The sequence below is a fragment of the Rhizobium sp. 62_C5_N11_2 genome, assembly GCF_051811185.1.
Taxonomy (GTDB): Bacteria; Pseudomonadota; Alphaproteobacteria; order Rhizobiales; family Rhizobiaceae; genus Rhizobium; species Rhizobium leguminosarum.
In genome coordinates, this window is sequence record NZ_JBPWPW010000001.1 from 333,936 (window position 1) to 390,638 (window position 56,703).

The 56,703-nt window shown below is 61.1% G+C and carries 56 protein-coding genes (2 of these 56 running past the window's edge); 40 read left to right on the forward strand and 16 right to left on the reverse strand.

Translation table 11 applies throughout. The features are described 5' to 3' along the window. Together AB8B31_RS01710 and AB8B31_RS01715 are read left to right on the forward strand one after the other, a co-directional pair. Positions 1-618: the 3' end of an FAD/NAD(P)-binding protein gene (locus tag AB8B31_RS01710; RefSeq protein WP_197728757.1), read on the forward strand. It extends 867 nt beyond the left edge of the window; only the last 618 of its 1,485 coding nucleotides appear in the window; its start codon lies off the left edge, out of view; it ends in the stop codon at positions 616-618. Between the two features lie 107 nt (positions 619-725). Further along, a complete protein-coding gene (locus tag AB8B31_RS01715; RefSeq protein WP_131703070.1) occupies positions 726-1,619 on the forward strand; it encodes a DMT family transporter in 894 nt (297 codons plus the stop codon). Between the two features lie 3 nt (positions 1,620-1,622). Here the strand turns inward: AB8B31_RS01715 and AB8B31_RS01720 are convergent, their stop codons facing one another. The 4 genes from AB8B31_RS01720 to AB8B31_RS01735 are packed head-to-tail and all read right to left on the reverse strand — an operon-like array spanning position 1,623 to position 7,579. Beyond that, positions 1,623-3,242: a VOC family protein gene (locus AB8B31_RS01720; protein WP_197728758.1), complete on the reverse strand. Its 1,620-nt coding sequence runs from the start codon at positions 3,240-3,242 to the stop codon at positions 1,623-1,625. A 21-nt stretch (positions 3,243-3,263) separates the two neighbouring features. Beyond that, positions 3,264-4,859, reverse strand: coding sequence for a response regulator (locus AB8B31_RS01725; RefSeq protein ID WP_130759256.1), 1,596 nt, complete (start codon positions 4,857-4,859; stop codon positions 3,264-3,266). Between the two features lie 4 nt (positions 4,860-4,863). Beyond that, positions 4,864-5,289, reverse strand: a complete 426-nt coding sequence (locus tag AB8B31_RS01730; RefSeq protein WP_018244782.1) for a response regulator — start codon at positions 5,287-5,289, stop codon at positions 4,864-4,866. Next, a complete protein-coding gene (locus AB8B31_RS01735) occupies positions 5,276-7,579 on the reverse strand; it encodes a sensor histidine kinase (RefSeq protein WP_028734035.1) in 2,304 nt (767 codons plus the stop codon). Before AB8B31_RS01735 ends, AB8B31_RS01730 begins: the two co-directional genes overlap by 14 nt. 28 nt (positions 7,580-7,607) lie before the next feature. Here AB8B31_RS01735 and AB8B31_RS01740 point away from each other — a divergent pair, with 28 nt between their 5' ends. The 3 genes from AB8B31_RS01740 (at position 7,608) to AB8B31_RS01750 (ending at position 9,638) form a co-directional block, all read left to right on the forward strand. Beyond that, positions 7,608-7,985, forward strand: a complete 378-nt coding sequence (locus AB8B31_RS01740) for a response regulator (RefSeq protein ID WP_130728873.1) — start codon at positions 7,608-7,610, stop codon at positions 7,983-7,985. A gap of 480 nt (positions 7,986-8,465) precedes the next feature. Further along, complete coding sequence (locus AB8B31_RS01745; protein ID WP_018244785.1) at positions 8,466-9,170, forward strand: response regulator transcription factor; 705 nt, start codon at positions 8,466-8,468, stop codon at positions 9,168-9,170. Between the two features lie 30 nt (positions 9,171-9,200). After that, entirely contained in the window at positions 9,201-9,638 is a 438-nt protein-coding gene (locus tag AB8B31_RS01750; RefSeq protein ID WP_018445830.1) for a response regulator, read from the forward strand. 3 nt (positions 9,639-9,641) lie between these two features. Here the strand turns inward: AB8B31_RS01750 and AB8B31_RS01755 are convergent, their stop codons facing one another. The 4 genes from AB8B31_RS01755 to ybaL form a co-directional block, all read right to left on the reverse strand. After that, a complete protein-coding gene (locus AB8B31_RS01755; RefSeq protein ID WP_130759257.1) occupies positions 9,642-10,358 on the reverse strand; it encodes a sensor histidine kinase in 717 nt (238 codons plus the stop codon). 163 nt (positions 10,359-10,521) lie between these two features. Beyond that, positions 10,522-13,068, reverse strand: a complete 2,547-nt coding sequence (secD, locus tag AB8B31_RS01760; protein WP_130715621.1) for a protein translocase subunit SecD — start codon at positions 13,066-13,068, stop codon at positions 10,522-10,524. Positions 13,069-13,150: 82 nt separating this feature from the next. Further along, positions 13,151-13,531, reverse strand: a complete 381-nt coding sequence (locus AB8B31_RS01765) for a hypothetical protein (protein WP_130759258.1) — start codon at positions 13,529-13,531, stop codon at positions 13,151-13,153. A 54-nt stretch (positions 13,532-13,585) separates the two neighbouring features. After that, the gene (ybaL, locus tag AB8B31_RS01770) at positions 13,586-15,406 is read right to left on the reverse strand and encodes a YbaL family putative K(+) efflux transporter (protein ID WP_130759259.1); all 1,821 of its coding nucleotides are present in this window, start codon (positions 15,404-15,406) and stop codon (positions 13,586-13,588) included. 34 nt (positions 15,407-15,440) lie between these two features. On the opposite strand from ybaL, the gene AB8B31_RS01775 reads away from it, so the two are divergent. Next, on the forward strand, positions 15,441-15,746 hold the full coding sequence (locus tag AB8B31_RS01775; protein WP_018244791.1) for a helix-turn-helix transcriptional regulator: 306 nt from the start codon (positions 15,441-15,443) through the stop codon (positions 15,744-15,746). Positions 15,747-15,752: 6 nt separating this feature from the next. Here AB8B31_RS01775 and AB8B31_RS01780 read toward each other — a convergent pair whose 3' ends face one another. Then, on the reverse strand, positions 15,753-17,174 hold the full coding sequence (locus tag AB8B31_RS01780; protein ID WP_131647251.1) for an ArnT family glycosyltransferase: 1,422 nt from the start codon (positions 17,172-17,174) through the stop codon (positions 15,753-15,755). A gap of 830 nt (positions 17,175-18,004) precedes the next feature. Between AB8B31_RS01780 and AB8B31_RS01785 the strand changes: the two genes are divergently transcribed. From AB8B31_RS01785 to visR, 13 genes are all read left to right on the forward strand, one after another. Continuing rightward, positions 18,005-19,633: a globin-coupled sensor protein gene (locus AB8B31_RS01785; RefSeq protein WP_131647252.1), complete on the forward strand. Its 1,629-nt coding sequence runs from the start codon at positions 18,005-18,007 to the stop codon at positions 19,631-19,633. 63 nt (positions 19,634-19,696) lie between these two features. Continuing rightward, a complete protein-coding gene (locus AB8B31_RS01790; protein WP_003545491.1) occupies positions 19,697-19,993 on the forward strand; it encodes an STAS domain-containing protein in 297 nt (98 codons plus the stop codon). Beyond that, a complete protein-coding gene (gene cheY1, locus AB8B31_RS01795; protein WP_003545492.1) occupies positions 19,990-20,355 on the forward strand; it encodes a chemotaxis response regulator CheY1 in 366 nt (121 codons plus the stop codon). The genes AB8B31_RS01790 and cheY1 overlap by 4 nt, the downstream gene beginning before the upstream one ends. Before the next feature lie 17 nt (positions 20,356-20,372). Further along, positions 20,373-22,664 carry a chemotaxis protein CheA gene (locus AB8B31_RS01800; RefSeq protein ID WP_018244794.1) on the forward strand — a complete coding sequence of 764 codons (2,292 nt, stop codon included), beginning with the start codon at positions 20,373-20,375 and terminating at the stop codon, positions 22,662-22,664. Between the two features lie 4 nt (positions 22,665-22,668). After that, the gene (locus tag AB8B31_RS01805; protein WP_131609408.1) at positions 22,669-23,136 is read left to right on the forward strand and encodes a chemotaxis protein CheW; all 468 of its coding nucleotides are present in this window, start codon (positions 22,669-22,671) and stop codon (positions 23,134-23,136) included. Continuing rightward, positions 23,133-24,041, forward strand: a complete 909-nt coding sequence (cheR, locus tag AB8B31_RS01810) for a protein-glutamate O-methyltransferase CheR (protein WP_017992932.1) — start codon at positions 23,133-23,135, stop codon at positions 24,039-24,041. The genes AB8B31_RS01805 and cheR overlap by 4 nt, the downstream gene beginning before the upstream one ends. Next, a complete protein-coding gene (gene cheB / locus AB8B31_RS01815; protein ID WP_018445823.1) occupies positions 24,038-25,081 on the forward strand; it encodes a protein-glutamate O-methylesterase CheB in 1,044 nt (347 codons plus the stop codon). The genes cheR and cheB overlap by 4 nt, the downstream gene beginning before the upstream one ends. Then, positions 25,082-25,471, forward strand: a complete 390-nt coding sequence (locus AB8B31_RS01820; RefSeq protein WP_003556488.1) for a response regulator — start codon at positions 25,082-25,084, stop codon at positions 25,469-25,471. Beyond that, positions 25,468-26,022: a chemoreceptor glutamine deamidase CheD gene (cheD, locus tag AB8B31_RS01825; protein ID WP_018244796.1), complete on the forward strand. Its 555-nt coding sequence runs from the start codon at positions 25,468-25,470 to the stop codon at positions 26,020-26,022. Before AB8B31_RS01820 ends, cheD begins: the two co-directional genes overlap by 4 nt. Before the next feature lie 16 nt (positions 26,023-26,038). Then, positions 26,039-26,428 (forward strand): chemotaxis protein CheT, encoded by a 390-nt coding sequence (gene cheT, locus AB8B31_RS01830; RefSeq protein ID WP_018072555.1) that lies wholly within the window; start codon positions 26,039-26,041, stop codon positions 26,426-26,428. A gap of 212 nt (positions 26,429-26,640) precedes the next feature. After that, positions 26,641-28,332 (forward strand): flagellar basal-body MS-ring/collar protein FliF, encoded by a 1,692-nt coding sequence (fliF, locus tag AB8B31_RS01835; RefSeq protein WP_018244797.1) that lies wholly within the window; start codon positions 26,641-26,643, stop codon positions 28,330-28,332. Positions 28,333-28,780: 448 nt separating this feature from the next. After that, a complete protein-coding gene (gene visN, locus AB8B31_RS01840; RefSeq protein ID WP_028734030.1) occupies positions 28,781-29,527 on the forward strand; it encodes a transcriptional regulator VisN in 747 nt (248 codons plus the stop codon). 8 nt (positions 29,528-29,535) lie between these two features. Further along, on the forward strand, positions 29,536-30,282 hold the full coding sequence (gene visR, locus AB8B31_RS01845) for a transcriptional regulator VisR (protein WP_131609406.1): 747 nt from the start codon (positions 29,536-29,538) through the stop codon (positions 30,280-30,282). Positions 30,283-30,388: 106 nt separating this feature from the next. Here visR and AB8B31_RS01850 read toward each other — a convergent pair whose 3' ends face one another. The 6 genes from AB8B31_RS01850 to motA form a co-directional block, all read right to left on the reverse strand. Next, positions 30,389-30,832: a hypothetical protein gene (locus AB8B31_RS01850; RefSeq protein WP_130715626.1), complete on the reverse strand. Its 444-nt coding sequence runs from the start codon at positions 30,830-30,832 to the stop codon at positions 30,389-30,391. Between the two features lie 5 nt (positions 30,833-30,837). Next, a complete protein-coding gene (gene flhB, locus AB8B31_RS01855; protein WP_018445817.1) occupies positions 30,838-31,917 on the reverse strand; it encodes a flagellar biosynthesis protein FlhB in 1,080 nt (359 codons plus the stop codon). A gap of 335 nt (positions 31,918-32,252) precedes the next feature. After that, positions 32,253-33,293: a flagellar motor switch protein FliG gene (gene fliG / locus AB8B31_RS01860; protein ID WP_003545520.1), complete on the reverse strand. Its 1,041-nt coding sequence runs from the start codon at positions 33,291-33,293 to the stop codon at positions 32,253-32,255. A gap of 28 nt (positions 33,294-33,321) precedes the next feature. Further along, entirely contained in the window at positions 33,322-33,906 is a 585-nt protein-coding gene (fliN, locus tag AB8B31_RS01865) for a flagellar motor switch protein FliN (RefSeq protein WP_047622533.1), read from the reverse strand. A 65-nt stretch (positions 33,907-33,971) separates the two neighbouring features. Continuing rightward, a complete protein-coding gene (locus AB8B31_RS01870; protein WP_130728880.1) occupies positions 33,972-34,922 on the reverse strand; it encodes a FliM/FliN family flagellar motor switch protein in 951 nt (316 codons plus the stop codon). Continuing rightward, complete coding sequence (gene motA / locus AB8B31_RS01875) at positions 34,923-35,795, reverse strand: flagellar motor stator protein MotA (protein WP_018244805.1); 873 nt, start codon at positions 35,793-35,795, stop codon at positions 34,923-34,925. Between the two features lie 254 nt (positions 35,796-36,049). Between motA and flgF the strand changes: the two genes are divergently transcribed. The 13 genes from flgF to fliP all read left to right on the forward strand — a co-directional run bounded on the left by flgF (position 36,050) and on the right by fliP (position 45,009). After that, a complete protein-coding gene (gene flgF / locus AB8B31_RS01880) occupies positions 36,050-36,784 on the forward strand; it encodes a flagellar basal-body rod protein FlgF (RefSeq protein WP_028734025.1) in 735 nt (244 codons plus the stop codon). Positions 36,785-36,805: 21 nt separating this feature from the next. After that, positions 36,806-38,203 (forward strand): flagellar protein export ATPase FliI, encoded by a 1,398-nt coding sequence (gene fliI, locus AB8B31_RS01885; RefSeq protein ID WP_018244807.1) that lies wholly within the window; start codon positions 36,806-36,808, stop codon positions 38,201-38,203. A gap of 2 nt (positions 38,204-38,205) precedes the next feature. Beyond that, positions 38,206-38,748, forward strand: coding sequence for a flagellar protein (locus AB8B31_RS01890; RefSeq protein WP_131703069.1), 543 nt, complete (start codon positions 38,206-38,208; stop codon positions 38,746-38,748). A gap of 177 nt (positions 38,749-38,925) precedes the next feature. Beyond that, positions 38,926-39,318, forward strand: coding sequence for a flagellar basal body rod protein FlgB (gene flgB / locus AB8B31_RS01895; RefSeq protein ID WP_027685990.1), 393 nt, complete (start codon positions 38,926-38,928; stop codon positions 39,316-39,318). Positions 39,319-39,322: 4 nt separating this feature from the next. After that, complete coding sequence (gene flgC, locus AB8B31_RS01900; protein ID WP_027685989.1) at positions 39,323-39,739, forward strand: flagellar basal body rod protein FlgC; 417 nt, start codon at positions 39,323-39,325, stop codon at positions 39,737-39,739. A gap of 2 nt (positions 39,740-39,741) precedes the next feature. After that, entirely contained in the window at positions 39,742-40,083 is a 342-nt protein-coding gene (locus AB8B31_RS01905) for a flagellar hook-basal body complex protein FliE (RefSeq protein ID WP_028734021.1), read from the forward strand. 19 nt (positions 40,084-40,102) lie between these two features. Next, positions 40,103-40,891, forward strand: a complete 789-nt coding sequence (flgG, locus tag AB8B31_RS01910) for a flagellar basal-body rod protein FlgG (RefSeq protein ID WP_028734020.1) — start codon at positions 40,103-40,105, stop codon at positions 40,889-40,891. 15 nt (positions 40,892-40,906) lie between these two features. Continuing rightward, complete coding sequence (flgA, locus tag AB8B31_RS01915) at positions 40,907-41,389, forward strand: flagellar basal body P-ring formation chaperone FlgA (RefSeq protein WP_018244812.1); 483 nt, start codon at positions 40,907-40,909, stop codon at positions 41,387-41,389. After that, on the forward strand, positions 41,386-42,507 hold the full coding sequence (locus AB8B31_RS01920; RefSeq protein WP_027685986.1) for a flagellar basal body P-ring protein FlgI: 1,122 nt from the start codon (positions 41,386-41,388) through the stop codon (positions 42,505-42,507). Before flgA ends, AB8B31_RS01920 begins: the two co-directional genes overlap by 4 nt. Beyond that, positions 42,504-43,046 (forward strand): MotE family protein, encoded by a 543-nt coding sequence (locus AB8B31_RS01925; RefSeq protein WP_018445813.1) that lies wholly within the window; start codon positions 42,504-42,506, stop codon positions 43,044-43,046. Before AB8B31_RS01920 ends, AB8B31_RS01925 begins: the two co-directional genes overlap by 4 nt. Further along, the gene (flgH, locus tag AB8B31_RS01930) at positions 43,043-43,759 is read left to right on the forward strand and encodes a flagellar basal body L-ring protein FlgH (RefSeq protein WP_003556536.1); all 717 of its coding nucleotides are present in this window, start codon (positions 43,043-43,045) and stop codon (positions 43,757-43,759) included. The genes AB8B31_RS01925 and flgH overlap by 4 nt, the downstream gene beginning before the upstream one ends. A 12-nt stretch (positions 43,760-43,771) precedes the next feature. Further along, positions 43,772-44,275: a flagellar basal body-associated FliL family protein gene (locus AB8B31_RS01935; RefSeq protein WP_130813311.1), complete on the forward strand. Its 504-nt coding sequence runs from the start codon at positions 43,772-43,774 to the stop codon at positions 44,273-44,275. Then, positions 44,272-45,009, forward strand: a complete 738-nt coding sequence (fliP, locus tag AB8B31_RS01940; RefSeq protein ID WP_018244816.1) for a flagellar type III secretion system pore protein FliP — start codon at positions 44,272-44,274, stop codon at positions 45,007-45,009. The genes AB8B31_RS01935 and fliP overlap by 4 nt, the downstream gene beginning before the upstream one ends. A 242-nt stretch (positions 45,010-45,251) precedes the next feature. Here the strand turns inward: fliP and AB8B31_RS01945 are convergent, their stop codons facing one another. Next, entirely contained in the window at positions 45,252-47,168 is a 1,917-nt protein-coding gene (locus AB8B31_RS01945; protein ID WP_028734016.1) for an O-linked N-acetylglucosamine transferase, SPINDLY family protein, read from the reverse strand. 445 nt (positions 47,169-47,613) lie between these two features. Between AB8B31_RS01945 and AB8B31_RS01950 the strand changes: the two genes are divergently transcribed. The 8 genes from AB8B31_RS01950 to fliK all read left to right on the forward strand — a co-directional run. Continuing rightward, the gene (locus AB8B31_RS01950; protein WP_018244818.1) at positions 47,614-48,519 is read left to right on the forward strand and encodes a flagellin N-terminal helical domain-containing protein; all 906 of its coding nucleotides are present in this window, start codon (positions 47,614-47,616) and stop codon (positions 48,517-48,519) included. Positions 48,520-48,801: 282 nt separating this feature from the next. Next, positions 48,802-49,710: a flagellin N-terminal helical domain-containing protein gene (locus AB8B31_RS01955; protein ID WP_018445809.1), complete on the forward strand. Its 909-nt coding sequence runs from the start codon at positions 48,802-48,804 to the stop codon at positions 49,708-49,710. Positions 49,711-49,957: 247 nt separating this feature from the next. Next, positions 49,958-50,869, forward strand: a complete 912-nt coding sequence (locus tag AB8B31_RS01960; protein WP_018445808.1) for a flagellin N-terminal helical domain-containing protein — start codon at positions 49,958-49,960, stop codon at positions 50,867-50,869. Between the two features lie 300 nt (positions 50,870-51,169). Further along, complete coding sequence (locus AB8B31_RS01965) at positions 51,170-52,132, forward strand: flagellin N-terminal helical domain-containing protein (protein WP_131703068.1); 963 nt, start codon at positions 51,170-51,172, stop codon at positions 52,130-52,132. Positions 52,133-52,335: 203 nt separating this feature from the next. Next, the gene (locus AB8B31_RS01970; RefSeq protein ID WP_131703067.1) at positions 52,336-52,965 is read left to right on the forward strand and encodes a hypothetical protein; all 630 of its coding nucleotides are present in this window, start codon (positions 52,336-52,338) and stop codon (positions 52,963-52,965) included. Beyond that, positions 52,962-54,290 carry a MotB family protein gene (locus AB8B31_RS01975; RefSeq protein ID WP_131703066.1) on the forward strand — a complete coding sequence of 443 codons (1,329 nt, stop codon included), beginning with the start codon at positions 52,962-52,964 and terminating at the stop codon, positions 54,288-54,290. The genes AB8B31_RS01970 and AB8B31_RS01975 overlap by 4 nt, the downstream gene beginning before the upstream one ends. A gap of 4 nt (positions 54,291-54,294) precedes the next feature. Next, positions 54,295-55,590 (forward strand): chemotaxis protein MotC, encoded by a 1,296-nt coding sequence (gene motC / locus AB8B31_RS01980; RefSeq protein ID WP_130728887.1) that lies wholly within the window; start codon positions 54,295-54,297, stop codon positions 55,588-55,590. Beyond that, a protein-coding gene (gene fliK, locus AB8B31_RS01985) for a flagellar hook-length control protein FliK (protein ID WP_131703065.1) crosses the window boundary here: on the forward strand, positions 55,587-56,703 show its 5' portion. Its footprint extends 314 nt past the window's final position; the window shows 1,117 of its 1,431 coding nt (coding positions 1-1,117); it begins with the start codon at positions 55,587-55,589; its stop codon lies beyond the right edge, outside the window. The genes motC and fliK overlap by 4 nt, the downstream gene beginning before the upstream one ends.

Genomic DNA, 56,703 nt, shown 5'->3' on the forward strand with positions numbered 1-56,703 from the left:
AAAGCGGCGAAGGCAGAGGGCATAAGCTGGCATGGCGTGATCGATCAGGTGCGGGCGCAGGGATACGATCTCTGGCAGGCGCTGCCGGTTGCCGAACGACGCCGTCTCGTCCGCCATCTGCGTCCCTATTGGGATGTGCATCGCTTTCGCATCGCCCCGCAGGTCGAGGCCGTGCTCGACGCAGCGATTGCCTCGGGCCGCCTGGATATCCTGGCCGGCTCGGTTGCCGATGCGCGCATCGAGGGCGAACTGATCCTTTGCACCCTGCAGCCGCGTCATCAGCGCCAGCCGCTGGAGCGGCGCTATGACGCCGTCGTCGTCACCACCGGCCCGGCGCATGGTGGCATTCTCGAAACCCAGCCCTGGCTCGCGGCACTTGCGGCAAGCGGCCACCTATCGCTCGATCCGACCGGCCTTGGCCTTGCCTGTAACCAGCATTCGCAAGCGATCGGCCCGTCCGGACATGCAGATCCTTCGCTGCTGATCTCCGGCCCGTTGGCACGCGGCACGTTCGGCGAGCTGATGGGCCTACCGCAGGTGACCGAGCATGCGTTCTTCATCGCCGGCGAGATCGCCGAAAAGCTGCGGACCAGCGCGACGAATAAGCATCCTGCCTGATTTTCCACCAATATGTCGCTCTTCGACTGTCCCCGGTGAGCGACTTCTGATAGTCACTCGGCCACCAATTCCCGCCCGGCATTCGGGCGACCAGAAATATCGAGACCATGTCGCAGGCTGCCTCCACCCTTTCCGAAGCCTCGCCTTCCAATCGTTTCGCCCTCGCGGCGCTGCTTCTCGGCGGGGCGGCGATCGGCGGCTCGCCGATCTTCGTCAGACTGTCCGAGGTCGGACCGATGGCGACGGCCTTCTGGCGCGTGGCGCTGGCGCTGATCCCGATCCTCATCGTCTCGCTGCTGAAGAAGGATGCGGGGCCAAAGCCGCAGAGCCTTTCCGGCTATGGCATGCTGATTCTGCCAGGCCTCATGCTGGCGCTCGACCTCGGCGCCTGGCACCTTTCGCTCACCATGACGTCGGTCGCCAATGCGACGCTGCTGGCCAACCTCGCACCGGTTTTCGTCACGCTGATCGCCTTCCTCTTCTTCAGCGCGAGGATCAGCCGCATCTTCATGCTCGGACTTGCCGTGGCTCTCTCCGGCCTCGTCATTTTGAAGGGCGGGCCCGCAGCCATTGGCAACGGCGATTTCAGCGGCGATGGCATCGCGATGATCGCCGCCTTCTTCTATGCCTGCTACATCCTGGCGATCGGCAGGCTGCGCAGCCGGTTCGATACGATCCGCATCATGTTGTGGAGCACAGCCTGCGCTGCGGTCTGCATCTTTCCGATCGGCCTGATCTACGAGGGCCATATGCTGCCCGCAACCGTCTACGGCTGGTCGATCGTTTTCGGCCTGGCCTTTATCAGCCATGCCGGCGGGCAGGTGGCGATCACCTATGCGCTGGCCTATCTGCCGGCGGCCTTTTCCTCGCTGACGCTGCTGTTGCAGCCGGTTGTTGCGGCCATTCTCGCCTGGGCGTTGCTCAACGAGGCGATCGGGACGATGCAGGCGCTCGGCGGCGGCGTCGTGCTTGCCGGCATCATGGTTGCCCGCCGCGGCTGATCGTCAGCGATTTTCCTGCAGCAGCCATTTCTGGATGATCGGAATGTCGGCATCGCCGAGATCGTGGCCGCCGGGGATGACGTCGGAATCGACGGTGGCGCCTGAACTCTTCAGCCTCTCTTCCAACTCGCTCGCATATTTGCCGTAGGCATCCGTCTTGCCGCTGATGACGAGCAGGTCCGTGCCTTTCAGATCGGCATGCGGATAGTCGCTGAGCACAGGCATGGAGCGCAGCAGCACCGCCTTGTGAACCAGGTTCGGGTGCAGGTAGAGCAGCGAGTTCAAAAGGTTGGCGCCATTGGAGTAGCCGACATAGACGACCTTCTGAGGATCGAGCCCGTAGGATTTGACGGCGCCCTCGATGAAGGCCGCGAAGGCCTCCGCCTCGGTCTTGATGTCGTTCTGGTCGAAGGAGAAGGGAGTAATGCGCTTGTACCAGCGCGGAAACCCTTCCTCCGTCGCCCGGCCGCGCACGCCGAGCAGCGTCGCCCGCGGCGCCGCCTTGTTCAGCAGCGGCATCAGCGTCGTCTCGTTGCCGCCGGAGCCGTGCAGCAGCACGAAGACGCTGCCATCGGGGTCCGGGGGCGTATAGAAGCGATGGACGAATGGCAGCTCGCGATAATTGATGCGCGGCTGACCGGGCATTGAAAATTGCGGCAGCATCACCTTCAGGTCATGGAGATTGGTGATGGCTTCGGGTGGCGCGAAGAGCTTGCCCCCGAGGGCGGCGTGCTCTTCGTCCACGGTCATGCCCGGCTTGTCGGTCGCAAGCTCCACCAGCGTGCCGCCGGGCTCGCGCGCATAGAGCGAGCGGAAATATTTGCGGTCGTGCATGTTGGTCGGCGATGCGTCGGTCGCTTCGAGCGCCTTGCGCACCGAAAGCAGCGTCTCCTCGTCGGCAGCGCGGAAGGCAACGTGATCGACCGTGCCGGTGCCCGGCGCACCGGACCAGAAGCCACGCGCATCGCGCACGTCGATAATGTCGCCGGACTGCGACACCAACCTATCGATCGTGCCGCGGCTGGCCTGCAAACGGTAACCGAAATGGCTCTCGAGGAAGCTGCGGCTTTCGGCGGGCTTCTCCGTCAGCATGGTGGCTCCGCGCACTCGCTGGATGGCATGCTCGGCCGGGATCGAGGCGCCGTCCCAGGCGGCCGGCGATACCAAGTTCTTTGCGCCTGCGAGCTTGAGGATGATGTTATCTGGGTCCTTCAGCCGCAGGACGGGCTCACCGAATTCGTCGGCCGGGCCCTCCGAGCGCAGGCCGAAACTCATGGCGCGCGTCAGCCAGTAGCCGATGCTGGCAGGGTCGATCGACAGCGATATTTCGCTGATCTGGCCATAGCCGGCCCGGCCGGGCGCGCCATCTTCCCAGGCGAGGAAGGTCAGCAGCGACCCCGGCGTCCCTGCCGCATCGCCATAGAAGAGATGAAGTTGCGTCGCGTCCTCGTAACCGGCTGTCTGCTTGACGAGCCGCATGCCGAGAAATCCCGCGTAGAAGTCCACGTTCGCCTGCACCTTTCGGGTGACGGCCGTGACGTGATGTATGCCTGATACCATCGAGAGCAGTCCTGATTGAAGCGGCGTCGTCAGGAGCGCGAGTATGAGAGCTGCGAAGGTCATACCGTTGCCAATGACGATCGCTTAGTTTTGTTCCGCACAAAGCGCAAGCGAATCGCCGCGCTGCAACAACTCCAAATGTTCAACATCTTCGAGCGCCTCTTCCAGTTGCTGCAGGGTCGGCGGCTTGACCATATAGGCGCGCGCGCCGAGATTTCTGGCCCGTCGCATGTCGCTCTCGTCGCTTGACGTGCTGAGGATGCAGACGGGAATTTGCTTGAGGCGGACGTCGGCTGAAAGCGCATGCAGCACCTCGAAGCCGTCCATGATCGGCATGTTGATGTCGAGCAGCATCAGGTCGATCTGCGGCACATCGGCGATGCCTGCGCGTTCTTCGAGCAGCCGCATTGCCTCGCGTCCGTTGGTGGCGACATGCAGGTTGAAATTCACCTTCTCCCGCCGCATCAGCTTGATCTTCAGAATCTGGATGTCGGCCGGGCTGTCTTCCACCAGCAGCACCTCGGCCAGCCTGCCCGAACCTTCGCCTGGCTGCTCCGCCGGCTTGGCGCTGTGCGGGATGACCGATGCGGCAGGCGGCGTGGACCTCACCTCGGCGAGCGGCACTTCGAGAATGAAGGTGGCGCCCGGCCCATTTTCTGCCTCGCACCAGATCGAGCCGCCATGCATCTGCGCGATGCGGCGGCATATGGCAAGGCCGAGCCCGGTGCCTTCGATGCCACGACCGACGAGGCGCTTGAACGGCTGGAAAATCAGTTCGCGATGCTCAGGATCGATGCCAGGCCCGTTGTCACCCACGGTGAGGCGGCAGATATCGCCCTGCGCTTCGCCTGTGATGCTGATCTCCGGAACCTTCTGCTCGCAATAGCGGATGGCATTCGACACCAGGTTCTGCAGGAGCTGGGTCAGCAGCGTCGCATCGCCCATGACCTCCGGCAGCGCCCCGCGGATGATGACGGCGCCGCGGCTTTCGGTCTGCTGACGCAGATTGTCCTCCACCTGGTCGAGCACCGCCGATAGCGAGACCGGCCTGAGCTCCAGCCCGCCGTAGGCCTCGAGCTTGGTGAAACCCGAGACTTTGACGATCAGGTCTTCCATATGGTCGGCGGCGCTGAGTACGTAATCGAGCAATTCCCGGTCTTCGGCCGGAAGCGCGGCAGAACCGTGCAGGATGCGGCTGAAGGATTTGATCGTCCGCAGCGGCTCCTTCAGATCATGGGCCATGGCGCGGGTGAAGATCTCCAGCGATTGTCGCTTCTGCTCCAGCTTTGCTTCCAGCATGCCGTGCATGATGGCGTTCTGGATGCAGCGATGCAGTGTTTCAGGCGAAAGCGAATCCTTTGTCAGATAGTCGCGTGCCCCGCTCTTCATCACCTCGACGGCGACCGTTTCGTTGCCTTGGCCGGTCAGCATGATGACGTTGGCGGCGGGGTCATCCTCCAGGATATCGGCAAGAACGCCGAGCCCGTCGCGCCCCGGCAGCGAATAGTCGAGCAGGATGCAATCCGGCCGTTTCCGGCCGTTCAGTGCAAGGCCCTCTTCGCCCGTCTCCGCCTCCACGACGGTGTAGGCGGTGCTGGAAACGCGGCCCAATATGCGGCGATAGACCTCGCGATCGTCGATGTTGTCGTCGATGATGAGAATGGAGCAGTGTTCCGCCAATCTGTCAGTCCTCTAGCGGCAGGATGGCGATTTCGAACCAGTATTCCTTCAGCCGCTGGATCGCGGCGAAGAGCCCGTCGAGATCGACCGGCTTCTGCACATAGGTATTGGCGCCGAGCGCATAGCAGCCTTCGATGTCACGTTCGTCGTCGGAGGTCGTGAGGATCACCACCGGGATCTTGCGCCAGCCGGCATTCGACTTGATCGCCTCCAGCGTCTTGCGGCCGTCAAGGCCCGGCATGTTGAGATCGAGCAAGATCAGTCCCGGTTTCGGCACCATCGAGGCGAGCATGTCGAGCGCTTCCTGACCGGAAGCCGCCCAGCGGATCGAGTTGCGCAGGTTGGTGCGTTTGAAGGCGCGCATCGTCGCTTCGAAATCGTCTTCGCTGTCTTCGACGATCAGGATCGGTTGCGTGTCACGCTGCTGCATTTTGCCCCTCGCGCTTTTTTCCCAAGGTGAAATAGAATGTTGTGCCGGTGCCGACCTCGGATTCCAGCCAGATATCGCCATTGTGCCGCGCGATGATCTTGCGCACGAAGGTAAGGCCTGCTCCGGTGCCGTCGTCGGAATCCTGCGACTTTTCCAGCCGCTTGAAAATGCGGAAAATATCCTCGTGGAATTCCTGCGGGATGCCCTTGCCGTTATCCTTAACGAAAAACACGTTGCGGGCAACCGTGCCGTCCTTGCCGACGAACCGATCGAGGTAACCGATCGAGACGAGCGGCGCCGGCTTGTCGTTGTATTTGATCGCATTGGTAATGAGATTGCGGAACACTTCGGTCAGCCGCGGCGCGTCGCAGACCACCTCCGGCAGCCGGCCGTCAATGATGACCTTGGCATGCCGCTCCTCCAGCAACAACTCCATCGTCGCGACGACATCCTTGACGATCAAGCCGATATCGGTGCGTTTGACCGCCAGCTGCTGACGCCCGAGCCGGGAGAAATAAAGTAGGTCGTTGACGAGTTTCTCCATGCGTTGGCTGAGACGCACGAGGCGGTTCAGCCGGCGCACGCCGTCCTCGTCGAGCTTGTCTTCATAGTCCTCCAGAAGGAAGCGGGAGTGGTTGTGCAGGCCGCGCAGCGGCTCTTTGAGATCATGCGAAGCGATATAAGCGAATTCATCGAGGTCGTGGTTGCTGCGCTCGAGCTCGGCCGTATAGGCCTCGAGCTGGGAAAGCGTCGTTTTCATCCGTTCTTCCTGCCGGACGCGCTCGCTGATGTCGCGCACGATACCGACGAAGGTCTTTGTCTGGCCGGTGACGACGGCGCTGATGGAAACATCGATCGGAAAGACGATGCCGTTCTTGCGTCGTCCGGAGACCATGCGCGTCGTGCCGATGATGCGCTCCTCGCCGGTCTGCCGGTAATGGGCGAGATAGCCGTCGTGCTCGGAATGGTAGGGTTCGGGCATCAGCATCTTGATGTTCCGGCCGATGGTCTCCTGCGGGGAGTAGCCGAACATGCTTTCAGCCGCCGGATTGAAATTCTTGATCGTTCCACGCTCGTCGATGACGACGACCGCATCAGGGGTGCCGCGCACCAGCGCGCCGAAGCGGACGCGCTCGCCTTCCAGGTGATGGGTGTTGCGCATGAAATAGTAGACGAGGAGCGCGATCAGCCAGAGCGTGGCAGCTGTAATAGTGCGGTTGGCGATCTCCTGCCAGAACGCCGCCTCATTGTGCCTGACGGCGAAGAAGCCGAGCATCAACAGCACGGTGCAGGCAAAGGCGAAGAAAAGCGGCGCATTTCTGTTGCCGAACCAGAGCGCCGTCAGCACCAGCGGCACATAGAGGATGCCGTTGGCGACACCCAGCGGCGTATAGAGATCGACGAGAAGGCCGGTGAAGCAGACCGCAGCCGGGATCCAGAGCGGGATCTGCGCCCGGTTTGCCGGCTGCATCCACCAGGAGCGGGCGAGAAGCCCCGAGCCGAAGATCACAATGCCGATCGCCGTATGCAGCGCCATTGCCGCATAGGGACCCCAGCGGTAACCCTGTTCGGCATCGGTGACATAGCCGGCCAGCGCGATCATGCCGAGCGTGACAACGACGTAGCTCGTCAGTTCCTGCACCACCTGGCTTTTTTTCTCCATGTGGAGCGAGAGCAGCAGCGAAAGATTGGCGAGCAAGAAGACCAACGCCGTGTTCGGTCCCATGCCGCCGCCGATCTTGGCGATGAAATCGGGCGGAACCAGGAAGCGCGTGATCAACACGTCGACATTGTGAAAAGTCCGCCCGATCGTGACGATTTCCACGAGCCGGGCCGCAGCGATCGCCGCCGCAAGCCCCGCCGTGATCGTTGCCGTCACCCGAAAGCGGCGGGCCGCCAGTGTCGAGGCGGCAAGCCCCACGCCGGAAAGCACGAAGCACAGCGCGGTGTTGAAGGCCATCGACGGAAAGCCAGGAACCAGCGAAATGACAATCTCGACCTGCAGCAGCCAGCCGGCAAGGGCAGTCACGCCGAGAAGGAACATCAGGCAGCCGACCGCAATCGCAAAGGCACGGTAGTGCCGCCTTGGCTGGTCCTGCAGGTCCACGTTGCCCTGATCCTGCACCCGTGTGTCCTCCTTCGGTTCGCGCGGCCATCTTTTCCGAAATCGAGGAATACTCAATAGGCAAGGCGGGGCGGTGCCACGCTTTTTGCGAAATGATCTGCGATGAGGTATATCGAATTTCAGTGGAACCGCGATATGGTGATGTCGAAGGACAGCGAGGTTCATTCGAACAATATCCAAATTACGGTGCTAGATGACCACCCTATTTTATGTCGACGACAGCAAGGATGACCTCTTCTATCTCGACTATATCTGCAGAAAGCAGCAGATAGACGTCGATCTATTCTGTTTCTCCGCAGCCGAAATGGCGCTGGAGGCGCTGGAGACGCGCGCGGCGGAAGGCAAGACACCGCCTGACGTGCTGGTCGCCGATCTCTACATGCCACTCGATAGCGGCATCGGCCTGATCACTCGGTTGCGCCTGGATGATCGTTTCAAGGCGATGCGGCTTGCTATCTGCAGCGGATCGGATGCTGCCGAGGACCGCGCGCGCTCACTCGATGCCGGCGCCGATGTCTATCTGGAAAAGCCACTTGACCTTGCCTCGATCGTTCTCAATCTTGAGATGTAGAATACGGCGAAAGCCGGATGACCTATTCCCCCTCATTCGTCCAAGCCATATGACGAACCGCAATTGACAAGGTCGAGGACGCATCACAAGATGCAACCGGAGCGAAGAATATGGAACGCAAAATAAGCGCTGAGAGAACCGATCAACCCGCGTTCGCCGCCACGAACATCAGCCAACCCCTTAGCTGAATGGGTCTATCGGCTCTCTCGCGCTTACGTCTGGCACTGCCTTCTCGCATTCATGGATGTTGAATGCAGGAAGAATACGATACCCAGGTAAGAACTACTGCCCCTCAGTAAAATCTGCCCGTGCATCACCTGTCGTTGAGATAATTGATGATTTCCGCCTTACATATCGAAAGTCCCCGTTTTCGATATCCCTCATCAACCGTCTCGCAATTTTTGTAGCTCTTCGCGTTTAAGACGTATATCCCAAGATTTCGGGATTAGAGGTATTGGCGGGAGGAGAGGAAGAGTTGGAATGAGCAATGCCCCGGCAATTCCCTTTCATGCCGGACCGGAGCTTAGCCGGGCGATCAACCGCACCGATTTTTTCCGTCTGCTGAAGTCGGCGGCGCAGCATTACAACTTCAACAACTTCGCGCTTGCCCGCATTTCCGAGGCTTCGGCCCCTTTCGGTGAACGTGATATCGTCATCACCAATGTCGCCGAGCGACGTGTCGGCCTTTTCATCACGACGTTGAAGGAAGCGCTCGGGACCGTCCGGGCAAAGAGCGCCCAGTTCCTGGCAACGCCCGTCCATGGCAGGAGCGCACAGCCGGAAGCTTACCCGTCCAATCTTGTTTTCAACGAATTCCTGAGCGGCGTCTTTCTCTTCATCCCGCTATTTACGCCGGAAGGGCGGCGATATTGCCTCGTGCTCAGCGGCGAGCGTCAGGAGCCGGATCAGAGTGAGATCGCCGACATGCTTCTCGACGCCATGCGCATTTTCGACAAGCTCTACGAGGAAATCCTGACGCCGGAAATGTCCGGACGGCTGACCCAGCGCGAATCGGAAATCGTCAAATGGACGAGCGAAGGCAAGACGTCGGCGGAAATCGCCATCATTCTCGGTCTGTCCGAACATACGGTCAATTCGCACATCACCGCGGCCGCGCGCAAACTTGACGCTGTCAACCGCGTTCATATGGTGGCGATCGCCTTGAGGAATGGTTTGGTTTCGTGAAGTTGGTTTCGGGATTGGGGAAATGAGACGATGATCACCGAAACGAGCCGAAGGAACACTGTCAAGGTTCTCTTTGTCGATGACGAATTCATCGAATTCCGTGCGCTCAAGAAGAAGATCGCCGATCTCTCCGAGCCGGCCGTCGAGGTTGAATATTCGCCATCGATCGGTGACGCGCTGGAAAAGATCCGCTTGGCGCGCTTCGATCTCATCCTGCTCGACAACCGCCTGCTGCCCAATGCCGATTTCCGCGAAACGGTGCCGGAGCTGCGGGGCATCGGTTACACCGGCCCGATCGGCGTTGTCTCGACCGATATATCGGGCGGCTATTTCCAGGAATTCCCGGATTACGGCGTCGATTTCCGCATCGGCAAGGACGAAATCGATGCCCAGGCGCTGCAGCACATCATCCGCGAATATGTGACCTATGACGTCCCTGATTTCTGGAAGGACGATTACAGCATCTAACCATCAAGCGATGGGAAGGCGGATGATGAAACAGCTGCCGCTTGCATCCGAATGTTCGAGGCTGATATCGCCGCCAAGCGCCGTCAGAAACTCCCGCGCCGTCGTCAGTCCGAGACCGGCGCCCTGGACTGCTCCCGGCTTCGGCAATTTCCAGAACGGCTCGAATATCCGCTCCCGATAAGGCGGATCGATGCCCATCCCATTGTCGGCAATCCGGATGAACCAGTCCGTCCCCTCGCGCTCCGCGGCAATGGCCACACGCGGCGACGCTTCGCTGCGATAGGTGAGGGCATTGGTCAAAAGATGCCGCAGCACCAGACCGAAGAGGGCAGGGTCGGTACGGATGGAAGGCAGGCCGTCGCTTTCAAGCGTTGCCTCACGGACCGCCGTCTCATCGGTCAGTTCGCCCCAGACATTTTCGGCCAACGCCTGCAGATCGATCTCTTCAGGCGTCACCTGAGGTGTGCCACCGGCAAGGCTCATCAACGCCTTGGTGAGACGCTGCGCCGTCTGCGCCTTTTCCATGATCATCCGGAGGCTCTGAAGCTGTTCGCCGTCGAGCGTCTCCTCGAGATCGTCGAGCAGCAGCTCGGCATACATGGCGATATGGCGGAGCGGCGATTGCAGGTCGTGCGAGGCGGTTGCGAGAAAACGCTTGATGCGCTCCTCGCTGTCTCCGGCAACGGTGGTTTCCGGCGGTCTCGTCGGGTCGGATGACATCTGGCGGTTTCCCCGATCTCAATTGCAGCGCCGCGCGTCTTTTCAGACGCGCTAAGGACGCTCTAACACTTTGAATTGGCACATAATGCAGCAGCCGACAATAGAAAGAGGGCGCCGGCTCTGCAACAGGCGCCCTCTTCAAAGATGCGTTAAAAACGGGGACTTAGCTCGCGGACTTGCGCGGGCGACCCTGTTCCGGCGGGATGATCTCGACTGCCGCATCGGTTGCCGGTGCCTTGGCATGGCGGCGGCGCCAGTCGCCCAGGAAGAGCAGGATGGGTGCTGCGATGAAGATCGACGAGGCGCCGGCCACGAGAATGCCGAAGACCATCGGGATCGCGAAGCTCGAGACGGCACTACCGCCCCAGATCGCCATCGGCACCAGGGCGAGGAAGGCCGTCGCATTGGTGTAGAGGCTTCGCGCCAAGGTCTCGTTGATCGACTTGTCGATGATCTCGCGCAGCGGCATCGATTTATAGAGTCGCATGTTTTCGCGCATGCGGTCATAGACGACGACCTTGTCGTTCACCGAGTAACCGACGAGCGTCAGAATGGCGGCGATCGCCGTCAGATTGAAGTCGAGGCCGGTGATCGCGAAGAAGCCGATCGCCTTGGTGACGTCGAGCACCAGCGTGACGATGGCGCCGACGGCAAACGGCCATTCGAACCGTACCCAGATATAGATGAGCATCGCGAAGCTTGCGATCACGACCGACAGGATACCGGCCCAGGCAAGCTCGCCGCTGACCTTCGGCCCGATGACGTCGGTGCCCTCGATGGTGGCGGTCGGATCGATTTTGGCGACTTCGGCCTTCAGCTTGGTCACCGCTGCCGTCTGTGCCTCTTCGCCGCCTTCCTGCCGTTGGGCACGAACGAGAATGCTGTTCTTGTCACCGAAGGACTGCAGCGAGATTTCGCCGAGACCAAGCGTGTTCAGGCCTTCACGGAACGTCGCAAGATCGGCCGGGGCGGTGGTCCTGACGGCCATCTGGATGCCGCCGCGGAAATCGACGCCGTAGTTGAGGCCGGGATGGATGAAGAGCACGACGGAGGCGATCGAAAGCAGCGCTGAGACGGTGATGCCGAAGAAGCGCGCCTTCATGAACTGGATGTGCTTGTCATAGGGGCTGAACGGGATCAACGGCCGGATGTTCAGCACCTTGAGCTTTCTGCGGCGGGTGATCTCGATCATCGCCACACGCACGAAGGCGACCGATGTGAACATCGAGATGATCAGGCCGAGCGCCATGGTCACGGCAAAGCCGCGAACCGGTCCGGAGCCGAAAAAGAACAGGATGGCCGCAGCGATCAGGGCCGTCATGTTGCCGTCGATGATGGTCGAATAGGCACGGCGGAAACCGGTGTCGATGGCGGCGAAGGCGCTCCTGCCCTTGCGCGTTTCTTCGCGGATGCGCTCGTTGATGAGAACGTTGGCGTCGACCGCAAGGCCGATGCCGAGCACGACACCGGCAATGCCCGGTAGCGTCAGCGTCGCACCAACCAGCGTAAGCGCCGAGAAGGTCAGGATCGTGTGAATCAACAGTGCGATATTCGCCAGGAAGCCCCAGGTGCCATACAGAACGAAGATGAAGACTGCGACGAGGACAAAGCCGACGATGCCGGAATAAATGCCCATCTTGATCGCATCGGCGCCGAGGTCGGCGCCGACGGTGCGCTCTTCGATGACCGTCAGCTTGGCGGGCAGGGCGCCGGCGCGCAGCATGGCCGCCAGCGTCGTGGCGCTATCGGCCGAGAAGCTGCCGGAGATCTGGCCGGAACCGCCGGTGATCGGCTCGCGGATAACAGGCGCGCTCAGCACCTTGTCGTCGAGGACGATGGCGAAGGGATTGCCGACATTCTGGCGGGTGATCTCGGCAAAGCGGCTGGCGCCGGCGCTGTCGAAGCGGAAGCTGACGATCGGCTCATGCGTGTTCGGGTCGAAGCCGACGCGGGCATCCGAAAGGCGGTCGCCGGAGATTTCGACGCGGTCGAGGACCGGATAGGATCGGCCCTCATCGTCCTTCAGCATGGTCACGCCGGGTCCGGGCGCATTGTTCGGCGCCAGCATGTGGAACGACATCTTGGCGGTGGAACCGAGAAGTTCGCGCAGGCGTGACGGATCCTGCGCGCCCGGAAGCTGGACGAGCACGCGGTTGGCGCCGATACGCTGGATGGTCGGCTCGGAGACGCCGACCTGGTCGACGCGCTGGCGGATGACTTCGAGGCTCTGCTGGACGGCATTGTCGACGTTGGCGGAAATGCCGGCCGGCGAGAAGCCGACGGTGATGGTGGCGCCGTTTGCAGTGACATCAAGATCGGACTGGCCGGCGCTGAGGCCGGTGCTGATTGGGTTGGCGAGTGTCTTGAGTTCGGTGACGGCGGCATCGCTCTGCGAGGCATCGGCGAGCGTCACGACGATCTGGTTCTGGCTGCGGACCACGGCTTTCGGCTGGATGCCCTTTTCGCGCAGCACGCGGCGCGCGTCCTGAAGCAGCGATTGCAGCCGCTCCTTGGTCAGGTCGGCTTCGTCGACTTCCAGAACGAGGTGCGAGCCGCCGCGAAGGTCGAGGCCGAGCGACACCTGCTCATGCGGCAGCCAGGCCGGCACGCGCTGGAGGACGGATTGCGGCAGGACGTTCGGCAGGGCGATCAATAGGCCGAGTAGGATGATCACCGTATAGGTGAACACCAGCCATGGTGAAGTACGCATGTTGTATTCCTTGATATCGAGGGCCGGCGCTCGGGCGCTGGCGGCATGTCGTCAATGTCGGAAGCGCCGATCGGCGCGAGCGTCAGGCAGCGACCGGCGGTGCGCGCGGCTGATGGGTCCTGGAGACTGCGGCGTGAAGCGAAGCTTCGAATGCCGGAAAAGCGGCTGATATGTTCCAGCCGGCGAAATCAAGGGCCGGAGCGGCGGCAAGGGCAGGCGATCCGGCGTCATGTGCCGTCTGCTTCGGCGCAAGCTTGCGCTCCGTGGCAAGCAGCCCACGCACGGTATCGCGCGCAGTCAGCTGCGGCGGCTGCGGATCTCGACCGGAAGAGGTAAGCGTATTGACGGCAGCGGCCGGCGAGATCACCAGATTGCCGCCGAAAAGCAGGCCGAGATAGGCAAGGATGGCGACGAGGAGAGAAGCGGCGATATGGCTCGTCAGACGGTGCTGGTCCAGCTCCATCTTCTCCGTCCCGGCGATGTCACTCCCGTATCGGCTCAAAAGCGCGCCAATCTCTCATTCTCTTTCCGGCGGAGGGTCATCCGTCGGCATAATTGTATCAGGCCCATGCCCGTCTTCATAGGGCACACTCTCATGATGCACTTGGGCGAGCCGGTCAACCATGCCAAGCGCGATTTCACGCTCGCCCATGATGACTGTGTCGGCGCCATAGTGCTTCAGCTCATCGACCTCGGCGTCGGAATGGGCGCGGGCGACGATGAGGATCGACGGATTGACGCTGCGCGCCTGCTCGGCGATGCGGCAGGCCTCGAAGGCGTTTGGGATGGCGATGGCAATGCTGCGGGCGCCGGAAAGATTGGCAAGGTCGAGCGTTTCCCGCATCACTGCATTGCCCGCCAGGGTTTCGATACCCTGCACCTTCAGCTCGCCGATGCGCTTGTCGGAGTCCTCAATGACGAGAAAAGGTGTGGCTGACGACTTGAGATTCTGTCCGACGATGCTGCCAACCCGCCCGTAGCCGACGAGAATGGCGTGGCCGCTGAGAGCCGTCGGGTGCACCTCGTCATCTTCAGACGCCATCTCCTCCTGCGCTGCTATCACATCTGCAGCGGGAGCAGGGTCCGCCACGACGTCTTCGCGCTTTGCACCATCCAGCAGCGGCCGCATGCGGTCGCAGAGGAAAAACAGCAGCGGATTGAGGATGATCGAGATGATGGCGCCGGCAAGGATCAGATCGCGGCCTTCCTCCGGCAGCAGCCCCAGTTCGACGCCGAGGGCGGCGAGGATGAAGGAGAATTCGCCAATCTGGCCGAGGCTGGCCGAAATCGTCAGCGCGGTGCCGAGCGGTTTCTTGAAGGCGAGCACGATCAGGAGCGCGGCGACTGACTTGCCGATGACGATGATGAAGATGGTGGCAAGGATCGGCAGCGGTTTGTCGATCAGGATGTTCGGATCGAACAGCATCCCGACAGAGACGAAGAACAGCACGGCAAAGGCGTCGCGCAGCGGCAGGCTTTCCTGTGCTGCGCGATGGCTGAGCTCGCTTTCGGCAAGCACCATGCCGGCAAAGAAGGCGCCGAGCGCCAGCGATACGCCGAAGAGCTTTGCCGCTCCGAAGGCGACGCCGAGCGCGATCGCCAGCACGCCGAGCCGGAAGAGTTCGCGCGAACCGGTATGAGCGATGCGGTGCATCGTCCATGGAATGAGCTTACGGCCGAAGACCAGCATCAGCGCCACGAACAGCGCCACCTTGACCAGCGTCATGGCGATCATGCCGCCGATGCCGAGATCGAGGTCGAACAGCCGGCTCAGCGCGGCCGAGAGCGGCTCGACGGGAGCGTGACCCTCACCGCCGATGCTGGCTGCGGCCGGGATCAGCACCAGCGCCAGCACCATGGCGAGATCCTCGACGATCAGCCAGCCGACGGCGATCCTGCCGCGTTCCGTCTCGACGAGGCGCCGCTCCTGCAGCGCTTTCAAGAGCACAACGGTGGAGGCGACCGAAAGCGCCAGGCCGAAGACCAGACTGCCGCCGGTCGGCCAGCCCATGAAGGCGCCAAGCCCCCAGCCGAGCAGTGTCGCAAAGGCGATCTGCACGATCGCGCCGGGCACGGCGATGCCTCGCACCGATAGCAGGTCTTTCAGGGAGAAGTGCAGCCCGACGCCGAACATCAGCAGAATGACGCCGATTTCGGCCAGCTCCGGCGCAAGGTTCTGATCCGCCACATAACCTGGCGTATGTGGCCCCACAAGCACGCCGGCGATGAGATAACCGACGAGCGGCGGCATCCGCAGCCGATGGGCGAAGGCGCCGAAGATGAAAGCCAACACGAGGCCGCCGACGATTGTCGAAATCAAGGGCGTATCGTGTGGCATTGCTGTCTCCCGATCTGGAAATCCCGTTCGTAATATGACATATATGGTCTATATCGACCAATATGGGCAACTTGAAATCATGGGTCAAGGCGCAAGGGAAACAATTCTCACTCCCCCTCTCTGTCGCGCGGCGCGCGGACTGCTCGACTGGACTCAGACCGATCTTGCCGAGAGGGCTGCCGTCTCGCGCAGCACCATCCGCGATTATGAAGGCCGGCACCACGACATCCACCGCGCGACGGAGGCGCAGCTGCGCCTCGCCTTCGAGGAGGGCGGCGTCAAATTTGTGGAGATCGAAGGGGCGGGCACCGGCCTTTGCCTGCCTGATCCAGCCGGCTGAACCGGCTCAGGGTGCCAGGCAGGTGGCTGAGACCTTGTAGATGGAAAGCGCCTTGCCCTTGTAGTTGCCTTCCGTCGGCTGCCAGTTCTTCAGCACCTCGGGCGTCTCGGTGGCGCAGGTGAAGGGCCCGTCCGTCAGGAAAAGCACCTTGCCGGTGATGTCGGCAGGCAGAGCGAACTCCTGCTCGTAATAGCTCTCCGGAAGGCCCGCGGGCGCTCGCGCATAGATCCTGTAGGTCGCATCGCGGAGCGTATAGAAAAGATCGGCGACCATGTCGCGATTGTCGGTGACGATGATGTCGGTGCCGGCCTGAGCGGCGAGTGCGGCGGCCTCGCGGCTGACTTCGGCGCGGCCGAGATAGCGCTTCATCAGCTCGTCGCCGTTCGGCAGCAGCAATTGATGCGGAAAGATCGTCGCCAGCGGAAAAAGCAGGCTGGCGATGCCGTTGATGGTCAACGACAGCCTGAGCCCCTTCGGCCACATCCGGTAAAGCAGCCAGACGGCAAGGATGGTCCCGGCGACATAGGCGGTCACCGCCCAGTTGGCGTAGGCCTTGGCGACGGTTGCCTGAAGCGTGATGAGCACCACCACCGGCATCGACAGCCAGATCAGCATCTTCTCGCGGTCGTCGCTCCTGCCCTTGATCATGCGATAGACCGCCCAGAGCATCGCGAAGAAGATGATCGGCCCGACGACGCCGAACTGGGCGGAGAAGAATTCAAGCCCGCGACGGACATTGATACCGAGTTCGCTCCAATGGGCGATATCCTGCGTATGCCGCACCGTCGTGTTGTCGTGCTGCAGGTTCCACCACAGGTTCGGCAGGGCGACGACCGCCGCGACCGCGACCGCGATGATGCAATCCCGGATGGCGATGCGCGCCGCCGGAATGAGGAGGAGGGCAAGCGCGCCGCCCGGAACGACGAACAGCACGGCATATTTCGTCAGGAAGGCGAGGCCGACGCTAAGGCCCATGACGAGCGCCAGCCCGACCGAGCGTCGCTGCGTAAGGCCGAAATAGGCAAGCAGCGCGATCGCGATGAAGAACAGCAGGATCACGTCGGTCGAGAAGAACACCGAAGAAAGCGCAACGCCGGGGAGCGTGATGTAGGTGGCGCCCGTCCAGCCTTCGATCTCCGGCCCGACGAAACGTTTTGCCGTCTTCATCAGCACCAGTGCCGCCGCCATGTGGATCAGCGGTCCGAGCAGCCTGATCCAATAGATGGCGTTGGAGCCGGAAAGCTCGGTCATCGCCCGGATCACCCAGGCAATCATCGGCGGCTTGGAATAATATCCGAGATCGAGATTCTGCGACCAGAACCAGTACTGCGCCTCGTCGACGAAAAGGTCCGTCGCATCGAAATTGAGCGTGACGACGCGCCAGAGCGTGAAGCCAAGAACGATGAGGAGACCAGATCTGGGGGACATGAACCGATAGTTCCGCTGACATGAAAGGCGCGAGTGCGATACACCAAAGGTGCCGGACTGCCAACGGGGAAGGGTGGGTCTAGCGCATCGGCCCGAAAATCGGAATCGATCTTCGGAAAGCACGATGCGTAGATTCAAAGTGTTAGAGCGTCCTTTGTGCGTCCGAAAAGACGCACGGCGCTCTAATGCATGTCGCGCAAAACTGTGCAGCGGTTTTGCGACAACAACATGCGGAAAACAGAGAGCTAAATCGCGAGGAGCGAATCCGAAAGAATCGCGATGCGCTTTAGAACACCCGAAGCGCGCGGAGATCGCGGTTTGCAGCGAGAAAATCGAGACGGGCGACGGCGGCAAGCAGCGTCATTGCAATCAAGCAGGAACCCAATCCGAGAACAATCATTGCTCTGTCCTTGTCGACGTCATGTCTTGGTTATCGACCGGCATATAACACGGAGCTTGCGTGTGCCTTGTAGCAGCCGTGCAACTCCGCAGCAGTATTTGCTGTGAACGGCCTTGAATTGCTTCAAAAGCCTGCACCGCGAAAGGCTTATTAACCTTCAAGCAAGGAATTAACCATAAACATTGGGTTACACGTCGGAATGGGAAGATGCACTCGTTCCCACCAGGCATGACGCCGTCCCGCCGTACCGGGTTGATCCGGTATCCATCTCTTCAGACAGCTCCGAAACATAGCTGATCAGGGGGCTCGATCCGCCGGTTGCGACCGGTGGTGAGGACCGTCTCCACGCTTCGCGTTCATCGGATGCTGCGAAAGTTTTTGGCCGGGCCTTTGCCCGGAAAGTGGTTGGGGACAGGCGTTGAGGCAGGATATGCCATCAGATCAGGCTCGTGGCGCGCAGGCAGGCAGCTTGCGCGACCGCCTGCGCTTTGCCGGTCTCGATGCCTACCAGTGCGAGCTGGTGCGCCGCAACCGGCCGGCCCTCGAAGCGCATCTGAAGGCGGGCATCAGGGATCTCTTCCACAGGTTCCAGTCATTCCCCGACGCCTCGCGCAATTTCGAGAGCGAGCGCCAGGTCGACCGCCTGCACGATCTGCAGTCCTCGCATTGGGATGTGCTGACGGATGCGCGGTTCGACAGCCTCTATGCCGAGCGCGTCAAGGTTCTCTCCGATACCGAAAGCAAAATGGGCCTCGACCCGCGCTGGCACGTGGCCGGCCATGCCGTCATGCTGGAGCATGTCGTTTCCGGTCTCGCCGAGGAGATCGCCGGCCGTCCGCTGCTGCCGTCGGCCAAGCGCCGCACCCGCGAAATCTCCGATCTGATGACGGCGATCATCCGCATCGTCATGGTCGATGTGGAAATTGCCGTCTCGCTCCGCTTCAACGCGCTGCGCGCCGGGGAGCAGCGTGCGCTTGCCGAACAGCGCGCCGACAACGAGGCCGAGATCGCCCGGATCTTCGGTGATGTCATCGACGGTCTTTCCGCACGCGACCTGACGCGACGCGCGCCCGTCGACGGCGCCTATGCCGGGATCGCCGCCGCGCTGAACGGCGCGTTGGATGGCCTCCAGGCCGAGTTCACCGCCATCACCGAGCGGACGGTCAAGGCGGAAGCGGCGACGGGCTCGCTTGCCGGTCTGTCGCGGCAGTTCGCCGGCACGGCTTCCGGCCAGGCCGATCGGCTGCTGCTTTCCGCTGCGGCCCTTGCCGGCATCGCCGGCAGTGTGCGCGATGGTGCTGCCGACAGCCGCGCTGCCGAACAGGCGGCCGCCACGACGCGCGCTGCCGTCGAGGAAAGCGGTGAGGTCGTCGGCCGCGCGATCAGCGCGATGGCCGATATCGAGCAGTCGGCCGAAAAGATCGGCCAGATCATCGGTGCGATCGACGAGATCGCCTTCCAGACTAATCTTCTGGCGCTGAATGCCGGTATCGAGGCCGCTCGCGCCGGCGATTCCGGCCGCGGTTTTGCCGTCGTCGCCCAGGAAGTCCGCGCCCTTGCCCAGCGCTCGGCCGAAGCCGCCCGCGAGATCAAGACGCTGGTGACGACGACCAAGGCGCAAGTCGACGCCGGCGTGCAGATGGTCGGCCGCACACAGGATTCGATCGGCAGCATCGTGCGTCAGGTCACCGACATCAACGCCGCCATCGCCGGCATCGCTACTCGAACGGGCGAACATGCCGCCAGCCTCGACAGCGTGACTTCAGACGTCAAGGGCCTGGGTGGCGAAGTGGCGGATAGTGCCGGCCTTGCGGAGCGCTCCGCTGAAGGAGCCGACCACCTCCACACCGTCATTCTCGAACTCGGCCAGACGATTCGCGAATTCCGCATCGCCCGGGAAAATGCCACTGCCGGGCGTCAAGCACCGGTTCGCGTGACACCGCCGCGCGCCATCGAGGTCACTGCCCGTCCGGCACCGGCCGTGGACGAATACGAAAATGACGATTTTGGCCTTCCACAGCCCTTCGCAGGCGTCGGAGGTGGGCGGAATGTTTACTAACCTATCGGATGATTGCCCCAGCTCGTCTTTTCGGGCCGGGGATAAGGGGACAAGGAAAAGCTGATGGCAGCAAAGAAGAGTGGCAAGACGCTGGATTTGACAGCGGTGCTCGACCTCAACGAGGCTTCCGCCTTGCGCGATAAACTCCTCTCCCTCCGGGGTAGCGGTCTTTCGATAGACGCTTCCGGCGTCGAACGAATCGGTGCTCTTTGCGCCCAGGTTCTGATGTCCGCCGAGAAGACCTGGGAGCAGGACAAGCAGCCGTTCACCTTCTCCAAGGTGTCCGACGCATTTCAGAAAACGATGCAGCTGGTTGGCGTCAATATTGACCACCTGCTTGCCAAGGAGATTCGGCAATGAAGAAAAAAGTGCTCACCGTGGATGATTCCCGCACCATCCGAAACATGCTTCTCGTGACGCTGAACAATGCCGGCTTCGAGACGATCCAGGCGGAAGACGGCATCGAGGGCCTCGAGGTTCTCGAAGAGTCCAATCCTGACGTGATCGTGACCGACATCAACATGCCGCGCCTCGACGGTTTCGGCTTCATCGAAGGTGTCCGCCGCAACGAGAAATATCGGGCGATCCCGATCCTGGTCCTGACCACCGAAAGCGACGCGGAAAAGAAGAACCGCGCCCGCCAGGCCGGTGCCACGGGCTGGATCGTCAAGCCTTTCGACCCGGCTAAGCTGATCGATGCCATTGAGCGTGTAACCGCTTAAACCCAGGATTTGCTCCTATGGATATGAACGAAATCAAAGAGATCTTTTTCCAGGAGTGCGAGGAACAGCTCGCCGAGCTGGAATCCGGTCTTCTGAAAATGAATGATGGCGATCGCGATCCGGAAACCGTCAATGCGGTGTTCCGTGCCGTACATTCGATCAAGGGTGGCGCCGGCGCCTTCGGCCTTGACGATCTGGTAGCCTTCGCCCATGTTTTCGAGACCACTCTCGATTGCGTTCGATCCAACAAGCTTGAGCCGAACCAGGATGTCCTGAAGGTGATGCTGAAGTCGGCCGACGTGCTCGCCGACCTGACGAACGCCGCACGCGACGGCGGCAGCGTCGATGAAAGCCGCAGCCGCGGCCTCGTCAAGGAACTCGAGGCGTTGGCTAACGGCGAATTGCCGTCTCCCTCGGCATCGTCCGAAGCGCCGGCGCCGAAGGCCGCCGCAAAGGCTGCTCCGGCCGCTCCGGCGCCGACCCCCAAGCCGACCGACGACAGCGGCTTCCAGCCAGTCCCTTTTTCCTTTGACGATTTTGGCGGCGAGGGCGATGCGGGCGGCATGCCGGCCTATGAAGTCATCTTCAAGCCGCGCTACGAACTCTATTCCAAGGGCAATGACGCCACCCTGCTGCTGCGCGACCTCTCGCGCCTCGGCGAAATGACCATCTACTGCAATACGGATGAGCTGCCGGGCCTCGAGGAACTCGATCCGGAAGGCGCCTATTTCTTCTGGAACGTCACGATCAAGACGGACAAGGGCGAGGACGCTATTCGCACCGTCTTCGAATTCGCCGAGTGGGATTGCGAACTGACGGTGAAGCCGGTCGAAGAAGCAAGGGCGGACGCGACCAGCAACGACGAACTGCCGATGGTGCCGGTCCCCTTCGATCTGTCGATCCTGGACGAAACGGGCGCAACGGAAGAGGTTTCCGCCTCAGACGCGCGGGCCGAGGAGACGGCCGCAGCCGTTGCCGCCGCCGAAACTGCCTCCAACGTCACGCAGATGGCCGCAGCCGCCGCCCGCGTCGAGAAGAAGGAATCGGCAGCCGCCGCAGCGGCCGCAGCAAGTGCTGCCGCCCAGAACAATGCCGCCGGTGCCGGCCAGACGATCCGCGTCGATCTCGACCGTGTCGACCGCCTGATCAACCTCGTCGGCGAATTGGTCATCAACCAGGCGATGCTGTCGCAGAGTGTCATCGAGAATGACACGACCGGCACCTCCTCGATCAATATGGGCCTCGAAGAGCTGCAGCAGCTCACCCGCGAGATCCAGGACTCGGTCATGGCGATCCGCGCGCAGCCGGTGAAGCCGGTGTTCCAGCGCATGTCGCGTATCGTCCGCGAAATCGCCGACATGACCGGCAAATCGATCCGCCTCATCACTGAAGGTGAAAACACCGAAGTCGACAAGACGGTCATCGACAAGCTGGCCGAGCCGCTGACCCACATGATCCGCAACGCCGTCGACCACGGCATCGAAACACCCGAAAAGCGCGCAGCTGCCGGCAAGAACACCGAAGGCACGGTCCGCCTCACCGCCAAGCATCGTTCGGGACGCATCCTGATCGAGCTTGCCGACGACGGCGCCGGCATCAACCGCGAGAAGGTCCGCCAGAAGGCGATCGACAACGACCTCATCCCGGCCGACGCCAACCTGTCGGACGAGGAAATCGACAACCTGATCTTCCTGCCGGGCTTCTCGACGGCCGACAAGATCTCCGACATCTCCGGCCGCGGCGTCGGCATGGACGTCGTCAAGCGCTCGATCCAGGCGCTCGGCGGCCGCATCAACATCACCTCGAAGCCGGGCCACGGTTCGGTCTTCACCATGAGCCTGCCGCTGACGCTCGCCGTCCTCGACGGCATGGTAGTCACCGTCGCCGGCCAGACGCTGGTCGTGCCGCTGACCGCGATCGTCGAAACCCTGCAGCCGGAAGCTGCCGCGATCCATTCCTTCGGTGCCAACCACCGGCTGATCTCGATCCGCAACAGCTTCTGCCCGCTGGTCGATGTCGGCCGCATCCTGAACTTCCGCGCCACCCAGGCCAATCCGGTCGAGGGCGTGGCGCTTCTGGTGGAATCCGAAGGCGGCGGCCAGCGCGCCCTGATGGTCGACGCCATCCAGGGTCAGCGCCAGGTGGTCATCAAGAGCCTGGAAGCGAACTACACCCACGTGCCGGGCATTGCTGCCGCCACAATCCTCGGTGACGGCCGCGTGGCTCTCATCCTCGATGTCGACGCAGTTGTCGGCGCCTCGCGCGGCCAGTCGCTCAAAGCGGAAATGTCGTTAGCAGCGGTGGGCTAAGGGAATGTCGTACACTGTAAAAAATCTGAACGAGGGGGATCGCGAGCTGATCGCGTTCCGCATCGGGGATCAGGAATTTTGCGTGAACATCATGTCGGTTCGCGAAATCCGGGGCTGGACTCCGGCGACCGCGATGCCGCATTCGCCTGGCTATATGCTGGGTGTCATCAACCTGCGCGGTGCGGTGCTGCCGATCATCGATCTTTCGGCCCGGCTCGGCATGAAGCCGGCCGATCCGACCGCCCGTCATGTCATCATCGTCGCCCAGGTCCGGCGTAAGGTCGTCGGCCTCCTGGTCGACGCCGTTTCTGATATCCTGACGGTGACCGACGAAACCATCCAGCCGACGCCCGAGATCTCCTCCGAACTCGAGCGTCAATTTGCCCGCGGCATTCTCGCCATCGAGAAGCGAATGATCTGCCTGATCGAACTCGAATCCCTCTTTCCAGAGACCGAAAGCGAAGCCGCATGAGTGTAATGGGCGCAAAAGATCAGAGACAGGGATCCGACGAGGTCCTGGCGAGCGGAGAATATCCGCTGACGCGCCGCGACCTCACTGAGATCGCCGCAATGATCTATTCGGATGCCGGCATCTTCCTCAACGAGACGAAGGCGTCGCTGGTCTATTCGCGTCTATCGAAGCATATCCGCAATCTCGGTCTGTCCGGCTTTCGGGAATATTGCGACCTCGTCGCTTCGCCAGCGGGTGCTGCGCCGCGGCGCGAGATGCTTTCGCACCTGACCACCAACTTTACCCGCTTCTTCCGCGAGAACCACCATTTCGACCACCTGCGCGACCATGTCCTGCCGGAACTTCTGCAGCGGGCGAGATCGGGCGGCAGGGTGCGCATCTGGTCAGCCGCCTCCTCCGATGGCCAGGAACCCTATTCGATCGCGCTGACGGTGCTGTCGCTGATGCCGAATGTCGCGGACTACGACTTCAAGATCCTGGCAACCGACATCGATCCGAAGATTCTCGCGATCGCCCGGGCCGGCGCCTATGACGAGAGCGCGCTTGAAACCGTGTCGCCTGCCATGCGCAAGCAATGGTTCAGCGAAGTCGAGATACAGGGCCGCAGGAAGTTCCAGGTCGACGACCGCGTGAAGCGGCTGATCACCTACAACGAGCTGAACCTGATGGCGCAATGGCCGTTCAAGGGCAAGTTCGACGTCATCTTCTGCCGCAACGTCGTCATCTATTTCGACGAGCCGACGCAGATGAAGATCTGGCAGCGTTTCGCCGGTCTGCTGCCGGAGGGCGGGCATCTCTATATCGGCCATTCCGAGCGCGTTTCGGGTGAGGCAAAACACGTCTTCGACAATATCGGCATCACGACCTATCGCTATACGGCCAAAGGTCTCGGGAGGAAGGCATGAGCGCTCCGGCAAGAGTTCTCGTTGTTGACGACTCCCCGACGATGCGGGGCCTGATCACCGCCGTGCTGAGTTCCGACCCCGAGGTCAACGTCATCGGCCAGGCCGGCGATGCGCTGGAAGCGCGCGAGGCGATCAAGCGGCTGAACCCCGACGTCGTGACGCTCGACATCGAGATGCCGAACATGAACGGTCTCGATTTCCTCGAAAAGATCATGACGCTGCGTCCGATGCCGGTGATCATGGTATCCACCATGACCCATCGCGGCGCCGAGGCGACGCTCGCGGCGCTGGAGATCGGCGCCTTCGACTGCGTCGGCAAGCCGGCGCCGGGCGAACTCAGGCCGTTTGGCGACCTCGCTGAGAAGGTCAAGGCCGCCGCGCGCACGCAACGCCAGTATTCCCAGCCTGCTGCCGCCGTCGCGCCACCACCCTCGGTCGCCGATTTCCGCGTCGGCCGCAAGATCGTCGCGATCGGCTCGTCGACCGGCGGTGTCGAGGCGCTGATTGCCGTGCTGCAGAAATTTCCGGCGAATTGCCCGCCCACCGTCATCACCCAGCATATGCCGCCGACCTTCACCAAGAGCTTCGCCGAACGGCTGAACCGCCTCTGTGCGCCGGTGGTGCAGGAAGCGACCGATGGTGCCCGTCTCGAAATCGGCAAGATCTATCTGGCGCCCGGCGGCGAGCGTCACCTCCAGGTCAGCAGCGCCTCGGCGCCGTGCTGCCGTCTCATTGACCGGGCACCGGTCAACGGTCACCGCCCCTCGGTGGACGTACTTTTCGATTCGGTCGCGGAACTGGCGGGCCGCAATGCCGTCGGTGTGATTTTGACCGGAATGGGCCGCGATGGCGCCGCCGGATTGTTGAAAATGCGCCACGCCGGCGCCAGAACGCTCGGCCAGAACGAAAAAACCTGTGTCGTTTACGGAATGCCAAGGGTTGCTCACGAACTTGGCGCCGTTGAGCAGCAGCTCCCGCTGTCTGCCATCGGTGAAGAAATATTGAAAATGACAGCCGCCCGAAAGGAAGGGACCGAATAAATGTCGATCGCGGAGAAAATCAAAGTTCTGATCGTCGATGATCAGGTAACGAGCCGGTTGCTGCTCAGCGACGCGCTGACCCAGCTCGGTTTCAAGCAGATCACCTCGGCCGGCGACGGCGAGCAGGGCATGAAGATCATGGCCGAGCAGCCGCACCACCTGGTGATCTCGGACTTCAACATGCCGAAGATGGATGGCATCGGCTTCCTGCAGGCTGTTCGCACCAACCCGAACACCAAGAAGGCGGCCTTCATCATCCTGACCGCCCAGGGCGACCGCGCGCTGGTGCAGAAGGCAGCCCAGCTCGGCGCCAACAACGTGCTCGCCAAGCCGTTCACGATTGAGAAGATGAAAGCGGCCATCGAAGCCGTGTTTGGAGCCCTGAAATGATCACTGAGGGGGCAGCCCGCCGCGTGCACATCATTCAAGGCGAGTACAAGGTTCTGAGCGATCCGAATGCGGTCCTCTCGACCATTCTCGGCTCGTGCGTGGCTGCGTGCCTCAGAGATCCTGTCGCCGGTGTCGGCGGCATGAACCACTTTCTGCTACCCGGTTCGGCGACGTCGCCGACTTCAGGTGGCGATGCAACGCGGTACGGCGTGCATCTGATGGAACTGCTGATCAACGGCCTCCTGAAGCAGGGCGCCCGGCGCGACCGGCTGGAAGCAAAAATCTTCGGCGGCGCGAAGACGATCTCGACATTCTCCAATGTCGGTGAGCAGAACGCGGCCTTCGCCGTGCAGTTCCTGAGGGATGAAGGCATTCCGGTGGTCGGTTCCTCGACCGGTGGAGAGCATGGACGCAAGCTTGAATATTGGCCGGTCTCCGGTCGTGCGCGGCAATACCCCCTGACCGGCGCCGAAACGCAGAGAACTGTCGCTCTCGAGCAGCGTCCCGCCGCTCCGCAGAAGCCCGTCGAAACCAGTATCGAATTTTTTTGATGGCGAGGATTTTCATATGACATTTAACCCGGTGATGGAGCCGCCTGCGCCTGTTGAAGCGCTGAGCGACATCCTGATGCGCATCGTGTCCGAACTGCACGATGTCGCCTATCTCATCGAGCGCATCGAGCCGCAGCTTCTCGAAATCGGCGGCGCCGAAATCCTGAATTCGCCGGATGCCATGAAGGTCATGCAGGGCATTGATCTGGCAGTGCAGAAATCGCGCGGCCTTGCCGAATTTATCGATACCATCACCGGTGAAATCCCGCACGGCTGGGCAGTCGATGTCGCAACCGCGCTCAGCCTCGTCAAGCTGGCAGAGATGCAGAAGGCATTGGGCGGCGCCACACGCCACGGCCATTCCCAGCCATTGAGCAAGGCAGCCGGCGACTTCGATTTCTTCTAAAGCGCGTCGCAATCTTCCAGATTCGCGCCTTGCGCTTTAGGCCCATTTTGCGCATGTCGTTTTCGCAAAACCGCTGCACACTTTTGCGCGACATGCTTTGGAACCTTTTCGGCCCTGCCGTTCTCCACGAAACGCTCGCACAAGTTTCGCCGACTATTCGTCTGATGAGGCAATAAGCCTGCTTTGTCTTTGACGGATCGTGCGAGAACAGAATGAATCTGTTAAATCAATTAGTTCAGATATTTAAGAACTTCGGCGCCTTGGGCCGAACGCGCCTGATGATTCTTGGAGGCGTCGGTGCCGTCTCTATCGCAATCGTCCTTGCTGCTGCCCTTTTCGTCAACAAGCCGGCACAGGAAACGCTCTATGTCGGTCTGGACTCGCCGGATCTCAACCAGATCAGCATGGCGCTTGCCGAAGCCAACATCAATTTCCAGGTCGGCACGGACGGCACCAGCATCAGCGTCCCCGCGGGGATGACGGGCAAGGCCCGCTTGATGCTTGCCGAGCGCGGCCTGCCGAACAGCGCCAATGCCGGTTACGAACTCTTCGACAATGTCGGCTCTCTCGGCCTGACCTCCTTCATGCAGGAGGTGACGCGGGTTCGGGCGCTGGAAGGCGAAATCGCCCGCACCATCCAGTCGATCTCGGGCATAACAGCCGCACGCGTCCACATCGTCATGCCGGAGGTCGGAAACTTCCGGAAGGCGGAGCAGAAACCGACTGCCTCCGTCATGATTCGCGCCAGCGCGACCACCGGGCGCAGCGCAGCGACCTCGATCCGCCACCTCGTCGCCTCGGCTGTGCCGGGGCTTGACGTCGATGACGTGACCATTCTCGATTCCGCCGGCCAGCTGCTCGCTTCCGGCGACGAGGCGAGCAACAGCTCGCTGAACCGCTCGCTCAACATCGTCCAGAACGTTCAGCAGGAAGTCGAATCCAACATCGACAAGGCGCTGGCACCCTTCCTCGGCATGGACAACTTCCGCTCCAGCGTCACCGCCGATCTCAACACGGACGCCCAGCAGATCCAGGAAACGACCTACGATCCCGAATCCAAGGTCGAACGCTCGGTTCGCTCGACGAAGGAAGCCCAGCAGTCACAGCAGAAGCAGTCCGATAGCGCGACGACGGTCGAGCAGAACATTCCGCAGGCGGCCCCCGAGGCCGGCGGTTCCGCCGGGCCTGAATCGCAGGACAAATCCGACAAGCGCGAAGAGCAGACCAACTACGAAATCAACAGCAAGACGACGGCGACGACCCGCAACAGCTATAAGGTCGAGAAGCTTTCGATCGCTGTGGTGGTCAACAAGGGCCGCATCGCCAAGATGGTCGGAGAACCCGCCGACCAGACCAAGGTTGATGCCTATCTTGCCGAAATGCAGAAGATCGTCGCTTCGGCGGCCGGCATCGACGCCAAGCGCGGCGACGTCGTCACCGTCACGGCCATGGACTTCCTCGAAAACCAGCTGCTTGAAGACGCCACCGGTGGCGTCCGCGTCATGGACATGCTGAGCCGCAACCTTGCCGGCATCATCAACTCGCTCGCCTTTGTCGCTGTCGCCTTCGTGGTGGTCTGGATGGGTCTGCGGCCGCTGGTGCGCAGCGTCAGCGGCAACGGCAGCTCCGCGGCTTTCGGCGACGCCACGCCGGAAGCGGCCGGCCTCGAGCTTCCGGACTTCGCGCCTGCATCAGGCGCCGCCGGTGGCGCTCTCATGGACGGCTTCGGGTCCGATTTCGGCTTCGACAGTACCGAAGACCTGCTCAGCCTCGGCGACGACGATGGAAACTTCAATCGGCGCGTCAAGGAAGGCCCGGAACGCAAGCTTTCCCGTATGGTCGAGATCAACGAGGAACGCGCCGCGAAAATCCTCAGGAAATGGGCGATCGACGACGCAGCGTAAAGCAAAGGCCGGGCAACCGGCCTTTTTTCATGTCGGTACCCGAAGCGTGATTCCCCAACCGCTGTTTGCTGAAAAGCAGTGACTGCAGATACGAGAGACCCGGCCTGACATTCAGGGTCGGGAATTCGAATAAGACGATAGACCCGACCACTGAAATGCGGCTGTAGCGCGACATGATGAGATGGACTCGCGTAAAACGCGAAGCAAGTTGCGATACCGCCAGAATCACCTTAGCCTCCTTATATCTTGAAGGCTGGAACGAGTGATCGAATCAGTGCATTGGCGACAGCGAAAGTAAATCCCTAGAAGTCGGAGATGGTGATTTGCATCGGCTGGCTTACCCTTAGGTGATTCGAAATGGGATTCGAGCGGGACTTGAATTGAATCCCTTACAGAAAAATTGCTGTTGCACCGAGTTCGATCGTTTCTCAGCCGCAGGACGTTGCCAATGGATATGAATGTAATTCAGGCGAGCAAAGGCGAGAGGCAGATGGCGAATTTCGCGAGTGCGGTGGTGCCGGATCTGTTGCCGCGCGATGAGCTGCTCCAGCGCCTCCACGGTGTCACCAGCAGCGGCAGGTTGCAGTCTGGCCTGCGCGCACTGACGGACTACGTGGGTGCTTCGCACTACCTTCTGGCGCGCTGCGATCTCCTCCAGGAAAGTGGCCTCGATTTCATCGTTTCGTCCGATTGGCCCTTCGACCTGGTCAGGGACATCGCCAATGATCTGGTCCGCGGCTATGCCCGGTCGACCGAGCTGGAAAGATGCATGCAGGTCTTCCAGCCGAATTTTGCTCTTCTGCCTGACAGTGCCGAAGTTCCGGACGGCGCCAGCCGCCAATATTGTTCGGTGACCTTCAATGTCGGCCGGTCGCGGCTGGCTCTGATGTTCCTGTTCGGCGAGGGATTCATTCTTTCGCCGGAGCGGTTGCGCGATGTCGGTCTGCTTGCAGGTTATGTCGCGAGCTTCCTTCGCTGCGGCGGGACGAGGGTCGATCGCGATTTCGAATTGACGGACCGGGAACTGGAATGCCTGTTCTGGATTGCCGAGGGCAAGACCAGCGACGAGATCGCGATGATCCTCGGAATTTCCCGCAATACCATCAACAACTACATCACCAGTGTGATGCGCAAGACGGCGACCAAGACGCGGTCCGAGGCCATTGCTTTCGCCGTCCGGAATAATCTCGTATAGGGGGATCTATGGGGCACCCATCAGGCAGGACGATGAGCAGCGCTGAGCAGCTGCGCATGGTGCGTGTGAGCAGGATTTCCAGCCGGTCCGATCTTTTTCCGCGGCTGATCGCGATGCAGAAGCTCGTCGATGCGCAAGGATTCGCGATCTTCCGCGTCAGCGGTTCGGGCCTTCCGGCAAAGCAGCGGCTTGTCTGCGAGCTTGAGAACTGGGGACCGTCCAATGCCGGTTTCGGCAAGGCCTTCACGGACGCCTATGGCGATATTCTTCTCGACCATATCGACAAATCGCTGCTGCCGCTTTCATGGGCCGGCAGTTACGACCGTGCGGCACCCGGTCCGGCGGACTTCGCGCCGTTCATGACCCGGCTGCAGGACGGTATTCTGCCTTTCTCCGGACTTGCCTTTCCGGTGCGGCTCGGCGCCGTCGGCAACGGTTTCATCCTTTTTACCGGCGATGAGATCGATCCCTCGAGCGATACCATCGTCGAGCTGCACGGTCGCTGCTGCCATATCATGATGGATCTACTCTCGCTCGACGAACGCCGCACCGCCGCCGCCGAGGCGCTCAGCGAACGCGAGATCGCCTGTCTGCAGCTTGCCGGCGACGGCCGCATCAGCGAAGAGATTGCCGACAAGCTTGGCCTGTCGGTGCACACCGTGAACGCCTATCTCGGCTCGGCGACCATCAAGCTCGATTCCGTCAACCGTATCCAGGCGATCGCCAAGGCAATCCGGCTCGGTTACATCAGCTGAACCCGCGCAGTCCTTACAGCGTCGCGCGTCTTTTCAGACGCGCGACGCTGTAATGCTTTGAATTGCGGTCCAAGGCGATGTGAAAGCTCGGTTGTCTTGAAAGTCCTCAGCCGGCCAGCGACTGAGGCGGCTGGTTCACGCTGTAACGCGCTTCCCGAAGGCTCTTTTTGAGGAAGATGGTGTTCTCGTCAGGATCGGCCGAGGGATCCTGGAAAGCGATATGATTGATCTCGATGCCGGCGTGATCTTCGGCAAGGGTGAGCTGCGCGTAGACGGTGACGCCGCGCGGTTTGATTTCCAGGTCGAGAACGACTTCGGGCTTGCCACCCCACTCCAGCGTATAATTGCCGCCCAGGCCGAAATTCACCGTGCCCGGATGAAAGAAAAGCTCCGCCGCCGAAGCGACGAGATCGGAAAGATTGCCGTAATACTCGAAGCGCAGCAGTGAAATAAGGTCAGAAGCATCCAGAAGGCGCAGTTCAGTGGCGACCGGGCTGATCGCGTCTGCGAGGATCTTTTCACGCTGGGTAGAGTGGGGGCATTTTTTCATTCGGCTTATCTGACCCGTTTGTTCTTGGCGTCTGCGGCGTAGACCCGGTGGATGAGCTCCGCAACCGCCTTATAGAAGACTGACGGGATGACACTATCGATCGAGACTTGCGCAAACATGGAGCGCGCAAGCGGCGGATCCTCGAACACCGGTATGCCGTTCTGCTCGGCAATCTCTCTGATTTTGAGCGCAATAAGGTCCTGACCCTTGGCCAGCACCACCGGCGCATCGTTCTCTTCACGCGCGTAACGCAGCGCCACCGCATAGTGCGTCGGGTTTGCAATCACCAACGTCGCGCGGTGCACGTTGGCGATCATGCGCCGGCGCGCGCGGTCGCGCATCAGCGAGCGCTGCCGGCTCTTGACGAAGGGGTCGCCCTGCGCCTGCTTGTTTTCTTCCTTCACCTCGTGCCGCGTCATCTTCAGCTCGGTGAACCAGTGATGGCGCGTCCAGAAAAGATCGGCGATTGCCACGATCGCGGTGGCGATCAGCATGACGATGATGATCTTGCGCATCGCTGCCATCATTCGCACGAGAATCGTCTGCGGATCGGAGAACATCGCGTCGATCGAGCCGAAATATTCGCTCCTGAGCACGAAGAACAGGATCACCCCGACGACGACGACCTTGAACAGCGACTTTCCGAATTCGACCAGGCCGGGCACGCTGAAGAGCCGTGACCAGCCTTTGATCGGCGAGATACGCGAGGCCTGCGGGCGGATGCGTTCAAGCACCAGTGTCGGCAGATTCTGGAAGACGGAGGAGGCGATGCCGAACACCATGAACAGGATGAAGGCGGGCGCCACCAGCGCCGCACTTGCCCAGCCGAGCCGCCCGAACAGCGCCAGCACATCCGGCCCCGTCTCGATCTTCCATTGATCGGGCTGTTCGAAGATGTCGCGCAGCGTTTCACTCATGCGTCCGACGCTGTCGGGAAGGAAGAATACGAGGTAAATGAAGGTCGCGAGGATCGTCGCAAAGATCGAAAGTTCGCGCGAAGACGGCAAGTTGCCCTTTTCCGCGGCATCGCTTTGCTTTTTCGCGGTTGGGGCTTCTGTTTTGCTGTCCTTGTCATCGTCTGCCAAGTCGCGGCCCTCCGTCAAAGAAATAGGCCGCAGCTAATGCATCCCGCCCAAAAAGGTGCAGCGGTTTTGCGATAACGACAGGCATCAGAACAAAGATCTAAAGCGCGTCGCAGGAACCGAGTTCTATGCGACGCGCTTTAGAGCGCGGTCTATGGCTGGAAGGGTAGTCGCCTGTGGCACGGCGATCAACAGCCGCCTTTCGGCATGCCGGATTTGTCAACAGTCTCGACGTGCCGATGCATGTCGCCTGGAAGTGTGCAGCGGTTTCGGGATAACGACGTGCATAAAACAAGGAACTAAAACGAGTCGCATGAATCAGTTCACTGCGACGCGTTTTAGGCGGCCGCCGAAGCGTCGCCTTCCTTTTCCTTGAGCTCGATCTGGCCGGAATTGGCCAGGCGAATCGCCTCCTGCGCCACGGCGCGGCGGGCAATCGCGATCTCGCGCGGATTGACGCCGCCCATGCCGCTCTGCAGATCCGATTCGATCATGCGGCGCTGACGTGGGCTGATGGCGGAGAGAACCGATTCGCGAATCTCGGGGGGCGACCCGCGCAGCGCGACGGTGAGCACATCCGTCGAGATGTCGTTGAGCAGCATGACGCGGCTGCGCTGCGGCATGTACATGAGGTCTTCGAACAGGAAGATCTTCGGGCGAACCTTGTTGACCGACTCGCGGCTGATCGATTCGAGCGAGCTGAGCAGCGTGTCGACCTGCGGCTTGTCGAGCTCGTTCATGAGATCGGCGACCTTCGTCGAGCCGGCGGCATTGCGCTCTGCCTCGACCTCGGCAAGCAGCGTCATGACCTGGTTTTCGATGATCTGCGCAGCCTTGGGGCTGACCGCCTTCATGTTGACCGTTCTGTTCATGATGTCGGCCCGGCGGTTGTCGGGAAGCTGCAGCAGCACCTTGGCGCCGAAGGAGGAGGGCATCATCGAAAGAATATAGGCGACGGTCTGCGGATGTTCGCGCAGCAGGAACTGTGCGACGAATGTCGGCTCCGCCTCGCTGAGGCGATCCCAGATCGAGGTTTCGTAGGCCTGGAATGCGGTGCGGCGGCCGAGCAGGCTGTCGACTTCGTCGGGCGTCAGGCCCTCTTCCAGAATGGCCTCGATCGCCTTGGCGTTGTCCATCAGCCCGGCACCCTCGGTGAAGAGGTCTTCGAACTCGGAGACGAGCAACAGCAGCTCGTCCGGCGGAATGGCGCGCAGCGACTGGGCGGATGAGATAATGGTCTGCAGTTCGGCCTGGGTGAAATACTTCAACAGCCGGCCGGCGACTCCCTTTCCCATAGCGAGAAGAACAGCCGCCGCCTTTTCAGCCTGGGTCAACGGTTTCCCGGCTAGCGCGCCGCCGAAATCGTCAAAGTCCATCATGGTCTAACCTCTCCGTCCCACACAGGGATCAGGCTTTTTTCGTACTCAAAACTTCTATCAGTTTCACACCGAATCGCGTGTCGTCGTTATCAAGCACCGTAATTTCGCCGCGGGCAATCCTGCGGCCATTCACCATGATCTCGACCGGTTCGCCGATCTTCTTGTCGAGGGCGATCGTCGCCCCTTCATTGAGGTTCATCAGGCCGGAGACCTGCATGCGGCTGGTGCCGAGCATGATCTGGACGTCGATCGGGATGTCCATGATCAGGTCGAAGTTGGAATTCAAAGCGCTGCCGAGCGGGGCCGGCGACGCCTCGAAGGAACTGCTGCCGAAATCCATGCCGGCAGCCGGGCTGGCATCGCCGCCGCCGAAGTCGCCGCCGAAATCGTCGCTGCCAAAGGGGGTTTCCGAAGTCTCGCCGCCAAAGGCCGCCAGGTCCGTTCCTGCTGCGAAGGGGTCGCTCTGCAGGTCGTCGCCAAACTGCGACAGGTCGCCGTCGGCATCCTGCTTCAGCACGCCGCGCAGATCGTCGATCGCCTGATCGAGATCCGCTTCGCTGCCCGGAAGATCCAGGGAGAGGTCGCTGTTCTGCTGTGTTTTCTTCGTAGCCATGAAATCACTATTCCAGTTGAAACTTGCCTCAAACTGCCTTTGCAGCCCAAAAGCCAGAGAACCGATTAATTCATTAAATGACGGATGAGTTCATCATCCGAGTTCATCGTATCCTTGACGCGGACCATGTAGTTTTCGCCTGAACGCCCGAACTCGCACACATACAATTCCTTGCTGTTGGCGCTGACCTCGACACGCACGTCGCCGTGGTCGCGGAACGGAATGACGTCGCCGACCATCAGCTTCGATATCGTGCGCAGCGTCAGGTCCTGCAGCCTGATCTTGGCCTCGAGCGTGACATGTGAGCGGCGGACCTGGTCGCCGAGCTGTTCGGTCCATTCCGCTGAGTTGCTGCTGGCCTGGCGTTTCGGCTTCGGCGGCGTCACCTTGGTCTTGAGCAGTGCCGTCTGCGGAACGATCAACGAAAATTCCGAAACGATGCCGGCAAGCGCGATCGACATGTTGATGGCGGCCGCGAATTCATCCGGACGATCCTCCTGCGGCCGGGCGCGCATGTCATGGGCGTGCGGAGCCGAAAGGCTCGGTTCGAAACCACCCGGCGCGTTGACCGCCGAGCGCAGCACCTTGGCGATCTTGTCGAAGACCATGACCGCCAGATCGAGCTCGATGATCGAAAGCATCCGGTCGGCCGGTTCCTCGATCGTATCGGCGGTGGCGCCGAGCAGATGCTCCATCAGCGTGATGACGAAGCCGTTGCCGCAGGCAAGCGTAATGTTCTGCGACCAGTTGCGCAGCGTCGCGTCGACGAGTGTGACGTTCGCGCTCAGGTCTTCGATGAGGTGGTTCTTGTAGCCGATCTCGCAGCCGAGATAGTTGACCGTCACGTCGAGGCCGGTCTCGCTTTTGATGACGTCGGGAAAGAATTCACTGTAGATTTCCCCGAAGGAACTGCAGATCTTGGCGACCCTGCCTCTGTCGCCAAGCCCGCCTGTCAGCTTGGCGAGGAGGGCAGGATCCATTGTCGGTTTGTCGTGCGAAGCATTGCTCATAGTCATTTAAGCCGCCTTGTTTTCGCCACCTGGGTTCATCATTTCCTGCTCGACCGCATCGATGGACGGACGCTCGTAAGCCGAGATCGTCTTGCGGCCGTATTCGAGAGCGACCTGCGGCACCGAGCCGTTCATATAGGCAAGCAGTGTCTGCTTGACGATGACGTAGAGGCGGTGCTGCTTGTTGCGCACGACCTTGATCTGAGAGACCAGCGGCGAGCAGACGCAGTAGGACAAGAGAATGCCGAGGAAGGTGCCGACGAGCGCCGAGCCGATCAGGTGGCCGAGCACTTCAGGCGAATCGTTGATGTGGGCCATCGCCTTGATGACGCCGAGAACGGCCGCGACGATACCGATCGCCGGGAAGGAATCGCTCATGATCTGGATCGAGTGGTAGGGCTTCATCTTGTCGTGCATGATGGTGTTGAGCTCTTCGTCCATCAGCGCCTCGATCTCGTGGCTGCGGGCGTTGCCGATGATGATCAGGCGTACGTAGTCGCAGATGAACGCCGTCAGCTCCTTGTTCTTCAGAACCGTCGGAGCCGCCTGGAAGATCGTCGATTCGGCCGGATTGTCGATATGGGCTTCGATTTCGTTTCGCGACTTGGTGCGCAGGTCGCGCATCAGCGAATAGAGCACGCCGAGCGTATCGAGATAATTGCGTTCCTTCGGCACGGCGTGCCTGAAGGCTTCGCTGAGCGCCTTGCCGGAGTCCTTCACCACCTTCATCGGGTTCGCCATGATGAAGCTGCCGAGGCCGGCGCCGCCGATGATGAGGAATTCGAAGGGCTGGAACAGCGCGTCCACTTCGCCGCCCATGGCCATGAAGCTGCCGACGATACAGCCGCAAGTCACTATAAATCCGATAATGATATTCATCGTCAGCCCAATCTGAACGTTGCTTTTCTTTGAGACGGATAGGGTTTCTGCCTTGCGTGAGGCTGATGAAAGGCCCGATCGCGAGGCATTTCCGCGTGCCAGCTTCGCGCAAGCATCTGCCGTCAGTCTAAAGGAGACGAATGGGTGCCCGCGCCCGTTTCTGAGATGCCGCCTCAGCGAAATCCCGGCCGAACCACTCAAGACGACGCCCGGCTTTTCGTCCCGTTCATCGCCAATGCTTGGAGCTTACCGACATGCAATCCGGTCTTTATGTTTCTCTGTCGTCGCAGATGGCCCTCGAAAAGCGTCTGAACACCATCGCAGACAACATGGCGAACGTGAATACGACCGGTTTTCGCGCCACCGAGGTGAAGTTCGATGAGATGGTGGCGAATACCAAGAACAAGCTGAACACCAAGGTCGCCTTCGTTTCCCAGGGCAACGACTATCTGAACGAGGGAAACGGCGAACTGCAGCACACCGGCAACATGCTGGATTTCGCCATCAAGGGTGATGCCTGGTTTTCGCTCGATACGCCGGCCGGCCGCGTCCTGACGAGGGATGGCCGCTTCACGATCAAGGAAACCGGCGAACTTGTTTCGATCCGGGGATATCCGGTTCTCGACGCCGGCGGTGCCCCGATCCAGCTGAACACCAAAGGCGGCGAGCCTGCCGTCGGCACCGACGGCATCATCTATCAGGGAGACCGCCAGGTCGCTTCGCTCGGTCTGTTCGAGGCCGATATCAGCAAGGGTTACTTGCGCTACGAAAACAGCGGCATCATGACCACCGACCAGCCGCGCGCCGTCGTCGACCGCTTCAATGTCGGTGTCGAGCAGGGTTATCTCGAAAACTCCAACGTCAACGCCATGCGCGAGATCACCCAGCTGATCGAAGTCAACCGCGCCTTCGAAAGCGTCTCGTCGCTGATGCGCGACAGCGAAGATTCCTTCAAGGAAGCCGTCCAGACACTTGGGGGCAGCCGCTAGGCGAAAGTTGAAAGTTAAAGCATGAGCACCACGCTACTGTCTGAGGACGGCCTTTCCCCGAAGCTGGCGCATCTGGCGGGCCTCGTCGACCGATACGCATCGCCGGAGTTCGCAGTTGCCCATGGCGGTCGCGTGCAGACCATCGCCGCCGGCCATTACACGGTCCACGGTCTCTCCCGCCATGTTCGTCTCGGCGAGTTCGTGGCCCATAAATCGGCGACCGGCATTCATCTGGGCGAAGTCGTGCGCGTCGAGCCGGAACTGATCTATGTCTGCCCGATCGAACCCGGCGAGCCGATCGGCATCCACGATACCGTCATCCGCAAGGGCGCCTTCCGTATTTCACCGTCTGACAGCTGGTGTGGGCGCACCGTCAACTCGCTCGGCGAGCCGATCGACGGGCTGGGTCCGGTCACCGAAGGGCTCGATCGCCGCTCGATCTCCAATACCGCGCCGCCCTCGATGACCCGCAAGCGTGTCGAGACCGGCTTCAAGACCGGCGTGCGCGCGATCGACATCTTCTCGCCGCTCTGCCTGGGGCAGCGCCTCGGCATCTTCGCCGGCTCCGGTGTTGGCAAGTCGACACTTCTGTCCATGCTCGCACGCGCCGATGCTTTCGACAAGGTTGTCATTGCGCTCGTTGGCGAACGCGGCCGCGAGGTGCGGGAGTTCATCGAGGATACGCTCGGCAGCAATATGAGGAAGGCGATCGCCGTCGTCGCAACCAGCGACGAGAGCCCGATGCTTCGCAAGATGGCGCCGCTGACGGCCGTCACCATCGCCGAGCATTTCCGCGACAAGGGCGAGAACGTCCTCTTCATCGTCGACAGCGTCACGCGTTTCGCCCATGCGATCCGCGAGGTGGCGACCGCCTCCGGCGAGCCGCCGATCGCGCGCGGCTATCCCGCTTCCGTCTTCACCGAGCTGCCACGCCTGCTGGAACGCGCCGGTCCCGGCCCCGAGGGCGCCGGAACCATCACGGCGATCATCTCGATCCTCGTCGACGGCGACAATCACAACGACCCGATTGCCGATTCGACGCGCGGCATCCTCGATGGCCATATCGTCCTGCAGCGCAGTCTCGCCGAAGAAGGGCGTTATCCTCCGATCGATCCGCTTGCCTCGATCTCGCGTCTTGCCCGCAAGGCCTGGACGCCGGACCAGGAAAAGCTGGTGTCGCGGCTGAAGGTGCTGATTCACCGCTTTGAAGAGACGCGCGACCTGCGCCTGATCGGCGGTTACCGCCAGGGTGCCGATCCCGATCTCGACATGGCGGTCAAGCAGGTGCCAATCATTTACGACGTCCTGAAACAGTCTCCGGGCGACCGCGACTCGCCCGATGCCTTTGCCGATCTCGCCGGCGCGCTCAAGGCTGCAGCCGGCATGGGCAATCAGGGCGGCCCCATCCAGAGGAGATAGACGTGACTGAATTTGACGACGAACGCATCGCTTCCCTGAAGCAGCGCAGGAAAACCGTCATCCTGGATCGGCTGCTGACCTTTACCGGCCTGGCGCTTGCCGGCGCCTCGGCTTTCTTCCCCTGGTACGTGTTCTTCAACGCGGAAAAGTTCGGCATCAATGTTGCCACCAGCAGCAATTCGCGCGAACTGCCGGATTGGCCGGCGCGTAACGTCTTCAGCGTCTCGCCGCTTGCCATGGTCAACAAGAACGAGGGGGACAAGAAGGCCCCGCCGATTGATCCGCTGACGACCGCTACGGTGTCCGATCTCGGCAAGGAGCGCGATGGCGGCCCCATATTGGAGGATCAGCCCTTCCCCGGCAAATCATCCTTCCGACTGCTGCATGTTTCCAACGGCCGGGCGCTGATCGAGGATCCCTCCGGCATGTATGTGGTGCGCATCGGCTCGATCCTGCCCGATGAAAGCCGCCTTGCGACACTTGAGCAGCGCGACGGCAAATGGGTGATCGTCACCTCCAAGGGCGAGACCTACCAGAACAACTGAACCTGTCTGCAAACCCAGGCAACAGGGGCTCCGCCGCGAACCGGCCGGAGCCCCTGTTCTTTTGCCCCTGTTCTTTTGATGGCGGCGTTCGCACAAAAGCCTCGCGAAGCCTGAATTCCCGTAAGTCCCACGCAAGATTACCGCACTAGGTTCGGGACAGTAAAAACGGAGAGTTTCATGCAACCAATCCAACTTTTCGACTTGGCTTCGCGACAGGCGGAATGGCTGACGATTCGTCAGCAGGTTGTTGCCGGCAACATCGCGAATGCCAATACCCCGAAGTTCCACGCCAAGGACGTCACGCCCTTTGACGCTGTGCTCGACAAGTCCGACATCGCCATGGCGCGCACCAATCCGGCGCATCTGAGCGGTAACGATTTCAGCAACAGCGGCGATATCGACGTCAAGGACGCTGCACTCGACCAGGAAATCGGCGTCCAGGAATCCGGCAATACCGTCGGTTTGGCCGAGGAGCTTTCCAAGTCGGGCGATATCAAGCGCCAGTATGATTTGAACACCTCGCTGGTCAGTTCCTTCAACCGCATGATGTTGATGACCGTCAGAAGGTAAAGTCATGGATCCGCTTTCAGCAGCAATGAAAATCGCCGGCTCCGGGCTCGAAGCGCAGTCAACGCGCCTGCGCATCGTCTCGGAAAACATCGCCAACGCCCGCTCGACCGGCGACACGCCCGGCGCCGAGCCCTATCGGCGCAAGACGATTACCTTCGGCCAGCAGATGGATCGCGCCAGCGGCGTCGAGACGGTCGGCGTCAAGAAGGTCGGCGTCGACGAAGGCGACTTCAGCACTGAATTCGATCCCAGCAACCCGGCTGCGGACCAGAAGGGCGTCGTCAAACTGCCGAACGTCAACATCCTCGTCGAGATGGCCGACATGCGCGAAGCCAACCGCTCGTATGACGCCAACCTGCAGACCATCAAACAGACCCGCGATCTCATCTCCTCCACGATCGATCTCCTGAAGAGCCAATAATAATGATCAGCAGCGTCCAGAATGTCAGCAACCTTTCGATGACCCGCGCGCTCGGCGCCGTCGACACCGAAAATTCCGCCTCGTCGTCTGCCGCCACCATGCCGGGCGCCGCCGGTGCGGCCAATGGCATGAGCTTCGCCTCGGTCATGGGCAACATGGCGAGCGACGCGGTCAGCAGCCTGAAGGGTGCGGAAAGCATGTCCTTTGCCGGTATCAAGGGCACGGCGACGACGCGTGAAGTCGTCGATTCCATGCTCCAGGCCGAGCAGACGCTGCAAACCGCGATTGCCATCCGCGACAAGGTCGTCTCGGCCTTTCTCGAAGTCACCAAGATGCAGATGTAACTGATTTGAGGACGAACACATGAGAGCGCTCGCCATCGCAGCAACGGGCATGGATGCCCAGCAGACCAATCTGGAAGTCATCGCGAACAACATCGCCAACATCAATACGACGGGTTTCAAGCGCGCTCGCGCCGAATTCTCGGATCTTCTCTACCAGACCGAACGTGCCAAGGGTGTCGCCAACCGCGCCAACCAGGCCGTCGTTCCGGAAGGTGCCAATATCGGCCTCGGCGTCCAGACCTCGGCGGTCCGCAACCTGCATCTCCAGGGCGAACTGACCCAGACCGGCAACGATCTCGACGTGGCGCTGATCGGCAAGGGCTTCTTCCAGATCCAGTCGACCGACGGCACGACGCTTTACACCCGCGCCGGCGCCTTCAACAAGAACGACCAGGGCCAGCTCGTCACCATCGACGGCTACGAGGTCCTTCCCGGCATCACCATTCCAACAGGCTCGACCGAGCTGACGATCAGCCGCTCCGGCCAGGTTTCTGCCAAGCTGCCGGGTGCGACGGATGCGACCGTGCTCGGTCAGTTGACGCTTGCCGACTTCGTCAACGAGGCGGGTCTCCAGCCGCTCGGCGACAATCTCTTCCAGGAAACGCCGGCCTCCGGCGAAGCCGTCATCGGCAATCCCGATGAGGAAGGTTTCGCCTACATGAAGCAGGGTTATCTGGAATCTTCGAACGTCGACCCGGTGAAGGAAATCACCGAGCTGATCTCGGCCCAGCGCGCTTACGAAATGAATTCCAAGGTGATCACCACCGCTGATGAAATGGCCTCCATCGTCAGCAAGAACCTGAAGTAAGGGAAGGGCCGAAACATGATGTTTTGCCGGGCAGGACACATCTCAGGATGGGTGGCGGCAGCCACGATCGCAGTCGCGGGCATTATCTTGCCTGCGAACGCGGATGCCGGCATGGGTTATGCCGTCGTCCCGACCACGATCATCTACCCCGGCGACACATTGTCGGCCAGCCAGCTTCAGGAGGTCGAGGTCACCAACCCCAACCTCGCTGGCGACTATGCCAAATCCGTTTCGCAGGTCGAAGGCATGGTTTCCAAGCGCACGCTGTTGCCGGGCCGCACCATCTCGGTTTCGGCCCTGCGCGAGGCCTATACCGTGACCCGTGGCTCTTCGATCCGCCTGGTCTTCTCGCTCGGCGCGATGACGATCTCCGCCGCCGGCACGCCGCTCGAAGATGGCGCGACCGGGCAGGTCGTCCGCGCGCGCAATATGGATTCCGGTGTCATCGTCAGCGGCACGGTGCTTGCGGACGGCACGGTCCATGTGAGGGCAAAATGAAATTGTTCTTCCGTTTCGTTACTCTTGTCGCGGTTCTCGCCATGAGTTTGGCTGATGTCGCGCCCGCCTGGGCGCTGACCTCCCGCATCAAGGACATCGCCTCCCTTCAGGCCGGCCGCGATAACCAGCTGATCGGTTATGGCCTCATCGTCGGCCTCCAGGGGACCGGCGACGGCTTCCGGTCCTCGCCCTTCACCGAGCAGTCGATGCGCGCGATGCTGCAGAATCTCGGCATCTCGACGCAGGGCGGCCAGTCCAACGCCAAGAACACGGCGGCCGTGATGGTCACCGCCAACCTGCCCCCTTTCGCAAGCCCCGGCAGCCGTATCGACGTGACGGTGAGCTCGCTCGGCGATGCGACGTCGCTGCGCGGCGGCACGCTCGTCATGACCTCGCTTTCCGGCGCCGACGGCCAGATCTACGCTGTCGCGCAGGGTGCCGCCATTGTTTCCGGTTTTCAGGCGCAGGGCCAGGCGGCGACGGTCACCGAAGGCGTCACCACTGCCGGCCGCGTGCCTGGCGGCGCGATCATCGAGCGCGAACTGCCGTCCCGCTTCAAGGATTCGGTCAATCTCGTCCTGCAATTGCGCAACCCCGACTTCTCGACGGCGATCCGTATCGCCGACATCGTCAATGGTTATGCCTCGGCGCGCTTCGGCGGCCCGGTTGCCGAAGCCAAGGATTCGCAGGAGGTCGTGATCCAGAAGCCGCGCACGGCCGATCTCACCCGGCTGATGGCCGATATCGAAAATCTCATCGTCGAGACCGATACGCCGGCCAAGGTGGTCATCAACGAACGCACCGGAACGATCGTCATCGGCTCGGACGTCCGCGTCTCGCCGGTTGCCGTCAGCTACGGTACCCTGACGGTTCAGGTCACCGAAACGCCGCAGATCATCCAGCCCGAACCTTTCTCGCGCGGCGTAACCGCCGTCCAGCCTCAGACCGATATCGCCGCGGAGCAGACCGGCGGGCGCGTCGCGATCATCGACGGCCCTGACCTCCGGACCCTCGTCGCCGGCCTCAACAACATCGGGGTGAAACCGGATGGTATTATCGCCATTCTCCAGGGCATCAAATCGGCAGGCGCCCTGCAGGCGGAGCTTGTGCTGCAATGATCAAGATCATCAACCCTGACATGACGGTCCTGCAATTGCTGCGCCGTCTGGCGCTGCCGGCCGCGGGCCTCGTCCTTCTGTCGATCCCCGGCGCCTTCGCGCAGGAACATGCGCCGGCTGGCGACATCACGTCCCAGGACGAGATCAAGCAGTTCTGTACCAACATTGCCGAGCCCGCCCGCGACCAGCGTTATCTCCTGCAGAAGCAGGAACTGGAAAAGCTTCGCGCCGACATCGACGCCCGCATGGCGGAGATGGACAAGCGCAAGGCCGAATATCAGGACTGGCTGAAGCGGCGCGACGATTTCCTGAAGCAGGCGGAAGCCGGCCTCACTGAGATCTACAAGAAGATGAAGCCGGATGCGGCCGCACTCCAGTTGCAGGACATGAAGATCGAGGTGGCTTCCGCCGTGATCATGCGGCTCGGCCCGCGGCAGTCGAGCCTCATCCTCAACGAGATGGACCCGCAGAAGGCCGCTGCCATCGCCAGCGTCATCGCCAGTGCGTCCGATCCCAATACGTCGAAGGATCCTTCATGAATATGCGTTTCCCGGCCGCGATCGCCGCCCTCGCACTCCTTGCAGGTTGCCAGTCTCCGACGGCGGTCAGCGAGATCGGCCGCGCGCCCGCCATGAGCCCGATCGGAAGCGGTCTTGCCTACGGTCAGACGCCGCAGATGGCGCTCTATCCGAAGCAGCCGCGCGCCGTGGCGCAGGGCTACTCGCTGTGGAGCGATTCGCAGGCCGCTCTCTTCAAGGATGCGCGCGCGCTCAACGTCGGCGACATCCTGACCGTCGACATCCAGATCAATGACAAGGGCTCCTTCGACAACGAGACCAACCGCAGCCGCAAGAATTCGAGCGGCATGAACTGGGACGTCAACGCCCAGATCTTCGGCTGGACGCCCGAGTCCAAGACCGATCTGACCTATGGCTCCGATACCAGCACCGACGGCAAGGGCAAGATCGAGCGCACCGACAAGCTCACCCTTCTGGTCGCCGCCGTCGTCACCGGCATTCTCGAGAACGGCAACCTCGTCATATCGGGCTCGCAGGAAGTCCGCCTGAACCAGGAACTGCGCATCCTGAACGTTGCTGGTATCGTTCGTCCGCAGGACGTCAATGCCGAAAACCAGATCTCCTACGACAAGATCGCCGAAGCCCGCATTTCCTATGGTGGCCGCGGCCGCCTGATGGAAGTGCAGCAGCCTCCGCGCGGCCAGCAGGCCGTCGATCTTTTCTCGCCGCTTTGAGGCTGAACGACGATGGCAGAGCCAGACGCAAGCGCAGGTCAACCGAAGAAATCCGGCACGCTGATGACGATCATCGGCGTCGTCGTCCTGACCCTGCTCGGCGCCGGCGGCGGCTGGGCGGTCGGCACGATCGTCGCGCCCAACATCAAGGGTGCCAAGGAGGTCGAGCAGGCCAAGGATGCCGAGGCCAAGAAAAAGGCCGAGGAAGGTCTGGCGCGCATCTCGACCGAGGCCAACAACGTCGTCCAGCTCGAGCCGATCACCTCGAACCTCGCCTACCCCTCGGAAAACTGGGTGCGACTCGAAGTCGCGCTGCTGTTCAACGGGCCGCCGGATGTCAAGGTTTCCGAGGATATTCATCAGGATATCCTCGCCTATATCAGAACCGTTTCCCTTCAGCAGATCGAGGGGCCGCGCGGCTTTCAATATCTCAAGGATGACATACAGGAACGTGTTGACCTTCGCTCGCAAGGGCGGGTATCGAAGATCATGTTCAGGACATTTGTCATCGAATGATTCGTCTCATAGTTTTCCTTGCCGCCATGATGGCGGTACCGGAACTGGCGGTGGCACAGCAGCTGCCGACTGACTTGTTGAATGTGCCGGTCGATGGCTCCGTCGCCGCCTGGATCATCCGCACATTCGGCCTGCTGACTATTCTTTCGGTCGCGCCGGGCATCCTGATCATGGTGACGAGCTTCCCGCGCTTCATCATCGCCTTCTCGATCCTGCGCTCAGGGATGGGCCTCTCCTCGACGCCTTCCAACATGATCCTTTTGTCGCTGTCGCTGTTCATGACCTTCTATGTCATGTCGCCGACCTTTGATCAGGCCTGGCAGAACGGCGTGCAGCCGCTGCTTGCCAATCAGATCAACGAGACTGAGGCGGTCCAGCGTATCGCCGAACCCTTCCGCACCTTCATGGCGGCCAATACCCGCGACAAGGATCTGGCGCTCTTCGTCGATCTGGCGCGCGAACGCGGACAGAATATCCAGACGACCAATCCGATCGACTACCGCGTGCTGATCCCCGCCTTCATGATTTCTGAGATTCGCCGCGGCTTCGAGATCGGCTTCCTCGTCGTGCTGCCGTTCCTCGTCATCGACCTCATCGTTGCCACAATCACCATGGCGATGGGCATGATGATGCTGCCGCCGACCTCGATCTCGCTGCCCTTCAAGATTCTCTTCTTCGTGCTGATCGACGGCTGGAACCTGCTCGTCGGCAGCCTGGTGCGCTCGTTCAGCTAGAGCGGTTCAGCTTTTAACGGAAGCGCAGAACCGCTCTATCCTTTTGTTTTTACGCAATTCCGGACGGAAAACCGCTTCGCACTTTTCCTGGAATTGCTCTGACCGGCTGCCGCTGCTTGATATTCGCCAATGAGAAAACCCGCCGGATCGCTCCGGCGGGTTTCTAACTATGCAGCCATCCCAAAGTGCTGCAGCGCCCGTTGCGCGTCTGAACCGACGCGCAACGGAGTGCGGATCGAACCTCACTCGGCCGCGAACGGCGCCGTGCGCGGCGGCAGCGCCGGAATGTCCATGTGATCGGGTGCAAGACCCTGCTTGGCACGCTCGGCCATGATTTCATAGGCCTGCTCCAGATGGTCGCAGAACCGTTCGGCATCGAAGAGCGGCGCGATATAACGCTTCTCCTTGAGATGCGCCTTGTATTGCGCGATCCGCGCGGGATTCTGCGCCAGTTCGACGGCAAGATCCTCATAGGCCTGCAGGTCGCTTGCCACGAGTTCGGGCAGGTCGATGGCCCTGAGCAGGCTCTCGCTGACGCGTGAGGCGAAGTTGGTGCCCTTGACGGTCAGGACCGGCAGGCCGCCCCAGAGCTGCTCCGAAGTGGTCGTGTGGCCGTTGACGGGGAAGGTGTCGATGCCGATGTCGGCCGCCTGCTGACGGTCGATGTGCTCTTCGTAGGGCGCGCGCGGGCAGAAGATGATCCGCTTGGCGGAGATCCCCGCCGCCTGGAATTGCTTCAAGAGGTTCGCCTGGTTGCGCGGCGTGTTCGCCATCAGCCAGAGCACGCTGTTCGGCGCGCGCTTGAGGATGCGGCACCAGCTGTCGATCGTCTCCGGCGTGATCTTGCGGTTGCCGTTGAAGGACGCGAAGATGAAGGCGTCTTCCGGCAGGCCGAGCTGCTCGCGGGTGACAGGGCGTGGCTTCGGGCGATGCATCGGGTCGTTCGGCTGGTAGCTCTCCGGCAGCCGGCAGAATTTCTCATGGTAGAAGGGCTTCGCCACCTCGGGCAATACCGAATGGTCGCCGATGACGTAGTCGAGATCGATATTGACCGTGCTGCCGGGGAAACCGAGCCAGCCGACATGCACCGGCGCGAGCGGCAAATTGAAGGCCGACGCGCGGCTGCCCGAAGTATGGCCCTTCAGGTCGACCATGATGTCAATATTATGCTCGCGCACCGCCGCCAGCATCCCCTGGTCGGAGAAGCCATGAACAGTAACGATCCGGCCCCAGCGGCTGCGATCGGTATTGTTGTGCTTGAGGTATTCAGGGCCAGTATGGCAGAAGAGCGTCACCTCGAACCGGTCCTTGTCGTGCAGTTCGAGGATGCGCTGCAAGAGCTTCATCGTGGCGTGGCGATCCCAGAAGTCCGATGACATGTAGCCGATCCGGATCTTGTCCGACCAGCTGTGCGGCTGGTTGCGGCGGAGGGCCACCCGTTCCGGGTTGAGGGGGGTGGTGCCGATCGTCGCATATCGGTTGAAATCCTCGTTGCCGCACCAGTGCAGATGATAGAACGGGTTATCCTTGCGCAGGATCTCGACATCGCCCTTTGCGAGTGAGGCATCGATCACCGCCTGATGTTTGCTTGCCTCTTCGAACTCATTGAATTCGCGGGCGAAAACCAGATGCAGGAAGCGGAATGCAAGATTGCCTGGAAACCGCTTGAAGAGGTTGCGCGAGAGGCTCTGGTTGGTTGCATCGTTCAGATCGTCGCTCAGTAGCAGGGCTGCCAGGCGCATATGATCGGGATTGGCGCTCTGCGACAGCACCGTCTTGAACGGGCGGATGATATCCCGCTGCTGCCGCTTCAGATAGATCGCGGTGATGATGAAGGCGAGTTCCGGGTCTTCCTGCGCCTTGCTAAGGTTTCGCATGGCGATCAGCAGAGCATCGTCCTCGCTGCCGGTCTCGTAGTGCAGCTTGGCCGCCTGTTTCTGGTATTCGTAGGAGTTCGGTCCTTCGCAGTTGCCGGCCAGGCCATAGGCTTTCGCGGCATCGGCCTTGAAGCCGAGCTGCACGAGGTTCTTGGCCAGCAGCGCATAGGTCTTGGCGTCCTGCTGAATATCCATCAGCTGGTTGAGCGTTGCCAAGGACTGTGTGTAGCGGCCCATCTGGTAATCCTTGGATGCCGCAGAGAACGAAACTTTGCTGTTCAAAACCCAACTCCGTGAAGGAAATGTTCTGGCGTCGACCGCCGAGGCACGGACAGGCCGTCCTCCGCAAAAACGGGCGGATCGGTCCGATGGTGCTATCCCGGCGCCTGCCACATTGGCATTCGAAGCTTGCTTGAAACCGGTGCGCTTGGTGAACCTCTGTTTTCGAGGGGAAATGCCGACTTTTGCCTAGGGAAAACGCTTGGTTTTCAAGAGAATTAGAGTGCCAAGGAATATATTCAGCAAGCATTAACTATCCCCTGCGAGGAGCCGGCCTGGGGCCTGTATTTTTAAGGAGTTGGCAAGCATTGGCTGCGAGATTGCCCTGGACATGACGGGTTTGGGCCAAACAAAAAAGGCGCCGAGTAGCATGAAGCTGGTCCGTCATCGCCGGTACTATAGTCCGGTATGTCCTCCTTTTGTATCTAGTTTTCCAGGGGACAGACTTATGACAAGCATTAACACCAATACTTCCGCGCAGGCCGCTCTCCAGACGCTGCGTAGCGTTAACCAGAGCCTCAACAACACGCAGAACCACGTTTCTTCTGGTTACCGCGTTGAAAAGGCTTCGGACAACGCTGCTTACTGGTCGATCGCAACGACCATGCGCTCGGACAACAAGGCACTTTCCGCCGTTTCCGACGCTCTCGGCGTAGGCGCTGCCAAGGTCGACACCGCTTACACCGCCATGGACAGCGCCATCGATGTCGTCGGCGACATCAAGGCCAAGCTGGTTGCCGCGACTGAAAACGGCGTCGACAAGGCCAAGGTCCAGGAAGAAATCGGTCAGCTGCAGCAGCAGCTCCTGAGCATCTCTCAGTCGGCTTCCTTCAACGGCGAAAACTGGGTTGCCGGCGCCTCTGGCACCAAGAGCGTCGTCTCCTCGTTCGTCCGCGACGGCTCCAACGCCGTTTCGATCACCACGACCGACTACGTTCTCGACAGCGGCTCTGCGGGCAACGTTCTGTTCGGCATGAGCGGCGGTTCGGTCGAAACCTCCACCGGTATCCTCGGCACTTCGAGTGGTGCGACCGGTTCGATCTACGCGATGGACATCACCAACTTCACCGCCGGCCAGATCCAGTCGGCTCTGACCAACGTTGAAGCGGCTCTGAAGGCCATGACCAGCGCCGGCGCTGCTCTCGGTTCGCTCTCCAGCCGCATCGACGCCCAGGACGACTTCGTGTCTGCTCTCAGCGACTCGATCGACTCCGGTGTCGGCCGTCTCGTCGATGCCAACATGGAAGAAGAATCTTCCAAGCTCAGCGCCCTGCAGACCCAGCAGCAGCTGGCGATCCAGTCGCTGTCGATCGCGAACTCCTCTTCGCAGAACATCCTGTCGCTCTTCCGCTAAGACCGGTCGGCACAAGGTTTCCAAGTTTCGCGGCCGGGTCATCCCCGGCCGCGAAATGTTTTAATATAAGGTTAATGAAAATCCTTCTAAGCCTCAGATATTTTTGAATAATTTCCGATCTCGATTTAGCTTTCCTTAACCATCTTGCTGTTTTCTAGGCCCATCGAAACGGCGAGTTAACCTTAACAGAGATGGTTAACAGGCATGATGCTGATCGCTGTGGGCCGGCCGAAAATCCGGAATGTCCCTTCTTAAGATCTGCCAACAAGGGGCAAGCAAACTATGACGAGCATCAACACCAATAACGCTGCAATGGCAGCCCTCCAGACTCTCCGTGGCATCAACCAAGGTCTCCAGGAAACCCAGGCTCACGTTTCGTCCGGCTATCGCGTCGGCAAGGCTTCGGACAACGCTGCTTACTGGTCGATCGCAACGACCATGCGCTCGGACAACAAGGCACTTTCCGCCGTTTCCGACGCTCTCGGCCTCGGCGCTGCCAAGGTCGACACCGCTTACTCCGCCATGGACAGCGCCATCGATGTCGTCGGTGACATCAAGGCCAAGCTGGTTGCCGCGACTGAAAACGGCGTCGACAAGGCCAAGGTCCAGGAAGAAATCAGCCAGCTGCAGCAGCAGCTGATGAGCATCGCGCAATCGGCTTCCTTCTCCGGTGAAAACTGGGTTGCCGGCGCTGACGGCACCAAGAACGTCGTCTCCTCGTTCGTCCGCGATGGCTCCAACGCCGTTTCGGTCGTGATGACCGACTATGTTCTCGACGACAGCTCCACGGGCAACGTTCTGTTCGGCATGAGCGGCGGCTCGGTCGAAACCTCCACGGGTATCCTCGGTACTTCGAATGGTGCGACCGGTTCTGTCTACGCAATGGACATCACCAACTTCACCCTCGGCGAGATCCAGTCCGCTCTGACCAACGTTGAATCGGCTCTGAAGGCCATGACCAGCGCCGGCGCTCAGCTCGGCTCGATCTCCAAGCGCATCGAGCTGCAGGAAAACTTCGTGTCCGCCCTCAGCGACTCGATCGACTCCGGTGTCGGCCGTCTCGTTGACGCCAACATGGAAGAAGAGTCCTCCAAGCTCAGCGCCCTGCAGACCCAGCAGCAGCTGGCTGTCCAGTCGCTGTCGATCGCGAACTCCTCTTCGCAGACCATCCTCACGCTGTTCCGCGGCTAATAACCCTCGGAAATATCGGCCCGCCGGTCTCCGGCGGGCATCTCGGAATCGAGCCGCGCTTCAATGGAGCGCGGCTTTTTTAATTTCCGTTAACTGTTGATTAACCATAATGCTGTCTTCTGCGGTCAACGAGACGGCGAGTTAACCAAATTTAAGAACCGGTTAACAGGCATGAGGCTGATCCCCGTTCCCGGTAGCTTCCCGGAATGTCCCTTTTTTCCATTTGCCAACAAGGGGCAATCATTTCATGACCAGCATTTTGACGAACGTCGCGGCGATGGCCGCTCTTCAGACACTCCGCGGAATCAACGACAGCCTAGAAACGACGCAGAACCACGTATCGTCGGGTTACCGCGTCGAAAAGGCAGCCGATAACGCCGCCTACTGGTCGATCGCAACGACCATGCGTTCGGACAACAAGGCACTTTCCGCCGTTTCCGACGCTCTCGGCCTCGGCGCCGCCAAGGTCGACACCGCTTACTCCGCGATGGACAGCGCCATCGACGTCATCAGCGAAATCAAGGCGAAGATCGTCGCCGCGACCGAAAAGGGCGTCGACAAAACCAAGATTCAGGAAGAAATCAGCCAGCTGCAGCAGCAGCTTCTGAGCATCGCGCAATCGGCTTCCTTCTCCGGTGAAAACTGGGTTGCCGGCGCTGACGGCACCAAGAGCGTCGTTTCCACCTTCGTGCGCGATGGCAACGGCAATGTCTCGGTCAAGACAACGGACTACATTCTGAACTCGAGCTCCGCGGGCAACGTCCTCTTCGGCATGACCTCGACTGGCACGATCGAGACGAGCTCCGGCATTCTCGGCACATCATCTGGTACGATCGGCTCGATCTACTCGATGGACATCAGCACTTTCGGCTCGGCTGAGATCTCCATGGCCCTGACGTCAATCGAGGCCGGCCTGGATGCCATGACCAAGGCTGCATCGCAGCTCGGCTCGATTTCCACTCGCATCGAGCTGCAGGAAAACTTCGTCGGCGCGCTCAGCGACTCGATCGACTCGGGCGTCGGCCGCCTCGTCGATGCAGACATGGAAGAGGAATCGAGCAAGCTGACGGCGCTGCAAACGCAGCAGCAGCTGGCCATCCAGTCGCTGTCGATCGCCAACTCCAGCGCTCAGAACATCCTCACGCTGTTCCGCAGCTAAATCTGGCGCTGAAGCTGGACCGAATCTTGCGCCACCGTCTGGCAGCAAGCGCAAAGCCTCCCGGACCGCGCCCGAAATGGCGCGGTTCTTTCTTTTATATCAATGCTTTGGTCGACATTTCGATCGCTGCGCCAGGCTCAGTGCTGCGCTCTTGCCCAACAGGTTGGTATCGAGTTAACTTCGCCTCGAGTTGATTTGCTTTTGCGACACGCCGGTAGAAACTCTGCCGGAGGCATGACGCCACTTCAGTCGCCGCCGGTAATCCGGCCTGCCCTTTCACCCCGATTCCGAGACCTGTCGATGACCGTTAAGATTACCAGCGCGGCCGCGGTGAATGCGCTTGCGGTGCTGCGCAGCATCAACAAAGAAGCCAACCAGACCCAACAGCAGGTGTCCTCGGGATATCGTATCGAGACGGCCGCCGACGATGCGTCCTACTGGTCGGTCGCAACCGTCATGCGTTCGGACAGCACCAATCTCGGAACGATCGGAGATGCGCTCGGTCTCGGCGCTGCCAAGGTGGATGCGACCTACACGGCGATGGACTCGGCGATCGATCTCATCGGCCAGATTCGCGCCAAGCTGGTTTCGGCAAGAGAGCCTGGCGCCGACAAGGACAAGATCAACGCCGAGATCAGCGAATACAAAGAGCAGTTGCAGACCGTCGTCGAATCGACGTCGTTTGCGGGTGAAAACTGGCTGTTGAACGGTGACACCGCTGCGCCGCCGACATGGCAGGTGATCTCGGGTTTCGTGCGCGCTCCGACCGGCGAATATCAGGCCCAGACCATCGATTTCCCATCCTCGCAGACCATCCTCATCGACAAGAACAATGCCAGCGGCGGCCTGCTGACCAAGCCGGTCGATGCCAATGCGATCAATAACAGCGGCACGACGTCGCGGAACTATTATCTGCTGAACGCTAACTCCACCACGCCGGCGACAGGTACGGAAATTGCGATTGGCAAAACCACGACCGATGCACAACTCACCGACATGCTTGACGTCACCGACGCGCTGCTCTCCTCGCTGACGACGACGGCCGCGTCCATCGGGGTGATGAAGACGCGCATCGATGATCAGATCGACTATACCGCCGATCTGTCCGATTCGATCGACAAGAGCGTCGGTGCGCTCGTCGATACCGACATGGACGAGGCTTCGATTCGGCAGAAGGCGATCGAAACCCAGAAACAAATGGCCGTCGAAGCGATCTCGATCCTCAACACGGCCGCAAGCAAGATCCTGATCCTGCTGGAATAGTGGCGGGCGCGATCACGGGTGGCGGCGGCACCATTCATCCTCGCGCAAGTTTGACTTCCTAGTTTCCGGCATGAAGGCATCGTCCGAATCCGTGCCGGCGCAAGGTCAGGCCCTTGTCCGTTTCGAAGGGGATGGCGGCGCGCAAGGTCACTTTGAGCGGGGGCGGGCATGTTGCATGCCTCCCGAATGCTGGATGGTTTTTTATGAGCATTTCGCTTTCCCGGTATTTGAAGGATTTCGGTGAACCGGAATCGTCAGCGCCGATCCTCGACATGGATGATTTCGGCGGCGACGCATTCCCCGAAATGCCGAGCGAACCGGCGATCGATATCGAGGCAGAGCGCCGCGAAGCCTATGCGGAAGGTCATGCCGCTGCGACCGCGGAATTGACTGACAAATACGAACTCGAGGCGCGGACGCTGGCGGAGGTCCATGCGCGTGAACTCGAGGAACTGAAGCTTCGCTACGAAGTCGAGGCGGCGGCGGTCATTGCATCCCGCATCCGCGATATCGCCGAAGAGGTTGCGCAGCTGGTCAGCGCCGGCGCCGCCGCCGCCATCGCGCCTGTGATGACGGACGCGCTCGCCGCCAAGGCTGCCGAAAGCCTCGCGGCCCTGCTGCGCGACGCGATCCTCGAAGGCGCGGCCGGAGCGATCGTCGTCAGGGGGCCGACCCGGCTTTTCGACATAGTGAAGGCCGAGCTCGGCGAACATGCCGGGGCGGTTCGCCACATTGAGACCGACGATATCGATCTCGCCGTCGAAATCGGTGAATCCGTCATCGTCACCCGTATGTCCGCCTGGGCAGCCAGCTTGAAGAAAGTTCTCGAATGAGCGAAGGCGAAAACCACCACCACGGCAAGAACGAGATCATCATCGTCAAGAGACATGGCGGCGGTGATCACGATGGCGCCCATGGCGGTGCGTGGAAAATTGCCTATGCCGACTTCATGACGGCGATGATGGCGTTCTTCCTGGTCATGTGGCTGGTCAATGCCGCCAACGAGGAGACCAAGGCGTCGGTCGCGACCTATTTCAATCCGATCAAACTCTCCGACGAAAAGCCCACCGAGAAGGGCCTGAAGAAGCCCGTCGACAACGCCGAGGGCGAAGAGAAGCAGGAGAAGTCGAAGCAGAAGGAAGAAGATCCGAACGACGGCAAGGCTGCGGCCGATGGTGACGATCAGACATCGACATCAGGCGACCAAACCAATTATTCCGAGGCCGATTTCTTCGAAAATCCGTATTCGGTTCTGGCCGAGATCGCCCAGGAGGTCGGCCAGCAGGCCAACGTCAGCGCCAAGGGTGACGGCGGTGCCGCCGATTCCGGCCCGGCCACCGGCGCCGACGGCGGCGAGGCCTATCGTGATCCCTTCGATCCGGATTTCTGGACGAAGCAGGTCGAGGTCACGACAGCCGGCAAGACGTTGCCGCCCGGCAAGAGCGACGACCAGCAGGCGGTCGAGAGCGAGACAAGCGAGATCGCCAAGGTCGAGGATATGCAGCCGATACCGCTGACCACCGATCAGAAGGCGGCCAAGGAAACCAAAGAAACCAAGGAAACCAAGGAAACCAAGGGTGCGGTCGAAGCCAAGGACGGCAAGTCGCCTGAGGACAAGAAGGCCGAAGCTCAGAAAGACGCCGATCATCAGAAGGATGCGGACAAGAGTGCCTCCGAGACCGAGCAGCAGCAGAAGAAGGAAGCCGAGCAGCTGCAGGCCCAGATCGCCCAGCAGATCGGCGGTGTCGCTGGCAAGCTCGCCGAAGGCCTGACCGTGACGGCGTCCGAGGGCGGATTGCTGGTCAGCATCTCCGACCAGACCGACGATTCGATGTTCAATATCGGTTCTGCGGTTCCGCGCCAGGAGATGGTGCTCGCCATGGAAAAGATCGGCGCGATCCTGAAGGCGAGGGGTGGTGCGATCGCCATCCGCGGCCACACGGACGGGCGCCAGTATAAGGGCACGCAGAACGAGAATTGGCGGCTTTCGATGGATCGCGCCCAGAGCGCCTACTACATGCTTGTGCGCGGAGGGCTCGACGAGAAACGCATCTCCCAGGTTTCCGGCTTCGCCGACCGTCGGCTGAAGCTGCCGTCTGACCCGTTCAACGCGACCAACCGCCGGATCGAGATTCTGGTGCAGGCGGATCAAGGATAGTCGAATGGCGCGTCGGCAGCATCGCTACGTCGGATTTGTGGCCCTTGGCCTGGCGATGCTTTCGCCGGCAGCAGGCAATGCACAGGATCCGGATGATCTCGCGCCGTACAAGATGCTGCGGTCGCTGCAATTCGTGCAGGATTCCGTCGTCAGCGGCGATCATTCGGCCGGCGAGATGCAGCGCTTCATGCTGGGCACGATCGACGAGCGGTTGCGCACTGTCGATCCTTCGACGTTCGACGACGACCGCAATGTCGACGCAGCGCTGATCTACGCGATGAGCGGCGGCAATCCCCAGACGCTCGAATATCTGATCGCCCACGACGTCAACGGCTATTTCGACAACCGCGTCACCGATGTGCTGCGCAAATATCTGAGCGGCAAGGGGCTGCTTGTCGCCAAGACGCTGGAGGAGACGGCCAGGGAATATCGCGACAAGAAGATCGGCCCCTACCTTGCGCTGATCGGCGGCAACGTGCTGATCGCGACGAAACCGACAGACGCGCTGGATCTCTACGACCAGGCGCGTCTTGCAGCACCCGGTACGATCGTCGAGGAAGCGGCGTTGCGCCGCTCCGTAGCCATCTGCGTCGACAAGGGCATGCTCGACAAGGGAATGGCCTATTCGCAGCGTTATGTCAGACGCTTCCTGCATTCGCCCTATGCCAGCCAGTTCGCCGATCTTTTCGTCACGCTCGTCGTCGGCCACGATCACGACGTGAAACCGCAGGACGTCGTCGATATCCTCTCCTTCATGGACGCTCCGCGCCAGCGCGAGGTCTATCTGCGCATCGCCCGCGCCGCCGCGATATCAGGCAAGCCGGAGCTGGCGCGCATGGCGGTCGGACGGGTGCAATCGCTTGGCGCCGGCACCGACAATGCCTTCGGTCCGCTCGCGGATTTCTATGGCGGCATGGCCGGCCTTCCCACAGAGGATATCGACCAGGCGGCGAAGAATGTCAGCGGCATCGACGGCAACACACTTTCGCCGCGGGATCAGGCGCTGCAGGAGGCCGCGCGATCCGTTGCCGAGCAGATCCTGCGCGCTCCCGACCCGGCAAGCTTGACGCAAGCCTCCAACCCTAACACTGATCATCAAGAAATCACTTCTGAAAAGGCTGTGGCAATAGCCACGCAATCGGAAGCGCCAGGCGCGCTTCCCGAGCCTGTTCCGGGAGGTGTGGCATCGACTGGCCAGAGCCAGGATACCGACCCCTCATTCAACGCATTTGTGACGACCAATCGATCCAAGCTCGACGAGATCGACGGTCTTCTGGCGCAGGAAGGCAACGAACAATGATGGATATGAGCGTCTCGGGCGGAGCCCCCGGTGCGGAGTCCGCCGCGATTGCGAAATCCGCGCGACCGGCCGGAAAAGACGATGCCGCCGGCCAAAAGAACGGCTTCTCCGACGCGCTGGCCAAGGCGAGCAGCGGTACCGCCAATGATGAGCCCGACGATGCGCAGCCGGATCAGGGCGTGGTTGCCGATGGAAGCGCCGACAACTTGGCGCAGACGATCCGCGGCCGCAGCAGCGCAAAGCCATTGATCGATCTTAGCGACGCCGCGCTGAAGGCGCAGGCTGATGTTCAGCCGGCAATGATCGCCAGTGTCGACAAGGTCGCGGCAAAACCCGCAAAGGCTGAGGTCAAAGTGCCGGCCGATCTCGGCTTGGGCAAGCTCGATCCGAAGGACCGTTCCGCAGATGAGGTCGCTCCGGCCGCCAAGGGCGCCAAGCACGCCAAGGGCGACGCATTGGAAACCGAGACGGACAAGACCAGCGATGACGATGACGGCGGCATTTCGGATGTTCTCGGCTTGCTGAAGCAGGAACCTGCCGATGGTGCAGTGACTTTGCCGGCGGCCGTAGCCGCGCATCACGTCTCCAAGGTCGATGAGGCTGGAACGGCCGACAAGAAGCTCGACGCCAAGATGGGCGGCCATGCGTCCGACGCCCTGGCGGCGGTCAGCAGCAACATCGAGAGCGGCAAGGCGGATGACATCAAGGTTCCCGGAGCGGAGAATGCCGAAGCCGCCGATGGCAAGACATTCAGGATCAGCCGCGCCGATGGCCGCGGCGTGTCGATGGATGTTCACATCGGTACCGATCAGGCCGGAGCGAAGGATGGCTCGAAGAAAGCCGATGTCGAAAACGTTTCGGTGCTGGAATCGCGCCGCTATATCGGCCTGATGCAGAATTCGAATTCCGCCGCCGTGACCGCTGCTCTCTCGGGGGATTCCGAATGGGCGCGCGCCATGGAGCCAAGCTCGGCGCTCTCCAACGCAGCGGAATGGACGAGCACCGGCAAGGTGGTCAATACGCTGAAGATCCAGATGAACCCGCTCGACCTCGGTCTGGTGACGGCCACCATGCGGCTGTCCGGCGACGCACTGAACGTCGACCTTAAGGTCG

Bases quoted from the DNA above. Each gene is read 5' to 3' on its own strand.
- cheD (WP_018244796.1), top strand. From the start codon at position 25,468: ATGATCACTGAGGGGGCAGCCCGCCGCGTGCACATCATTCAAGGCGAG.
- AB8B31_RS01950 (WP_018244818.1), top strand. From the start codon at position 47,614: ATGACAAGCATTAACACCAATACTTCCGCGCAGGCCGCTCTCCAGACG.
- AB8B31_RS01975 (WP_131703066.1), top strand. From the start codon at position 52,962: ATGAGCGAAGGCGAAAACCACCACCACGGCAAGAACGAGATCATCATC.
- flgA (WP_018244812.1), top strand. From the start codon at position 40,907: ATGATGTTTTGCCGGGCAGGACACATCTCAGGATGGGTGGCGGCAGCC.
- cheY1 (WP_003545492.1), top strand. From the start codon at position 19,990: ATGAAGAAAAAAGTGCTCACCGTGGATGATTCCCGCACCATCCGAAAC.
- AB8B31_RS01790 (WP_003545491.1), top strand. From the start codon at position 19,697: ATGGCAGCAAAGAAGAGTGGCAAGACGCTGGATTTGACAGCGGTGCTC.
- AB8B31_RS01960 (WP_018445808.1), top strand. From the start codon at position 49,958: ATGACCAGCATTTTGACGAACGTCGCGGCGATGGCCGCTCTTCAGACA.
- AB8B31_RS01735 (WP_028734035.1), bottom strand. From the start codon at position 7,579: ATGAACCTCGCTGTCCTTCGACATCACCATATCGCGGTTCCACTGAAA.
- AB8B31_RS01715 (WP_131703070.1), top strand. From the start codon at position 726: ATGTCGCAGGCTGCCTCCACCCTTTCCGAAGCCTCGCCTTCCAATCGT.
- AB8B31_RS01850 (WP_130715626.1), bottom strand. From the start codon at position 30,832: ATGAAAAAATGCCCCCACTCTACCCAGCGTGAAAAGATCCTCGCAGAC.
- AB8B31_RS01785 (WP_131647252.1), top strand. From the start codon at position 18,005: ATGCCATCAGATCAGGCTCGTGGCGCGCAGGCAGGCAGCTTGCGCGAC.
- flgC (WP_027685989.1), top strand. From the start codon at position 39,323: ATGGATCCGCTTTCAGCAGCAATGAAAATCGCCGGCTCCGGGCTCGAA.
- AB8B31_RS01750 (WP_018445830.1), top strand. From the start codon at position 9,201: ATGATCACCGAAACGAGCCGAAGGAACACTGTCAAGGTTCTCTTTGTC.
- AB8B31_RS01820 (WP_003556488.1), top strand. From the start codon at position 25,082: ATGTCGATCGCGGAGAAAATCAAAGTTCTGATCGTCGATGATCAGGTA.
- AB8B31_RS01805 (WP_131609408.1), top strand. From the start codon at position 22,669: ATGTCGTACACTGTAAAAAATCTGAACGAGGGGGATCGCGAGCTGATC.
- AB8B31_RS01745 (WP_018244785.1), top strand. From the start codon at position 8,466: ATGAGCAATGCCCCGGCAATTCCCTTTCATGCCGGACCGGAGCTTAGC.
- flgB (WP_027685990.1), top strand. From the start codon at position 38,926: ATGCAACCAATCCAACTTTTCGACTTGGCTTCGCGACAGGCGGAATGG.
- fliI (WP_018244807.1), top strand. From the start codon at position 36,806: ATGAGCACCACGCTACTGTCTGAGGACGGCCTTTCCCCGAAGCTGGCG.
- cheB (WP_018445823.1), top strand. From the start codon at position 24,038: ATGAGCGCTCCGGCAAGAGTTCTCGTTGTTGACGACTCCCCGACGATG.
- AB8B31_RS01870 (WP_130728880.1), bottom strand. From the start codon at position 34,922: ATGACTATGAGCAATGCTTCGCACGACAAACCGACAATGGATCCTGCC.
- fliN (WP_047622533.1), bottom strand. From the start codon at position 33,906: ATGGCTACGAAGAAAACACAGCAGAACAGCGACCTCTCCCTGGATCTT.
- secD (WP_130715621.1), bottom strand. From the start codon at position 13,068: ATGCGTACTTCACCATGGCTGGTGTTCACCTATACGGTGATCATCCTA.
- AB8B31_RS01935 (WP_130813311.1), top strand. From the start codon at position 43,772: ATGGCAGAGCCAGACGCAAGCGCAGGTCAACCGAAGAAATCCGGCACG.
- AB8B31_RS01755 (WP_130759257.1), bottom strand. From the start codon at position 10,358: ATGTCATCCGACCCGACGAGACCGCCGGAAACCACCGTTGCCGGAGAC.
- motA (WP_018244805.1), bottom strand. From the start codon at position 35,795: ATGAATATCATTATCGGATTTATAGTGACTTGCGGCTGTATCGTCGGC.
- ybaL (WP_130759259.1), bottom strand. From the start codon at position 15,406: ATGCCACACGATACGCCCTTGATTTCGACAATCGTCGGCGGCCTCGTG.
- flgG (WP_028734020.1), top strand. From the start codon at position 40,103: ATGAGAGCGCTCGCCATCGCAGCAACGGGCATGGATGCCCAGCAGACC.
- fliG (WP_003545520.1), bottom strand. From the start codon at position 33,293: ATGATGGACTTTGACGATTTCGGCGGCGCGCTAGCCGGGAAACCGTTG.
- cheR (WP_017992932.1), top strand. From the start codon at position 23,133: ATGAGTGTAATGGGCGCAAAAGATCAGAGACAGGGATCCGACGAGGTC.
- fliF (WP_018244797.1), top strand. From the start codon at position 26,641: ATGAATCTGTTAAATCAATTAGTTCAGATATTTAAGAACTTCGGCGCC.
- AB8B31_RS01905 (WP_028734021.1), top strand. From the start codon at position 39,742: ATGATCAGCAGCGTCCAGAATGTCAGCAACCTTTCGATGACCCGCGCG.
- AB8B31_RS01775 (WP_018244791.1), top strand. From the start codon at position 15,441: ATGACATATATGGTCTATATCGACCAATATGGGCAACTTGAAATCATG.
- AB8B31_RS01780 (WP_131647251.1), bottom strand. From the start codon at position 17,174: ATGTCCCCCAGATCTGGTCTCCTCATCGTTCTTGGCTTCACGCTCTGG.
- flgF (WP_028734025.1), top strand. From the start codon at position 36,050: ATGCAATCCGGTCTTTATGTTTCTCTGTCGTCGCAGATGGCCCTCGAA.
- visN (WP_028734030.1), top strand. From the start codon at position 28,781: ATGGATATGAATGTAATTCAGGCGAGCAAAGGCGAGAGGCAGATGGCG.
- motC (WP_130728887.1), top strand. From the start codon at position 54,295: ATGGCGCGTCGGCAGCATCGCTACGTCGGATTTGTGGCCCTTGGCCTG.
- cheT (WP_018072555.1), top strand. From the start codon at position 26,039: ATGACATTTAACCCGGTGATGGAGCCGCCTGCGCCTGTTGAAGCGCTG.
- AB8B31_RS01720 (WP_197728758.1), bottom strand. From the start codon at position 3,242: ATGACCTTCGCAGCTCTCATACTCGCGCTCCTGACGACGCCGCTTCAA.
- visR (WP_131609406.1), top strand. From the start codon at position 29,536: ATGGGGCACCCATCAGGCAGGACGATGAGCAGCGCTGAGCAGCTGCGC.
- AB8B31_RS01925 (WP_018445813.1), top strand. From the start codon at position 42,504: ATGATCAAGATCATCAACCCTGACATGACGGTCCTGCAATTGCTGCGC.
- AB8B31_RS01955 (WP_018445809.1), top strand. From the start codon at position 48,802: ATGACGAGCATCAACACCAATAACGCTGCAATGGCAGCCCTCCAGACT.
- flgH (WP_003556536.1), top strand. From the start codon at position 43,043: ATGAATATGCGTTTCCCGGCCGCGATCGCCGCCCTCGCACTCCTTGCA.
- AB8B31_RS01920 (WP_027685986.1), top strand. From the start codon at position 41,386: ATGAAATTGTTCTTCCGTTTCGTTACTCTTGTCGCGGTTCTCGCCATG.
- AB8B31_RS01965 (WP_131703068.1), top strand. From the start codon at position 51,170: ATGACCGTTAAGATTACCAGCGCGGCCGCGGTGAATGCGCTTGCGGTG.
- AB8B31_RS01765 (WP_130759258.1), bottom strand. From the start codon at position 13,531: ATGGAGCTGGACCAGCACCGTCTGACGAGCCATATCGCCGCTTCTCTC.
- AB8B31_RS01730 (WP_018244782.1), bottom strand. From the start codon at position 5,289: ATGCAGCAGCGTGACACGCAACCGATCCTGATCGTCGAAGACAGCGAA.
- AB8B31_RS01800 (WP_018244794.1), top strand. From the start codon at position 20,373: ATGGATATGAACGAAATCAAAGAGATCTTTTTCCAGGAGTGCGAGGAA.
- fliP (WP_018244816.1), top strand. From the start codon at position 44,272: ATGATTCGTCTCATAGTTTTCCTTGCCGCCATGATGGCGGTACCGGAA.
- AB8B31_RS01970 (WP_131703067.1), top strand. From the start codon at position 52,336: ATGAGCATTTCGCTTTCCCGGTATTTGAAGGATTTCGGTGAACCGGAA.
- AB8B31_RS01740 (WP_130728873.1), top strand. From the start codon at position 7,608: ATGACCACCCTATTTTATGTCGACGACAGCAAGGATGACCTCTTCTAT.